The following is a 56,788-nucleotide window of genomic DNA, read 5'->3' as shown; positions in this document are numbered from 1 at the left end:
GAAGGTGAAAGACGAGTGGAGGGTTCACTGCGCTAGGATTACTTCGCTCATATCGATATGGACGGTAGCGGCTTGTTGAATGAGGTGCACACGGATGACAAGACAATCGTGGCTTGCCTTTCTCAGTAACTGCCCTCGAAGTCCTGTTAGAGGACCTCGTACCACTTCCACCCAAGTCCCTTCGGTCAAGTAATCATGACGCTCTAAGGAACGTGCACTTTGTGCCAACTTCATGATTGCTTCTAGTTCCTCGTCAGGAATGGGCTCCGGCATGACAGAACCTACGATTCGGACAATGCCAGGCGTTTGAAGAACGGCATGACTATTCGTGAGCGCAAACCTGGCAAAACAGTAGCCCGAAAAGAGCGGGCTTTCCGTCCAGACTTTTCGGTCCGACCATTGGTTCAATGTTCTCGTCAACGGGAGAAACGGTTCAACACCAATACCAGCCAGGCGGTCCCGCACCATTTTTTCATGACGGGAACGTGTGCTGATGGCGTACCAACGAAGATCGGCACAGAGGCCGCTTGGCGTCGACACTGTGGCGGTAGAGTCAGAACTAGAGGCATTCAACATAGCTTCGCCCTCTGGGTCCCATGAATGGGTACGTTCTACAGATTTCGTCACCCTCTCACATCGGACAATGGTGCCTTTATTACGCATAGCAACCACGAAGGAGGCTAATACTTTTGTGCCGGCTGAAATGCCGGTAATTGCCCCCTGAACTTGGAGAGAAAAAATACGGCCATTAATTCTCTTTCGATTCTGCGGTGATGTGTAACCCGGGTCACATGAAGGACTGGGAAATACACCAGCAAGGAACCTCGTACACCAAGATAAATGCACAATACTGTACATCCCTGACTAGAAGTTTTTACAGGCCGACAATCTGCGCAAATCGGCTGCCTGAAAGGCCTCACAGAGACTTCACTCTTGACTTTAAGGTTGCCCAGAGCCTGGCTGGCATGCAATCATGCATCCCCATGCATGAAGGACCAATCACTTTTTTGACCGAGCATATTATACGTATTATTTTTACGGGTCATGTAGATGTAGTTTGTGATTGTCCGACAAGCCGATGCTGACCCAGGAGGCAGATGATGAGTGGAGTCAAACCAGGAAGAGCCACGACGACGGTTGCACTCATGAGCAACAACTTTCTCCTGCATCTCGGCCTGCAAAAAATTGTGGAAACTGAACAATGGATTCGGCTCATTGATCACGTCACCAATGGCATGAACATCGATGACATCCCGATACGTGAGCAGCCTCACATCATGATTGTCGACACGGAGATTGAAAGTGATGTCCCTGGATGCATTCGAAAGGTCAAGGCGGCTGCCTCACATTTAAAAATTATCTTATTGAGCGGACTCGACAATACGGAATGCACCCGACAAGCTATTGCGGTCGGGGTTGATGGCATTGTCCTAAAAGTCCAACCATCGGCCGTATTAATTGCGACGATCGCGCACCTCGCTTGTCCTTCCAAAGCTATCACGCTGCCGATCGGAGGTGAGGCAGCGCATGTGAATATGAGCAAGACGCCGGATGTCCCTACCCCAATCACTTGGAATCCAGATCAGTCGAAATGGCCGGAAGGCTTAACCGAACGAGAGCGCGAGATCATCAGGTTGATCAGCGAAGGGCTTTCCAATAAGGACATTGCCGACCGCCTATGCATTTCAAGCATTACGGTCCGACATCACCTCACCAACATCTTCGACAAACTCGGCGTCTCCAATCGACAAAAACTGCTCATCTGTGCTCATCGGTACGGGCTTGTAAGGCCGCCCGCATTGGCGTAACACAAGTGCGCAACCAGCGAGGAACCTGCTTCCGCCTCAAGTCACCCTAAATCTGCCCCTGGCTCCCGCTGGCATGCCGCGTTCCGACCCCTCTGACCTTCCCCCGATTTTACAGACACCTCGATTAGGGAGGAGAATGATGAAATCGGAGGGCAGCGTGGCAGCCCTCACACGACGCCAGTATCCCGAGAAGTTTAAGCAGCAGGCCGTGCGGTCGGTGCGGGATTCAGCTCGTCCCGTGGCCCAGGTGACACTGGACCTAGAGATTTCAGAGAACCTGCTGTATCACTGGCACAGCCAGCACCGGCAGGCCGAGGCTCAGGGCACCACCCGAGCATCCAACGTACCGAGGCAGAGGAACTCACGCATCTGAAACGGGAGCTGGTGCGTGTGAATTAGGAGCGGGAATTCTTAAAACGTGCGGCGGCGTTCTTCACGCTGGAGTCGCAACGAGATACCGCGCGATTCAGGAGCAGGACCGTCGCTATCCGATCCGGCTCATGTGCCAGGCACTCGCCGTGTCCCCTGCAGAGTATTAGGCCTGGCGGGATCGACCGGAGAGCAGCCAGGCCAGGCAGACCTCCGGCCAAGACCGTGAAGAAGTGGCGTGCGACGGCCCCGTCGAATCACCGGTTGCCCGTGGCAGAGAATACTCTCCATCGTCAGTTCACCTTGGCGCAGCCCATTCGGTCTGGGCCGGGGACATCACTATGCCTGGACAGCCGAGGGCTGGCTGTATCTCGCGGTGCTCCTCGATCTCTACTCGCGTGTGGTGATTAGCTGGGCGATGGGCCAGCGGTTGACCGTCGATCTGGCCGAACGGGCCCTCACCATGGCGCTAGGAAATCGGCCTTGTACGGCGAGGCTTGTGCACCACTCGGACCGCGGCAGTCAATATGCCGCCACGAGCTATCAGCGCGTACTCAAGACGCACAGCCTCATCTCCAGCATGAGCCGCAAAGGCAACTGCTGGGACAACGCCTGTGTCGAAAGCTTCTTCGGGACACTCAAACGCGAGCTCGTGTACTATCGGCACTATGAGACCCGTGACGAGGCGACTCGGGGCCTCTTTGAATACATCGAGGTGTTTTATAATCGGACGCGTCGGCATTTTGCTCTCGGCTATGACTCCCCAGCTGAGTACGAAGCGAGGGCAGCAGTTGCTTAACCAGGTGTCCACGGAATTAGGGGAAGGTCACTCACTCTCTGGCTGGCGCCTGCAAGGATGCCGCCGCTTACTCCTCACGTCGCGGCTCCCCCTCCATGTAACATCACGCGAATGGAGCGCATTCCATCCGAAACACACTGCCGTCCATTTAAATCAGTTTGGTACGGTGTGGTTTGACACCATCACCGAGGAGCAGTCTTAGGCAGCGACATGGGGAAAGGTTGGGCGTTGATTCCTTCTGGTATGCAGAAGGAATCAGAAAAGAATAGTCGGAAGAGGCTCTGGGTCGAACAAGCAAGGTTTAGGAGGAACAAGGGATTAGCCGACGGTGACCATGAGGAGAGAGGCTTCGCCTTAAGGTCCGCTGGTATGCGCACGAAATGCGGCTTGGAGCTCGCACTCACTAAGGGGTTTATCCCGTCGCCAAGAACAATGAGAGAAGCTCCGGGTCGAGAAGGATTTGATTGGAGCGGGCGATGGGATTTGAACCCACGACAACTTGCTTGGGAAGCAAGGACTCTACCACTGAGCTACGCCCGCCCCTTGCAGAAGAGGAAACGAATCCTACGCCGGAGCCGCTGCTAAGTCAAGGCAACCGGCGAGGGCCACTTACACCGTATACTCAGCCACCGCAAACTTACGGCGGCCGACACGCATATAAAGCGGCTTACCGGCCGTTAATGGGATGGCGGCATTGGCATCGGTGAATTTCTGCTCGTTGATCTCCACCCCACCCTGCACGATCAAGCGCCTAGCCTCGCTTTTACTCGGCACCAAGCCGGTTTTCGCAATCAAATCGACCAATCCGATTGAAGGGACGGCGGCATCTTTCACATCGGAGGGCGTGAGGATCACACGGGCGTCCGGCTGCTCCGGAAATTCCCGCGATTGAAACTTTTGCTGAAACATGGCCTTGGCTTCGCGACCGGCCTCAGCCCCGTGGTAACGGGCCACGATCAGCTCCGCCAACGACTGTTTGGCATCCATGGGGTGAGCCGTCTTCACGCGTTCCAAATCTTCCGTTGTCAGCAGTTCGTAGTATCGGTGCATCAGCGCATCGCTGATCGACATGACCTTGCCGAACATATCGTCAGGCTTGTCCTCCAGCGCAATATAATTGCCGAGGCTCTTGCTCATCTTACGAACGCCGTCGGTTCCCTCCAGGAGCGGCATGGTGATGACGACCTGCGCTTCCTGCCCATAGTCACGCTGCAGGTCCCGTCCCATCAGAAGGTTGAATTTTTGATCGGTACCGCCCAATTCGACGTCGGCCTTGAGCGCGACGGAATCATACCCCTGGATCAATGGATACATGAACTCGTGGATGCTGATCGGCTTCCCGTCCGTGTACCGCTTATGAAAATCTTCCCGCTCCAGCATGCGAGCCACGGTGTAGTGCGCGCTCAATTCGATCAACCCATCGGCCGTCATCGCACTCATCCAACGACTGTTGAACTCCACCTGTGTTTTTTGAGGGTCCAGAATCTTGAAGATCTGGCGCTCGTACGTCTTCGCGTTCTCCAGCACCTTTTCCTTCGAGAGCGCGACGCGCGTCTCCGACCGTCCCGTCGGATCGCCGATCATGCCGGTGAAGTCACCGATCAGAAAGATGACTTGATGCCCGAGGTCTTGAAAGTGTTTCAACTTGTGGATCAGGACGGTGTGACCGAGGTGCAGGTCAGGAGCCGTGGGATCGAAGCCAGCCTTGACCCGGAGCGGTCGCTGCTCCTTGATCGCGCGAGCCAGCTTTGATTCCAGCTCGTTCGGATTAATAACCTCAACAATCCCTCGAAGTATAAGGTCCAACTGTTGCGCTACGGAAGTCACAGAGTTCCTTTGTGTCGAGCCAGTGATCGGGTATTGGTGACGAGCACGTGGGGACGAAGCCGGTCGAACTTCTTTCGACCGATGCCTTTCACCTGCTGAAGGTCTTCGATTTTTCCAAATGGTCCACGTGCCGTCCGGTGATCGATCACCCGCTGCGCCAACTTGGGACCGATACCGGGCAGGCCCTGCAAGTCCGATGCGGTGGCGTGGTTGAGATCGACTTGCCGCGCCGCCTCGCGATGAACCGGACGCAGGCCGCGCGCCGGCTGCTCCTGTCGCACAGGGGTTTCGGATTCCTCGACTGTTGGAGCGACCGTGACATCGGGGACCTTGGCAACAAGGCTCGACCCATCGGCCGAAGAGACAGCCTGCGGGGGCGTGATCGAAACCTGCCGTACTGCCGCCGGACCTGGAACCGCAGCCGCAGGCTGGGCAGGATGCGACGGTATCTGCCTGACCGGCGTGACTGAACCGATCCAGATCAAGGATCCCAAGGTCACCGCCAACATCGCAACCTTGATGAGAAGTGAGCGCAGCATTAGGACGATGGTTTCCGTGCAAGATGGATTGCGTGGCCATGGACGTCCTCCATGGCCTCCATGAGGCCCTCGGCCAGGGTCGGGTGCGCGTGAATCATCTCCGCCACTCGCGAGACTGTGGCGCCAAGATGCATGGCCAGCGCGGCTTCATGAACGAGATCGGCTGCGTGCGCCCCGAGAATGTGTACACCCAGAATACGGTCGCTCTCCGCATCGGCCACCACCTTCAGCAATCCTTGAATGTCCCCGGTGGCCTGCGCTTTTCCCAACCCGCCATACCGGAAGCGCCCGACCTTCACCGACTGTTGCGGATCCTTCCCGGCTGCCACGCACCGGTCACGGGCCTGTTGCTCCGTGAGCCCCACCCGCCCGATTTCAGGTAACGTAAAGATCCCCGTCGGGATGACATCGTAGTCGATCGTCCGGGGACGGCCCATAAAATTCTCGACGGCCACCTTGCCCTGCGCCGACGCGACATGCGCCAGCATCGCCTTGCCGACCACATCGCCGATCGCATAGACCCCGGGCACATTCGTCTCCATTCGGTCATTGACCACGATTTCGCCGCGCGTCCCGACCTGTACTCCGGCCTTCTCCAATCCAATACCACGTGAATTGAACCCCCGCCCTACCGACACCAGCACCTGCTCCACATTGAGCGACAGGCCGTCGCGCAAATGGGCGGTGACGATCTCCGGCTGCCTAACGATCTGGTCCACCGTGACGCCGGTCCGGATATCCACACCGCGCTTCTTCAGTTCGCGCTCCATCATCTGACTGATCTCTTCATCCTCCAGCGGCAGGATTCGCGGCACGAGTTCGACCAGCGTCACCTGCGTACCCAGCCCGCTGTACAGCGAGGCGAATTCACAGCCCTCCACACCCCCGCCGACGATCAACAGGCTCGCCGGAATGCGGCTGAGGTCCAACGCCTGCTTACTGGTGATGATTTGGGTGCCGTCGATGGGAAACAGCGGGAGATTCGGCCAGGACGAACCGGTCGCAATGATCAGGCCGTCGGCCACGACCCGGGTTTCGGCGCCATCCGGTTTCGTCACGCGGATCGTACGCGCATCAAGCAACTCACCCGTGCCTTCCACGTGTTCGATATTCCACGTCTTGAATAACGTGGCGATGCCTTTCACCAGCGTGGCCACGACTTTATTTTTTCTGGCCACCATGACGGCGGGATCGTAGGTGACAGGCCCGCCGAGCTGGATACCAAAGTCCTTGGCCTTCTTCGCCTTGTCGCCAAGCTCCACGACCGACAGCAACGCCTTGCTCGGGATACAGCCCCAATTCAGGCAGACTCCGCCCAGAGCCTGATTTTCGATGACGGTGACACGCGCGCCGAGTTGAGCCGCGCGAATCGCCGCCACATACCCGCCGGGACCGGCGCCAAGAATTGCGAGGTGGTTCACGACGCGCCTAATGTTTCTGTTTGCTCAGAAACGTTTCGTACTGGGCGGCCGTCATCAACTGATCCACTTCAGCCGGCGCTGTGAGGTCGATGACCGCCATCCATCCCTTGCCGTACGGATCGGAATTGACCACCTCAGGATGATCTTTGAGATCGGCATTGATCTTCGCAACGGTTCCGCTGACCGGGGTATAGATCGTGGACGTGGTTTTGGTCGATTCCACTTCGCCGATCTGTTGGCCGGCGGTGACTTTGGCGCCTACCTTCGGAAGTTCGATAAACACAATGTCGCCCAGCGCATCCTGGGCAAAATGACTGATGCCGACTGTCGCCTGCACTCCTTCAGCACGGACCCATTCATGTTCCTGGTGGTAACGAAGATTGGACGGTATCATGACTCTCCTCGTGACGGCCGCTGCACGAGCGGCCTACGTGAATAAAAGCGCACAGGAAACGGGTTGCGCGATCGTAAAAGCTGCGAAAAACTTTGTCAAGGAATCACCACGGGCGCGTCCGGCACAAACACAAGGTGACGAATGTCGGGCGTGCGGAGTTCATCCGCCTGCTGCGCGAGCCCCGTGAACATGCCACCCCCGTGCTCCGCCGGGGTGCGGAGCAACACCCATCCCTGCGGAAGGGTTTGTGGCTCGCCCTTCTCCGACTGAATCACATCGCGACTCCATCCCTTGAACGCACCGCCAAACGACCGGACGTCCGAAGCCTCGCGGGACGCCCCGCCTAACAGCAAATCAAACCCACGACGACGCGCCTCCGCGGCATCTTCCCCGTAGTTCACCAGGGCGGACGTCGGATTCGACAAGGCCTCCGGATGAATTTCGATCACCATCCGGAAACGCGGGACGGCTTTCTGCAAGTATTTCTTGAAGCGGGCCAGCGTATCGAGTTCCTGGCGAGCCTTCCACCCGACCCAGCGCCAGAGGGTCTTGTCGGAATTCGGAGCCGGCTCGTTCGGACGAAGTGCCATGCGATCACGAAGAGCCTGGGCCACCTCGGAGGACGGCTGATGGACCTGCGTTTCGAACTGGCGCAACACGCCGTCGCTCACCTCATAGGCAAAACTATTCTCGGCGCGGCTGCGGAACACCAGGCCATCGACACCGGTCTTCAGCAGATCCGTCAGCAGCTGCGCCATTTGTTGCTGAACGGCCGGAGCCAGGAGATCGAACTGCGTCCAGGGATGCACCTTGCGCCGCGTCGGATCATAGAGCAGCATCTTGGATTCCGGTCGATGGTCGGACAGCGGCGCATGGTACAGATCAAGCACGGCATAGACGGAAATCCCCAGCTCGTGGGCCTGCGGCACCATGACCCCATACCAGTCCGTGAGCACGGGCCCACGCGACGTGGCAAACAACGCCCCACCGGGCAGAGTCGGCAGCGGGCTGCTCGTGGGTGGGCTCGTGGGGATCAGCGGCCTGGTAAAGGATGACTCCAGACTGGCATCCATCAGGATGGCACTGATGCCCTGCGCGCTCAGCTGCCTGATCCAGGCTTCAACCTGGGACATCGGCGGCAGATTGCTGAAGGAGACATACAACGCGGTATGGCCGGATCTCGCGCCGGCCGGCGAAGCCGGTTGGTTGCGTAGCGCATCGATTCGATGCTGAGCGCGTTCGGCGTAGGAGTTTTGCACGGAAAGGGGCGCGCCCTCCGGACCGGCCAACGTCCGGTACTCTTTGATCGCCGCCGTCACTTCACCCATTTGTTCATACGCCTGCCCCAGATCCCAATGGGCCTCCAGCGCGCGACGGGATTTCGGATAGTTCGTGAGATATCGTTCGTAGAGATGAATGGCGGCGGAATACCGTCCATCGGAGAACGCGGTGGAGGCTTGGTACCAGAGGCTGGTCTCCGCCGCGCCTGCCGGGGTTTCTGTCGGAGGCACGACAGCAGGCATCGAGGTCGGCGGCGACCCGGCACAGCCAGCCACGAAAACCATGAGCAGGATAAACGAAAGAAGTGGCGACCCGGCTCGACGGCCCGGCAAGGACCGTCGAGCATGGATCACATAAGACTTGGCTGCGCTCAACGTGCGCCTACCCGACCAACTCCATTTCGGCGAAGAAGTACCCGATCTCGAACTTGGCCGTCTCCGGCGCGTCCGAGCCGTGCACCGCGTTGAATTCAATATTGGCCCCATGAGCCGCACGGATCGTCCCCTGCTCGGCCTTGGCCGGATCGGTTGCGCCCATCAGCTCGCGATTCTTCTTGATGGCATTGTCGCCTTGCAGCACCAGCACTACACAGGGGCCGGACGACATAAACGTACAGAGGCTGTCGAAGAACGGACGCGCCTTGTGCACGGCATAAAATCCCTGCGCCGTGGCTTTCGACATATGCATCAGCCGCATCGCCACAGGCCGCAATCCCGCTTTTTCATACCGATTGATAATGTCGCCGATCGCGTTTTTCTTCACGGCATCCGGTTTCACAATGGCAAGCGTTCGTTCACTCATGGATCGTCAGGCTCCTTCAGCTAAAAAATCGACATTCATTGAGGCGTAAGCCACAGTCTCGCGGCATTATAAAGAAGCGGCGGAAGGGCTGGCAAGGTAAAGGACTACTAGACATGCCGGATAACCATTCGCAGATCCGACCACCCACTCACGTTCAGCGACACAAGATACAGGCGTAGCCCGCCTCTTACGATCGGAAATGCGCAGCCAGTTCCCCCGGCTTGAACACGCCCCGCTCGGTGATGATACCGGTAATCAACCCGGCCGGGGTGACGTCGAAGGCAGGGTTGAGCACCGCCACGCCGGCCGGAGCGATCGGGTGGCTGCCGTGAATGGCAGTGACTTCGAGCGAATTGCGCGCTTCGATGGGAATGTCGGCGCCCGATTGGGTTTTGAGGTCGATGGTGGAGTACGGCGCCGCCACATAGAAGGGAATGTTGTGCGCCCGCGCGAGGACGGCCACGGAATACGTGCCGATCTTATTGGCCACGTCGCCGTTGGCGGCGATCCGATCCGCTCCGACCACGCAGAGCTGAATCTTCCCCTGGCGCATGAGCGCACCGGCCATGTTGTCCGTGATGAGCGTGACAGGAATGTGATCCTGCATCAACTCCCATGCCGTCAGCCGCGCACCTTGTAATACCGGCCTGGTTTCGTCGGCAATGACCTGGATCTGCTTCCCCTGCTCCCACGCCGCCCGAATGACACCCAGGGCCGTTCCATACCCGGCGGTCGCAAGGGCGCCGGCGTTGCAGTGCGTCAGAATCGTCTGACCACTCTGGATCAACGCGGCCCCATGCTGCCCCATGGCCTTGCAGAGGGCGATATCTTCATCCAGGATCGTCTGCGATTCTGTGATGAGCTGGGCCTTGATCCCCGCAACCGGTTGATTGTCGAGCGCCGCCAGCTTCTGCTTCATCCGGCCGATGGCCCAAAACAGATTGACGGCCGTCGGGCGCGATGCCGCCAGATGGTCGCAGATCTCCCCCACCTGCGTGGCAAAGTCGCGGTACTCGGTGGCCGTCACTGCCTGCGCCCCCAGCGCCACACCCATGGCGGCCGTGACACCGATCGCTGGCGCGCCACGGACTTTCAAGTCCCGGATCGCCTGCGCCACCGCGCGATAATCGCGACAGTCGAGGAATTCGACGTGCATCGGGAGGCGGCTTTGATCCAGCAGACGGACCGCTCCGTCTTTCCACTCGACGGTGGGCACCATAGGCATGTCCTCCGGTTGCGTAAGGGGGAAGGAATTTGCCGTCATCTCAGGACGACCGAAAAATCGTGCCATCATGACGATCAGCAGGGCGCGGGTCAAGGGTATGATGGCAGAGTGCCCAACCATACGCGCTGCCGGATCACGCGGGTCGGTCGAGAGAGCGATCAATACGAAGGCGGCGTTACCGGAGCTCTTCCTGCAGGATCTGCGCTGCCAGCTTCACATCATCGTCACTCAACGATGGATAAATCGGCAGCGAAATGGCGACATCATCGGCCTCGTCACTGGCAGGAAAATCAGCCAACTCGAGATACCGATGCAAGGGCCGGAAGACGGGCTTGCGGCACTGCAGACCTCGATGCGCCATACGCGAGAGATAGGCCGTGAACTCATCGGACGACTGCAGCCCTTTCTGCAACCGCACGACAAATCGATAGTAGACATGGGTTCGTCCTGCCGGAACCGAGGGCGGAGTGAAGAGTTCGGCAGGCAGGCTGTCGCGATAGACCGCGGCCAACGCTGCTCGCTTCTCGAGAAATTCTCCCAGCTGGTTGAGCTGCGTGACGCCGATCGCGGCTTGCAGATCCGTCATCTTGCAGTTGAACGCCGCCGCATTGAGTGACGGCGCTTGATCGTACTCGCGAAGTGCCCGCACCCGCTCCAGCAACGCCTCATCGTTCGACAGCACCATGCCGCCCTCGCCGGTGCAGAGCAGTTTCGTGGCGTAGAACGAGCAGACCGTGAGCAGACCGACGCTGCCGACTGCGCGGCCCTGTTCCATAGCACCGAGGGTCTGCGCACAATCTTCGATCAGTGGAATCCCGAGGGATTCCAACACCGTCAGATCAGCCGGTAACCCGAACAGGTGCGGCACGATCACCGCCCGAGTGCGTGACGTGCGGGCCTTGCGGACTTTGTGCGGATCCAGATTGTAGGTCACCGGATCGATATCGACGATCCTGGCTTGTGCACCGACTCGCTGGACCGCCAGCCAGGGCGCCGGACAGACATAACTGGGCAGGATGACATTGTCGCCATGCCCGACTCCTATGGCACGCAATGCCAACTCCAGGGCCACCGTGCCTGAGCTGACCGCTACCCCGCCCTGCACCCCGAGATACGCGGCCATGCCACGCTCGAATTGCCCGACGACGGGTCCCCCGGCGATCAGACCGGATCGGAGCACCTCGGTCGCCGCACGAATGTCGTCTTGTCCCAGGGAAGGTTTTGAATGCGGAATCATCGTCATCGCGTCAGGAGCCGCTTGTCGTGCCGGGCCAGCAGGGAGCAGTCAGAGCCTGAAATCGTGCCGGCGGGAAATTTTACGTGGAGGCTCCGGCACAACACAACAGATTCCTGTCGTGCCGCGCCGAACTGGGGTTGTAGCGAGACCGTTGCGCTGTCACCGGATGTGATTCGCAGCCGCCCGGTGGCAGCGCTCAACAGGCCACGGCCTTCGGAATCAGAAGATTCTGATAGAGCGGCTCCAGGGGCCAGAGACAGCGGCTCCAGTCATACCAGATCTCCGCCATATGGCGCGCCGCATGGCCGAACCGCTCGCGATCGGGCTGACTCATCAGCAAGGTGTGGATCGACTCAATCATGTCGACCGGCTGATCGGCCACCAACAAATCCCTCCCCGGTTGTACCTTCATCCCTTCGATCCCGACTGACGTGGTGATGATCGGGAGCCCTGCCGCCATGGCCTCCAGTATTTTTGTCCGGGACCCGGTGCCGGTACAAAGAGGCGCGACATACATCGTCGCGGCTCGCAGATGAAGTTGCATGTCGGGAACCGCGCCGGTCACTTCGACGCCCGATCCTGCTAAGCGGCGCACGCGTGGGTCCGGGTTCCTCCCGACCAAGCGCAATTCCGCCTTGGGAAAATCCCGTCGAATCGCAGGAAACACTTCCGTGGCCAGGAAGAGCGCGGCTTCGACATTCGGTTCCGCCCCCATATCACCTGTGAACAGCAACAGAGGCGACGTAGCGGCATGATCCGGCTTGGGCAGGATCGTCCGGCAATCGACGCCGTTGGGAACCACCAGCACCCGTTGGCCCGGATGGGCACGTTCGCAACGGATTCGGTCCTCTTCGGATACGACCGTCACACAATGTACCATAGGCCAGCGGAACCGGTCGAAGATCCCCACCTTGATGAGCCGGACCAGTTGTCTCGACCGACCGGTAGCTCCGCCTACGCCCCTGAGTATCCGCAACGGACTCGTCGAGCTGTAGGACCAGACATCCAGCACCACCGGCACCGACACATGGGGCGGGAGATAGGGAATCATCGCGGGCTTTTCTAAGTGCACTGCCCCGTATTGGCCGCTCGCCAGGCGTTCACGGACGACGGCAGCTAACGCCCGATCTTTGACATAGGGACTCACCTGGCCGATTCGATCGAGGAAACCGGGCCCTTGCTGCGGAACAAACATCGTCTCAGCGCAGACATCCTTCAACAGTCGTTGCGCATCCTCCGCGCCGTCGAGCGCCGGAGCAATCAGATCCACCTGAAAGCGACTCCCCAGGAACCGCAACAGGTGCAACATGCGCAAGGCTCCCCCACCCTGCCGGTCGGAGGGCGGCGCAGGAGCCAGAAACAAAAGACGCTTCGTCATGATCTTGCTGCTTTTTCTCCCAGAATCATCCGGATCAATCCCCCAGTCTGATGTACCGCCGGCCGGGGATCGCACGGACCATGCTTTTGGCTGTATCGCCTGACTGCTTCAGCCCATCGAGTCGAGTCTTTGCTGCTTCCGGTATCCGACTCAAGAATACGGATGCCATTCGACCTGCTGTGGCCTGTGATAGACAACATGACCGGACAGTGCAGCACGTCTGCATGTGCTATGCCCTGCCGATGCTCTGGGGGCTCTTACACAATATTGACGACTTACGCGGTATACGTTTCCTGCCTGTCGGCAAAATTGACAGCCTGCTGCCATCCGAGACGGCTAAATCTGCACAGGAGGGAGATCGTTGAGCGATGGGAAGATGACCGGTGACGGCACGGAGAGCATGAACGGCCGACAGCAAACACGCCTGGGCTACGTCCAATTCCAACGGCGCCATAAGCGGCGCAGATTGTCCTGCTCCACGGACCATATGTCCGCCGAGGTCAGGGCGGGTTGCAGTATCCATTCTCTGGTGCTGTGCATGGAGAGTTGCTGTCGAGTGAGATCGAGTTCGGCCCAGATGGCGCCATCCCGGTCCGTCCTCCAGATCTGCGTCTCGACCGCCTGATAGGCCGCCAAGACCTCTCCGGCCGGATGACCATAGGGATTGCGTCGACCGGCAGACACCACGGCGACGGCCGGCCTGATCGTTTCAAGCCACCTCCGCTCCAGCGAACTCTTTGCCCCATGATGCGGAACCTTCAAGAGGGCAATGTGAGCGGAATTCCCGGAATGGGTGAGACGGGTCAAGGCTTCCCGTTCGATATCCCCCGTAAACAGGACACGCTGCTCGCGACAGACCAATTCAGTGACGACCGACAGGTTGTTCAGCGACTCGCTCTTTGCGGAGATTGACGACTCCGGCCTGGGCTGAGGATTGAGCACCACCATGCGGCAGACAGGTCCTTCGGAAATCAATCGGCCTTCCGTCGCCACCGCGGCTTCGAGCTTCCGCCGCACCATCGCTCGCTCGATCCTGCGCCAGAATTCTTCCTGCCGCTCCGCCCCGTTGGTCCAGAATTTCTCTACCTGAAAATGAGCCAGGATCCAGGCCAGCCCTCCGACGTGATCTAATTGCGGGTGTGTCCCGATGACATGATCGATGCGTCGAATCCCTCGATTCCACAGAAAAGGCGCCACCACACTCCGCCCCATGTCAAACCGCTCATAGGTCGCGCCTCCATCGATCAGCGTGACCGTCCCATCGGGCAATTCGATGACCGCACTATCACCCTGCCCCACGTCGAGGAAGGTCACGCGCACCATCTCCTCCCCACCGAAGGGACGTGGAGACCAAAGCCACCAGAGCAGGATACAAGCAAGGCCCGAGGCCATGGACCTTCTGAGCAGCGGCGCAGCATGGGCCGGCCACCCCGCCAACAGCGCCCACCCCAGCACATAGAACAGCAGCATCATGGGAATCGTCGGTGCGGCCACGAACCATTCCGCGCCCGGCAAACCGGCCAGCACATGTGTCGAAGCAATCAGCCCTTGCCCCAACGAATCGATGAACGCAGCGCCAGGGAGCGTGCTGCTGTGCGTCACAATCACCCAGACGGCCGTCAACAAACTGGTCGGCAAGAAGATGAAACCGACGAAGGGCACCATGAGAAGATTCGCGAACAAACCCATCCATGACACTTGATTGAAGTAACAGGCCACCAGGGGCACGGTGGCAAGCGTCACCAACGCCGTCAGTCGCAGCGACTCGCGAAACCAGTACCGCATCCGTCCGGCAGGGGATTCCTTCGGAAGCGGCAATTCATCGACAGGCGTCTCGCGCGACAGCGCCAGGGCCAGCGCCCAGACCGAGACGTAAGACAGTTGAAAGGAAATATCGAACAGCGCCGCAGGATGGACCAACAGCGTCAGACCGGCGGCGGCAGCGAGTGCGTGAAGGAGATAGTGCGGTGAGCCGAGCCATACGGTCCAGAGCGCAACGGCGATCATGATGGCACTACGAATCGTGGCGGTCTCCGCACCGGCCAGCACCGTATAAGCCAGCACTGGAACCAGTGTCAGCAACGCGGCCAGTCTCGTCGCCGTGAGCCACCGAGAAAGGCTCAGCAGAAGTATGGACGGCAGCAACAGGCACGCCTTCCTGACCAATGCGAACGAGAGCAAGGCGATGAGACCGAGATGCGAGCCGGAGATCGAGAGAATGTGCACCGTCCCGGTCGTCATGAACCATTCACGGACTTCCGGTGCAAGAAACCCCTGTTCACCGATGGTCAAACTGAGAAACAGGCCCCGACTGGGCTGGGGAAGCATCTCGGCGGCGGCTCTGACCCGGCCGCGCCATTCTTCGATGAGGGAGGCGAACAGGTGAAGCGGCGCCTCCCGGTCTGGATCAAGCACCTCGATGACGCCGGCTCCTGAGACCGATCCGACGGCATCGACACCCAACGCATCCAGATAGGCCGCATAGTCGAATCCTCTCGGATTCAGAGTTCCCGAGGGCGCATGGACATGGATGCGAGTACGAATCTGCAACCCGCGGAGGAGATCGCGGTCCGGATCTCGCCACGTAAGACGCAAGTGAAACGGTATCGGCAACTGGGGGTCATCGCTGCCCGTCACCTGCACCATAGCCGTGAGACGGCCCGGCGCATGGCGAACGGCCTCCACAATCGTTCCGGTCAACCGGACAGGAAGCGCACGGGGACTATCCTGCAGCAGCACGTGCGGAGTAAACGATGCACACAGGGTCCAATACAGACATCCGCCGAACAGACAGGCCAGGAGCACGTTGCTCTGTCGTGACGTGAGGCGATGCTGACGCTCCAGCCACACGCAGCCGGCAGTACAAGCCAGCAGGACGATCGCGATGCTGAGTGGAAAATACGTGAGGTAGGAACCGAGAACGAGGCCGAGCACAAAGATGATCGTAAGAGTCGGTAACATCCGGCGCCTACGGCATCGGCCCGATGCTATCCGATGCGGGCACGCACGATCTCCGCAAGATGATCGGCGACCTCACGGATGGTGGAATCACGTTCGCCTTCAACCATGATGCGGAGCAGTGATTCGGTGCCGGAATACCGCACAAGCACACGGCCGCTCCCGTTCAGGGTCACTTCGGCGGACTTAATAGCCTGCTGGATATCCGGGATTTGGTTGAGATCCGGCTTATGCTTCACTTTCACGTTCAACAGAATCTGCGGGACGGCAGTCATCGCCTTCGCCAATTCAGACAGCGGCTTCCCGGTACGCTTCATCAGCGAGAGAATCTGCAACGCCGAGATCAAGCCATCGCCCGTGGTGTTGTGGTCCAGGAAAATAAAGTGGCCGGATTGTTCTCCTCCGAAGTTGTATCCGTCGGCCAGCATCCGCTCCATGAGATACCGGTCTCCCACGGGCGTGCGCATCAGCTGGATTCCGGCCTTCTTCATGGCAATTTCCAGTCCGAAATTACTCATGACGGTTCCCACCACGGTCGCGCAGGCAAGTTGTCCCTGCGCGTGCAAATCGAGTCCCAGCGCGGCCATGACATGGTCGCCATCGATGATTTTTCCCTGTTCACAGACAAAAATGGCCCGGTCGGCGTCCCCGTCCAGCGCAATACCGATATGGGCGCCATGCCGACGCACGGCCTCCTGCAAGCGCTCCGGATGCACGGCTCCGCAGCCGTCATTGATGTTCATTCCATCCGGAGTATTTGCGATCACTTCAATTTCTGCGCCGAGTTCGCGGAAAACGGCTGGAGCGACCTTATACGCGGCACCGTTGGCACAGTCCACCACCAGCTTGATCCCCTGAAAATCGAGATCTCTGGGAAGCGAGCGTTTGACGAATTCAATATACCGGCCTTCGGCATCATCGATACGATAGGCCTTTCCGATCGCGTCCGCCGTCGGGCGAAGATGTTTGATCTCGTCGGAAATGATCAGCTGTTCGATGCGCGCCTCTAGCTCATCAGGCAGCTTGAATCCCTCGTTGGAAAAAAACTTGATCCCGTTGTCCTGATAAGGATTATGCGACGCAGAGATCACGACGCCGGCGTCCGCCCGCAGACTTCGCGTGAGGAAGGCAATCGCCGGGGTGGGCAAAGGCCCGACTAGAAGTACGTCGACTCCCATGGAACAGATCCCGGATGTCAGCGCCGATTCCAACATGTATCCCGACAACCGCGTGTCCTTTCCGATGACCACCTGGTGTCGGCCTGCGCGCCGCATGAAAATATGGGCGGCCGCGCGCCCCAATTGCATGGCGATTTCACTGGTCATCGGTTCGAGGTTGGCCACCCCGCGAACACCGTCTGTGCCGAACAATTTACGCATTGGATACCCCTACATGAGAACGCGCGTGACAGGAAATGGCTGACACGACGGATACGGTATCTCGCATCGATCGCACGTCGTGGACACGAATGATCCGGGCCCCTTTAAGGACGGCCACTGCCACCGCGCCGGCGGTGCCGTACCCCCGTTCCTGCACCGGCTGTTGAGTCAGGTTCCCGATAAACTGTTTACGGGAGACCCCTGCCAGAACCGGATAACCGAGCTTCGTGAAGGCGTCAAACTCAGCGAGCAATTGAAGATTATGCTCTTGGAGCTTACCAAAACCGAAGCCGGGGTCAAGGACGATCTGACTTCCCTTGATGCCGTGAGCGATGGCGACCTGCACCCGTTCGCGCAGGAATGCAAGCACCTCTTCCACGACATGGCCGTACCGTGGCGCCTGCTGCATAGATTGCGGAGTCCCCTGCATGTGCATCAACACCACGGCCGCGCCGGTTTCAGCCACCAGCGAGCCCATCAAGGGGTCACCGCGCAAGGCGCTAATGTCATTCACGATGGTGGCACCGGCACGAATCGCTCGACGGGCCACCGCGGCTTTAGTCGTATCAACGGAAATAGGAAGCGGCACTGCGTCATGGACCGCTTCCAGGACAGGAAGGAGGCGACGTAATTCTTCTGTTTCGTCGATCGGTTGAGCCCCTGGCCTTGAAGACTCAGCGCCGATGTCGATGATATCGGCACCTTCGGCCTGCATCTGTCTGGCGTGCTGCAGGGCATGCTCGACCGTGAGATAGGCACCGCCGTCTGAAAATGAATCGGGGGTGACGTTGAGCACCCCCATGAGGAGTGGACCTGATTCAAAACTGAACGTCCGAGAGCCAGCAGTTAAGAGGAGAGGGCTTGAGGATGAGGTCGTGGTCACAATCAGGCAGGTCCTTCTCTCTTCCGGATCAGGAACAGGACATCAGTCTGCGACATAACGCACCTGCGGGAGGGAAATCAAACCGACGGCGGTCATGTATAGGAGCGGCTTCCCGACCCGTGGCACGAATTGTATAGGAAGCGCCGTCGTCGCAGGGGCAACACGAATGAAGCCCCTGCGACAACAGCGATACAGAGCTTAGGCGGGAACCGTCTGCGACGAGGATCCTTGAATGAGGATCTGATCGATCTCCAACGCGTCCAGCACTTCTTTTTCCAACAACGCCTCAGCAAGCGCCTTCAGGCTCGTCATATTATCGGTCAAAATGCGCTTCGCACGTTCATAATTTTCCGTAACCAGACGTCTGACTTCGTGATCGATTTCGAGCGCAACCTGTTCGCTAAAATCACGCTTCGACCCCATCTCACGGCCGAGGAATACTTCCTCTTCTTTCCTGCCGAACGTCAGAGGTCCTAACTTTTCACTCATGCCCCATTCACACACCATTTTTCTGGCGAGGTCTGTGGCCCGCTCCAAATCATTCCCTGCCCCGGTCGTCACATCGTGTAGCACCAATTCTTCAGCCACACGACCGCCCATGAGAATGGCGAGATTGTTGTACAGAAAATCCTTCGAGTAATTATGGCGATCGTCGGTGGGAAGCTGCATCGTCACACCGAGCGCCCGCCCACGGGGGATGATCGTGACCTTGTGAACGGGATCCGTCCCCGGCAGCAACTTGGCCATCAGTGCGTGACCGGCTTCATGATAGGCCGTAGTGCGCTTCTCTTCGTCGCTGAGCACCATGCTCTTGCGCTCGGCCCCCATCAGCACCTTGTCTTTCGCCATTTCGAAGTCGATCAGCTCGACTTCTTTCTTGTTCCAGCGCGCCGCCCACAGCGCCGCTTCGTTGACCAGATTTTCCAGGTCGGCGCCGGAGAATCCGGGCGTGCCCCGCGCAATCTTCTCCAATTCCACGTCGGCAGCCAGCGGCACCTTCTTGGTGTGGACTTTCAGAATCTCCGAGCGGCCTCGCAAGTCCGGCCGGTTGACCACGACCTGGCGGTCGAAACGGCCCGGGCGCAGCAACGCCGGATCAAGCACGTCAGGACGGTTCGTGGCGGCAATCAGAATGACGCCTTCCGTCGTGTCGAACCCATCCATCTCGACCAGCAGCTGGTTGAGCGTCTGCTCGCGTTCATCGTGGCCGCCACCGAGACCGGCGCCACGCAAACGACCGACCGCATCGATTTCGTCGATGAAGATGATGCAGGGAGCATGTTTCTTCCCCTGCTCGAAGAGATCTCGGACTCTGGAAGCACCGACCCCGACAAACATTTCCACAAAGTCCGATCCGCTGATACTGAAGAACGGAACGCCTGCCTCGCCGGCAATGGCCTTCGCCAATAACGTCTTTCCAGTTCCCGGAGGACCGACAATCAGGACACCTTTCGGAATGCGCCCGCCCAATTTTTGAAATTTTCTGGGATCCTTTAAGAACTCAATGATCTCAAGGACTTCTTCCTTCGCTTCTTCAATACCGGCGACATCGGAGAACGTCACCTTTTTGCGCTCTTCGGTCAGCATGCGCGCGCGACTCTTTCCGAACGAGAGTGCTTTATTTCCCCCGATCTGCATCTGGCGCATGAGGAAGAACCAGAGACCGAGGAAAAGGATAAAGGGTCCCCACGTCACCAGGAAGGTGATGTACCAGGGGCTCTCGTCAGGGGGCCGGGCTTCGATCTGGACATCCTTCTCACGCAAGTGCTTGACCAATTCAGGATACTCGGCCGTGTAGGTCCGGATCCGGCTTTGGTCCTTTAAAATTGCGCTGATGTGGTTGGCCTTGATCGTCACCTTCATGACCTCGCCCTTGTCGAGCTTGGCCATGAAATCGCTGAATATGACTTCATCTTCCGGCGCGTGAGTCGGCACGCTGAACAGGTTGAACAGCAAAATCATGAAGAGGCCGACTACGACCCAGAACAGCAAATTCTTTACACGTGAATTCATCCACCTCTCCTTTGAGGATATTAGGCAGACCGAAAAATTAGCTAACCCTGCAGAATGTTACCATACGTTCCGCAGGGGGAACAACCTTTCATGCAGACTCCTGCTCCTGTTCATCCCCCTGATCGAGCGCCGCAAGGTACGGCAGGTTGCGATACTCCTGCCGATAGTCGAGGCCGTACCCGACCACAAATTTATTCGGGATCTTGAATCCCACGTACTCGAGATCCACCTCGACGGTTCGACGATCGGGCTTGCTCAGCAGCGTGCAGACCTTCAACGATCGGGGCTTTCGACGGGATAATGTCTTCATGAGATATTGCACCGTCAGGCCGGAATCGACGATATCCTCCACCAGCAACACGTCTTTGCCCGCAATGGGCTCGGTCAGGTCCGACACCAGCTTGACCTTGCCGGAACTTTTCTTGCCGGCGCCATAACTGGTCACCACGATAAACTCCACCCGCATCGGAATCCGGATGGCCCGCGCCAGATCGGCATAGAAGGCATATGCGCCCTTGAGCACCCCGACCAGCACGAGATCTTTTCCGGCATAATCAGACGCAATTTGCCGGCCGAGTTCACGGATGCGAGTCCGCATCTGCTCTTGCGTCACAATGGGGCGACCAAAAATGCGTTCCATTCCTAGGAGACTCCTTTCCGGCGTAGAGGCTGCGTGACACGGGCCAGGACAAATCGGATGGTCGAACCGGTGGCGGCAAACCGGGCATCGACCCGCTGCCCGACGATCCAGGCGATGCCCTCACCCGACAACACCAGTGGGATCCGTTCTCGCATAGACCGACCCAGTTTTGCATCTGTGAAGTAATCTTGCAATTTCTTTCGTCGCCCCGCCATGCCGGTCGGAAAAAACCAATCCCCGTGGCGCCAGGGGCGAATCGTCAGCGGCCACGACAATCGGTCGGCATCCAGCAGAGCCACGGAAGACGATGGCTTCTCCAGGAGGACCAATCCCCGCTCGCGCGTCACCGCGCGCAGACGAATCACCGCTCCCGTCAATGGCCAGGAAACGGCCGAAGGGAGAGCGGCTATCGTCACAACATCGGGGACTGAAGCCGTATGAATCGGTTGAAGAACTGTCCCACCCGTCGGAGCCACTGGGGAGACCGCCGTCAACCTCACCTGATCCTGTTCGCAGGCCACCGTCGCAGCACCCGCGTTCCAGATGCCTCCCGAATGTGAGGCCAGTGATGCCAACATCGACAGCAGGACATCGCTTCGCGGCGCGCCGGTTGACGGCGCCACCGCCTGGATCGCCTGACGGAGAATCCGGCGCTGTAGGGCCGGCGGCTGTTTGAGCAACACTGTACGATCGAGCACGATCGTAGCCGAATCGCGGCTCCGAATGGTCCGCTCGAGACGGTGTGCGGCCAACGCATCCAGCAGCCGATCATCGTCCCGTAGGAGATCAGCCTGGCGCGCCAGGATCCGGGCTGCAGCCGGGGCTAACGACTGCATCACCGGGAGCAATTCGTGCCGGACACGATTGCGAAGATAGATCGATTTGGCGTTGCTGGAGTCGGTCCGATAGGACAATCCCACGGCCTGGAGATAGGCCAGGATCTCCTGACGCGAACGACTGAGGAGCGGCCGAACGAATAGGCTCTCCCGGATATGCGGCATGCCGGCCAATCCTCGCAAACCGGCCCCGCGCAACATCCGCAAGAGCACGGTTTCGGCCTGGTCATCCGCCGTATGCCCGAGCGCCACACGATCTGCGCCGAGTTCGGCCACCACGTCACGAAACAGCCGATAGCGAGACTCCCGGGCTCGCGCCTGCAATGAGCTCGACTCCCCTGTTCCACTGCGGTCTACCGTGAGCCGTCTGATATGACACGGAAGTTCGAGGCGACGGCAGAGTGCCGCGACAAACGAGGCATCCCCGTCGGATTCGGCGCCCCGCAACCCGTAGTTGCAATGGACGACGGTCAGCGAAAAATTCCAGGCCGGTGCAAGCTGGTGCAGAATGGAGAGCAGCGCCACCGAGTCCGGCCCCCCGGACACGGCCACCAGGACCTTCTGCCCCGGTTGCAGGAGCCTCCGCGCACGAATAGCCCGGGCGACCTGCTTATGAAGCGGGTGATGGAGCTCTGACTGGGAACCTGTCATGGCTCATGACCGGGGCTGGAGGGCCGAGAGCGACGCGGTGATCCCTGCATCGCGCAACTGTGCACGGGCCGCATCCACATCCAACGCAATTTGCCGGGTCAGGGCTTCCGCTGAGGCAAAGACGCGATCCTCACGAATGAAACCGAGCAGGTCTACTCGAATCACTTCTCCATACAATTCGAGCCGCTCATCGAGGATCGAGACTTCCAGGAGTCGCTCGCCGGCGCCGAAGGTCGGCCTGGTCCCGATGTAGACCACCGCATTCAAGCCACTCCCTTTCCAGGAGACCTGCGCCGCATACACGCCATCCGGCGGAATGACACGCCCCTCGGGGAGGCGGAGATTCGCCGTCGGCCAACCGAGTTCCGTTCCGCGATGGGCGCCTGAAATCACGGTCCCTTCGATGCTGTAGGGACGCCCCAGCAGGCGAACGGCCTTCTGCAGCTCCCCCGCCTGGATCAGCTGGCGAATACGCGTGGAGCTCACGACCTCGCCGTCGATGGTCACAGGCGCCATCGGATGAACGCGAAACCCGAGCTGGGCGCCGAGCTCGAGCAGATCCGCAATGCGTCCGGCACGGCCCTTCCCGAAGGCAAAATGCTCCCCGACATACAACTCCCGCGTACCGATCCCGTCGCACAAGACCTGCTTCGCAAACTGAGCCGGGCTCAGCGCAGCAAAGGCCGTCGTGAATTCAAGAAAGACGACCTCATCGATACCGGCGGCCTCGAACCGGGCCAACTTCTCTTCCGGTGTCGTCAGAAACATGAGATTGACCTGCGGGGCCAGGATCTTGACGGGATGGGGATCGAATGTCAGGACGAGCGCCGTCCCGGCCTCGCGACGGGCTGTCGCCACCACCCGGTCGAGGAGAGCCCGGTGACCATGATGGTGACCGTCAAAATTTCCGATGGTCACAACCGAATAGGGTCTGGACGTGGACGGGGTGAGACCGCGGGAAATCTTCATGCGGGCCGTGACTGGAGAAGCCTGGCGGCCTCTTTGGCAAAATAGGTCAAGATGATCTCGGCGCCCGCTCGCTTGATCGAGAGCAGCGACTCCAGCATCGCGCGGCGCTCATCCAACCAACCGGCTTGTGCCGCCGCTTTGATCATGCTGTATTCCCCGCTGACCTGGTAGGCGGCAATCGGCAGAAGCGTCCGTTCGCGCGCGGCGCTGATGATGTCCAAATACGGCATGGCGGGCTTCACCATGATGATGTCGGCCCCCTCCTCGATATCCAGGTTAATCTCCCGCAAGGCTTCCCGCTTGTTCGCCGGATCCATCTGATAGGACTGGCGATCGCCGAATTGCGGACTGGAATTGGCGGCATCACGAAACGGCGCGTAAAAACAGGACGCGAACTTGGCCGCGTAGGCCATGATGGGAATATCGACAAATCCGGCGCGATCCAATTCGTCGCGAATCGCAGCCACCCGGCCGTCCATCATATCGGACGGCGCGACCATGTCGGCCCCCGCCTGCGCATGAGTCTTCGCCATGGTCCGCAGACAATCCAGCGTCTCGTCGTTGAGAATTTTACCGTCCCGCACGATGCCGCAATGGCCGTGACTCGTGTATTCATCGATGCAGACATCGGTGATCAGCACCAGATCCGGCACCTGCGCCTTCACTGCACGAATGGCGCGTTGCACGATTCCATCGGGGTCGAACCCGGAACTACCGCGCTCGTCCTTTCGATCGGGAATCCCGAAGAGGATCATGGCCGGAATGCCCAGGGCCTTGACCTCGTGCGCTTCCTTGACCAGGAGATCGATGGACAATCGCGATTGTCCCGGCATCGAGACGATCGGTTCGCGACGTCCCTGCCCTTCGGTGACGAACACGGGATAGATGAAATCGTTCGGCGTCAGGCTCGTTTCTCGAACCATCCGCCGAAGCGGCTCCGTCTCCCGCAGACGACGCAGGCGCTGAATCGGAAAGGGCATGGTCCGCTCACTTCCTCGGCAAGTTGGTCAGGAACACTACCAGATCGCGCACCGAAATCATGCCGACCAATTGCCCGTCCTTCGTCACACCCAGGTGGCGAAGATGGGTCTGCGCCATCAAGTCGTTCGCGTCCAGCAGCGTCTTATGTTCTTCGATCGTCACGAGCGGCGCGGACATGATCTGCTCGACGGTCGTCTTGGTCATGTCGGCCCCGGTGGCGACCACCCGCCGTACCATGTCCGTGTCTGTCAGAATGCCGATGACATCTTTTCCGTTCGTGACGAACAGGCTGCCGATGTTGCGATCGCGCATGACCCGCCCTGCAGAGCGCACATCCATGTCACGTTCAACGGTGATGAACTTGTCCTTCGGAACCATGAATGACTTAACTGGAACCATGCCGCATCCTCCCTCTTGGTAAGAAACATCTTCATGATCACTGCCATCCGGTCAATGACTCACCGCGGAAGCAGTTCGGCCATCAATCGGATTCACAACAAAATCCACGATGGCGTCGGCAAGCGCTGGAACGGTGTTCTGTCCGGCCATCACCTGAACGGTGAGACCCGCCTCGCGGGCGGTCGCCGCGGTAATAGGTCCGATGCAGGCCACGGTCGTCGTCCCGACCGACTGCAACAACTCGTCCTTCGTCGGAAACAGCTCGACGAAGTTCCTCACCGTCGAGGAACTCGTGAAAGAAATCACGTCGATCCCGCCGGTACGGAGTTGTTCCATGAGGCGATCCGTCGCGACGGCAGGCCTGATCGTGCGATACACCGGCACCACATCCACGTCCGCCCCCTGGGTACGTAGCTGATCAGGAAGCAGCTCCCGGGCCACTAACGCACGCGGAATCAACACGCGGGCCCCGCGCATCTGCCGGGCGGCCAACACCTCCAGAATTCCCTCGGCTTGAAACTGCTCCGGAATCACGTCGGCACGTAAACCATAGGAGGCCAGAGCCTCAGCGGTGCGCGGGCCGATACAACAAATGGTGAGGCCGGACAATGCGCGAACATCACGTTGCGTCTCCAGCAGCCTGGTCATGAATGGAGCGACCCCGTTCACACTGGTGAAGATCAACCACTTGTAACTCGCCAGGCGCGACAGGGCCCGATCCAGCGGAGCCCAGTCCTCGGGGGGCACGATCTCGATGGTCGGACATTCCACCGGTTCCCCGCCTTGAGCCGCGATCAATTCGGAGAACTCCGCCGCTTGAGGCTTCGGCCTCGTCACCAGAATCCGCTTTCCGAACAGAGGCCGTCGTTCGAACCAATTGAGTTGCTCCCGGAGACGCACCACCTCGCCGACCACGATGACCGTGGGCGGTTCCATATGAGCGGCCGCCGCCTTCTCCACAATATCGTCCAAGCTCCCCACCACGGTCCGTTGCGAGGCTCGCGTCCCCCACCGGATGAGGGCAACGGGTGTGGTGCCCTCTTTACCTTCGGCTCGAAGGCATTGGACGATTTTCGGCAGGTTGGTCATGCCCATGAGAAACACCAGCGTGCCGTGTACGGTCGCCAGACGCCGCCATTCGACCCCACTTCGATCTTTCGTGGGGTCTTCGTGTCCGGTGACGAAAGTCACCGTGGAGGCCATCGTGCGATGGGTCACCGGAATACCCGCGTATGCCGGGGCCGCGACGGCGGCCGTCACACCAGGGACGACTTCAAATTCCAGCCCGGCAGCGGCAACGGCTTCCGCCTCTTCCCCGCCCCGACCAAAGACGAACGGGTCGCCACCTTTCAAGCGGACCACCCGCTTCCCCGCTTGAGCGTGATCGATCAGCAACCGATTGATCTCCGCCTGATCGCGATACTGGCCGCGCCCGCGCCGGCCGACGTACAGACGTTCAGCCGTTGGAGACACATGCTGCAAGAGCGCTTCATTCGCGAGATAGTCGTACAGCACCACATCGGCCTGCTCCAGACATTCCTTGCCGCGTATCGTGAGCAACTTAGGATCTCCGGGACCGGCCCCGACCAAATATACTGTTCCTGCTCGCGTCGTCATACCACTTCAGGCCTGCCCGTAAATCTCCTTGAGGATCACATCACCCCCATCGGCCAACAAACGCTCCGCAAGCTTCGTCCCCAGAGCCTGGGCTTCACTCGCCGGACCCTGGATTTGATGACGGATCACCCGACGGCCGTCGACGCTGGCTACCAGGCCATCAACCGTGAGCCTGTCACCCTCAAGCGCGGCATGCGCCGCAATAGGCACTTGGCATCCGCCTTCGAGGCGATGCAACAGCGCACGTTCTGCCGTGACGGTGATGCGGGTGGGCCGATGCTCAAACCGGCTCAACAGTTCGCGCACAAAGGTGTCGTCGCTGCGGGCTTCGATGCCGAGGGCACCTTGAGCAATAGCCGGCAAACTAAGATGCACGGGAAGATATTCGGTAATTTCCGCATCCCAGGCGAGCCGCCGCAATCCTGCCGCGGCCAAGACAATCGCGTCGAATTGCCCCTCACGGAGTTTCCTCAGGCGTGTATCCAGATTGCCGCGCAACATCTCGATGGTGAAATCAGGGCGGTAATGCAGCAACTGGGCTTGCCGGCGCAGACTGCTGGTGCCGATTCTGGCGCCGGGCTTCAATTGGTCCAGCCGACAACCGTCGCGCGTAATCAACGCATCCCGCGGATCTTCTCGCGGCGGCACGCACAGAATGTCCAACCCCTCCGGCAAAGCCGTCGGCACGTCTTTCATGCTGTGCACGGCCAGGTCGATCTCTTTGCTCAACAGCGCGTCTTCGATTTCCTTGACAAACAGTCCTTTCCCGCCGATTTTTGCCAGCGGAACGTCGAGGATCTTGTCGCCCGATGTTTGGATGCGCTGCAACGAGATGGTCAGGCCGGGAGCGAGTTCTTGAAGACGGGCCTGTACCCACTGGCTTTGATGCACGGCCAGCTTGCTTCCGCGCGTACCAAGGATAAGTGTTGAACGACTCATGGGTGCCCGTCACTCGCTCGAGCGGCCACGGATGCCCGATCACATGTGGAAACGAATCTGACCATGAAATTTCTCAGCGGCGGTGTTAGCTCACCCGCCGGCCTTGCTCCTTGCTCGTGTGCTGGACCAGCGACGCCTCGGGCAGGCGACCAACTCCGTTCCCGGCGATGTTCTCGCCCCCAAGCTCCGAGACGTCGGCTTGTCCGGGCGGATACACAGCGGGTGTCTCTTCCAGATTGAAAAACCGGCGGGCCGCATCGACATACGCCGCGCCGCTCGAGGACTTGGCCTCAGCTTTCAACGTCACCATCGTGCCATGAACCATCTTATTGACGATGGCAGACGCCAAGGCTTCCACCGCGGCTCGATCCTCGGACGACAGATGCGCCAACCGCGCCAGAATCTTATCGACTTCCCGCCGTTTGAGTTCTTCGGTCCGGCTGCGAAGTGCCACGATCGTCGGCGTCACCTCCAGTGACTGCAGCCACTGCCCGAGCACCGCGACTTCTTCAACGACCATTTGCTCGGCCTTCGCCGCTTCCCGCAGACGGTCTTCGCGGTTTTGCTCCACTCGCATGTGCAGATCGTCGATATCGAACAGGAACGCATCATCGATGGGCCGGACAGCCGGGTCGATATTGCGCGGCACGGAAATATCAATCAAGAACATGGGACGACTCATCCGCTGTCTCATTGCGCGCTGCACATCGTCGGCCGTCACCAGGTAATGCGAGGCCCCGGTGGACACCAGCACGATGTCGGCCCCAGCCAGTTCCGTCTTGTAGTCCTCAAACGGCACGGCTGTACCGTTGAACCGTTGAGCCAATTCCAACCCATGCTGGAAATTACGGGTGGTAATGCGCACCTGGCGCACGCCGTTGGCGATCAGATGCCGTGCCGCCAGCTTGGCCATTTCCCCGGCCCCGATCAGCAACACGGTCTTCTCGGTCAGATTTGAAAAGATCTTCTTGGCTAACTCCACCGCCGCATAACTCACCGACACGGCTGTCTCGGCAATCTTGGTTTCGGTGCGCACGCGTTTGGCCACCGAAATAGCCTTCTTGACGATCTTATTCAGCAACAGGCCGGAGGCTTTATGCGTCAACGCGACTTCGAACGCGTCCTTGATTTGTCCGAGGATCTGAGATTCACCGACAATCATCGAATCAAGACTAGAGGCCACACGGAACAGATGCCCGATGGCGCGATCACCGGTATGCCAATAGAGATGGGGGGTCAGATGTTCGGAGGACAGAGAGAGATGGGTATCGGCCAGGAATTCCTGCACCCGGCCATACCCGCTTTCCAACTCTTCGACGACCGCGTAGACTTCTACCCGATTACACGTTGAGAGCAGCAACCCTTCCCGCACACCGGGATAAGAGCAGAGGCGACTGAGGGCTTCCCGGAGCCGGCTTTCAGGCACGGCGAGTTTCTCACGAATCTCGACCGGAGCAGTCTTATGGCTGAGCCCGACAACGATGACATGCATGTCAGGACACCGACCCGTGACTTTTCAACACGACACCGATCAGGGTCAGAATCACACCGGCAAACCCGATGATCGTCAGATACGCGGCTCGTTTGGCCCGCCACCCGATAGTCAGACGCCCGACCAGGACGGCAAAGTAGAAGCCCCAGGTCACCATGGCCCACGTCTGTTCCGGATTCCAGTTCACATAGGTGCCGCGGACAATCTCCGCCGAGAACGCGCCGCTGATGATCCCGAGGGTCAGCAGTGGAAACCCCATGACGATCGACTGCTGGTTCAGATGATCAAGATAGTCCAGCGCAGGCAGTTTTGCATAGAGGACGTTGAACCGCTTGGACTTGAGAAGACCGTCCTGAATGAGATACATCACCCCGGCGACGAACGCGACGGCAAAGCCGACCGTGCCCAACATACTGAGGGTGACGTGCACCCACAGCGTTTTAAAGACCGGCTGCAGACTGGAGGCCTCGTCTGAACGGAACGCCGCGGCGGTGACCAACGACACGAGCGCCAGTGGTACGATGAAGGAACCGAGGACATGTAACTGGCGGCGAAACTCGACGGCGAGAAACACGAGAATCAGCATCCAGGAGAAAAACGACAGGGCTTCGTGAAATGTCGGGAGCTGAGCCTGAGACGTGTCGGTCATCCGGGCGACCAAGGCCACCGTGTGGGTGGCAAACCCGGCGGCCGTGATCCCGAGGGACACCTTCGATAGGGTTTCCGCCCGCCGGAGCAGATAGGCCAGGTAGCAGACCGTGCTCACGAAATACAGGCCCATCGTGAGCATGAAAAACACCGAAGACATCGTGCTCTATCCTCGCAAGATTTCAGCGCAAAGCCACTTTTTTTGGTAACTGGAAATTATATCGATGGGACGAGAACGGAGTCAAGGAAAGTGCGCGCATTCTGCCACTCCGGCAGGAACGTTATTCATCGTCGGCGTGCCGATCGGACACCCTGACGATCTGACGATCCGAGGTCTTGCCACTCTTCGGCTCGTTGACCTCATTGCCGCTAAAAATCCTCAGGCCACGAATGCCCTCCTGGCCCACCACGGATTCCATACCACGATCACAACCTACGATCGAAACAATGCCGCTGAAAAAGTCCCACTATTGCTCGATCGCCTCAGGCAGGGATTGCACGTGGCGCTCGTGTCGGATTGCGGAATGCCGGTTGTCTACGATCCAGGCCGGTTGCTCATCGCAGCTGCATCGAGGGCGCAGATCCCCGTACAGGTCATCCCCGGAACCTCCGCTGTGGTGGCGGCCGCCGCCCTCGCCGGAATGGACGGCAATGCCTTCGTCTTTGATGGACGTTGGACCGGTGGCGCCAAGGCACTCACCAGTCGGCTTCGAGCAGTACAATCCGAGCCACGCACGATGATTTTCTTCCCTCCAGCACAGAACCTCCCGCAGTTTTTGACTCTACTGCAACAGATTCTCGGTAACCGGAAGGTCGTGATCGCTACCGATATGACCCGGAGTACAGAGAGGATCCTACGAGGACGAGTTCAGCAACTGCTCTCGCACAAGCCGAGCCCCGAGCAGGCGGCACACGTCGCTGTAGTGGTAGAAGGTGCCAGGTCGAAAAGGAAGACCGGCAAAAGGCAATCGCGATAACTACTCGTCGAAGCGCTTACGGATCATGACGCGGTAGGACTGATCGGCACGTTCCTGCGATATCACATCATGCCCGTCATCGCTCACACTACGAGGGACATTTCGAATAGGATCTCCGTCGTCAAGATGGACCAGCAACAGCTGACCTGGGGCCATGCTCTCAAGCTTGAGTTTCGTCTTCACGAAATTGTACGGGCAAATGACACCGCGGAGATCCAGCTCTTCGTCAGGTGCTTGGACATTCAGTGGGACATCGGACATAGAAGACCTCGATAGAAGTGATAGCAAATGGTATCAATCGAACTGTTACGTTGCAACGGGGCTGCGAGGAATCGCGTGAACAAAAGAAAAGCGGGGCGCCTCTCTCGAAGCACCCCGCTCAACACCTGCCACTGTCGTGGCGTAAATCTTAGTTGCTCAAGCCCTTCTGCAAATTCGGCTTGGCACCATCGGTCCCGTAGTCAGACTTGTTCTGTACTTTGGTTTCCGGAGCGACAGTCTGGTAGCCCCATCCTGGCTGCGGTTCGCAGTTCCAGCAAGGAGCGGTTCCAGTGAACTCACCCACAGTCGTGGTGACGACACCACCGGTAATTACACCAGGGAATACACCACCGACCGGTCCGCCTGAAACGCTGCCTGAATTCGTCTCAATACCACGCTCAGTCGCCGGGGCTGGACGCTGTCCCAGGCCACCAAAACCTGCCAACTTTTCATTGCCACGCATCAGATAGACTTCACGAACCAGCTTACGGCCGGTTCCGTAGACACCGATATCTGCGCGCTGGTTCGGAGCTTCAACAACCTGCAATGAAATGTCATCACCGGCGTTGAGAACTCTGATCTGATCCATATTGGTCTGTCCATCGAGATAGACCGTGAGGGAACTCATGGCGCCCTGACCTGCGCGTCCCTCGTCGTGTGAGCTCCCACCCGTTTCCAGGTAGAGCTTGCCGCCGGGAACGTCAATCGCCATCACACGTCCATAGACCGTCTCCGGCTGCCCGAGGCGCTCCATGAATGCAGTGCGGTCAAATGCGGCCGTACGGCCGGAGTTTCCCGAAACGTCTCCGACTGAGTTGCCGACACCGAAACCTGATCCCGACGAGGACTGTGGCAAACGCTCCTGAGCGCCTGCAACACCAACGGAGCTGATGAAAAGCACCGCAGCTCCAAGTGCCAACACGTTACGCATGTGCTGCCTCCTTAGTGAGTTGGAATTGATAAGAGAGTAATGATGAACGGCGATAAACTGAACAGGCCATAGTAGTTCCAAGCAAATTCGGGCGAACTATAGGCTAACACCCACATCATGTCAAGATGTTTTCAGGCACGACATCCACTATATAGTGTTGTCCCGAAAAGCATCGCCTATTTATTCGCGTCGCATCAACACCAGACAGCAATGCCTGCATAAGCGCACTGGCTGTCGAGACCATGGAAGGAATATCGAAACAGTCGAAATGATGGTGCCCAGAGGGAGGGTCGAACTCCCACTCTCTTGCGAGAACCGGATTTTGAGTCCGGCGCGTCTGCCAGTTCCGCCATCCGGGCACGGGTGTCATGCAGCGTCAATTCCTTGGCTTGCCACTCGGCTTTTTGAAGGGACGCATTCTTAGCATGATCCCGCGTAGGCGTCAATCGGCGGGGCGCACTCTTTTTTCTGCGGCATGCGAATGCTAGAATGCTGCGCGACTAACAACTGACGATGGTAGATCAAGCAGATTTGAGGAGGAGACTATGGCAGATGTGCAATGTGTCACCTGCGGACAAGCGGGCGAAGCAATTACCGATATGCTGTTCCTCGGCAAACTCGAAGCCGAAATCAAGGCAAAGGTTTGTAAGCCCTGCTGGAAAAAGTGGGAAGGGATGCGGGTCATGGTGATCAACGAGTATCAAGTCAATCTCGGCGACGAGAGCGGCCGCGAACTTGTTAAAAAGCAAATGAAGGCGTTCCTCAAACTGGGAGAACAGACCGACACGTCCAAACTGGATCAAAACTTTCGGCCAGCCGGCTCTTAGGGTCATGACCTCCAATCAAACCGTGGCGTCAGGTAGAACGGTTCTTAATGGGTGTCTGGTCGTCACTCGCCTGAGGTCCGGCCAAACCTTAAAGCCTCAAGAGTGGCGAACCGTCGGCCCTCTCTTCATCCATTGCCCGATCGAATTCATTGACACTCTGATTTCGGAAGTGCTAGAGTGCCCTATTCTTGAGGTTTTTAGCCGACATCGGGAAGGATAATCCCGCCGTGATTACACAAATGCGGGTAAAGGGTCTGATCTTCGACCCCTACAACAACGCCTATATAGTGGTGTTGCGGGACGAAGAGAATTCAGACATGCTCCCGATCTGGGTCGGAAAATCAGAGGCCAGTGCCATCGGCCTTGCGCTGGAGAGCGTCACCGCACCGCGTCCCATGACCCACGACCTCATGAAGTCGTTCCTGGAAACGTTCGATGCGAAAATTATCAGCGTGGTGATTACAGATTTGAACGAGAACACCTATTTCGCCACGATTCACCTGATGTACGAAGACTCGGAATATACGGTCGATTCGCGCCCGAGTGATGCCATCGCGCTGGCGCTGCGAACCAGTGCACCGATTTTTGCCAGCGAGAAGGTTATTAAGAAACAGTCGTCCGAAGAACTTGAACAGTGGCTTGAAAACTTGAAGCCGGAAGATTTCGGGAAACTGGATACCTAGTTCATGGACTCGTCGAAGCAGCAGCATGAGCCCTCGGAGCTCGTCGCTCTGACCGTCAAGCAGGTGCTGGACGACGGCAATACCGACACCCGCATCGTCGTGCTGAAAAATGATGGCGCGAGCGTCACACTGCCCATCTGGGTTGGATCGGCCGAGGGTAACGCCATTCGTCTTGCCATGGAACGGGTGGTCACTCCTCGCCCTATGAGCCATGACCTCATTCGGAGCTTTGCGGATCATCTTGGTGTGCGGATTGAGCGGGTTGTGATTACGGATGTGAAAGGCAGTACGTACTATGCCAGCGTGGCCTTTGCATCGAAAGGCGTGCATCGCACCCTGGATGCCAGGCCAAGCGACGCCATCGCCCTCGCACTTCGCGCAGATTGCCCGATTTATGCCACACAAGATGTGCTTAACCGGCGGACAGCCGTTCACCTGGATGCCTGGATCAATAAACTCGACACCAAGAATATCGAACCCCAACAGGCGTGAGGACTGATACCTCACATTAGAATCCTATCGTGCAGGAGTAGATGGAGACCATGACAAAAACGTATCTTGAGAAGCCAGCTGATGTGAAACGGAAATGGTTCCTGGTAGATGCCGACGGCAAGACGCTCGGTCGCCTTGCGGCGAAGGTGGCCACCTTGCTTCGAGGCAAGCATAAACCGACTTTTACTCCTCACGTGGATACGGGTGACCATGTCGTCATCGTCAATGCGGAGAAGATCCGCTTGACCGGCAACAAGATGGAAGACAAGACCTATTCGTATCACACAGGATATCCAGGCGGACTCAAGACCCTCACCGCCGAACATATCCACAAGAAAGACCCGACGAAGCTCTTGACGCGCGCCATCGAAGGCATGTTGCCCAAGAACCCCCTCGGGAATCAGATGGCCAAGAAACTGCGCGTCTACGCAGGTTCAACCCATCCACACCACGCGCAGCAACTGGAATCACTTTCGCTGTGACCATTATTGTTCGGATTCGATCTGTGAAGGAGGCCGCCTGATATGGCAGCAATGACGCAGTACGCAACTGGGAAGAGAAAGAGCGCGATCGCTCGCGCATGGGTGACCGCCGCCGCCGGCGACATCGTCGTCAATGAGAAGCCGCTGGAAAAGGCGTTTCCCCGCCCGACACTACGGAACGTGATTCAATTTCCATTCGAACTGGCCGGTGTGGCCGGCAAATATTCCGTCCGAGCCACCGTGTATGGTGGCGGGCCTGCGGGCCAGGCCGGAGCATTGCGGCATGCCATCTCGAAAGCACTAGTTATCATGAGCGCAGCCTTCCGTAGCCCGCTCAAGAAGGAAGGTCTTCTGACCCGTGACTCGCGCGTCAAGGAACGCAAGAAGTACGGACAGAAGGGCGCCAGAAAGCGCTTCCAATACTCCAAGCGATAAAGAGAAACTGGAGCGACAGGGTGTCAAAAGGGAAGGCTCCGCAGCCTTCCCTTTTTTTATGTGTGAGATGAAGTGATCGAGCAACAACTCGCGATAGGCCGGGAGGCGTGACATGACGTCGGTACGAGTAGCAGTGGCAGGGGGTAGCGGATACACCGGGGCGGAGTTGCTACGGCTCCTGTCACAACACCCCAACGTAAAGTTGACTGCGGTGACTTCTGAGAAGTCGGCCGGAACCCCCGTCTCCGCCGTGTACCCCCATTTGCAAGGTATCGTGTCGCTGACCTTCGAAGCCCTGGCGCCCGAGGCCCTGGCAGAACGCGCCGATGTGCTCTTCCTCGCCCTCCCCCATACAAAATCCATGGGCCCGGTAGCGAGTTGCATGAAAGCCGGCAAGCGCGTGATCGACCTGAGCGCAGACTTCAGGATCAAAGATCCTCGCACCTATGAAACCTGGTATCAGACCACACACGCGCATCCCGACCTGATCGGAAATGCCGTCTATGGCCTGCCCGAACTGCATCGATCCGCCATTGCACAGGCCCGGCTCGTGGCCTCCCCCGGTTGTTACCCGACCGCCGCGATTCTGCAATTGGCGCCGTTGATCGCTCATAACCTCATCGTGCCCGACACGATCGTGATTGATGCAAAGTCCGGCGTGTCGGGCGCAGGAAGAAGCCCGGCTCTGCCCTATCACTTTCCCGAAGCACACGAGTCACTGGAGCCCTACAAGATCGGCCAGCATCGACACATCCCGGAAATCGAACAGGAACTGACCGGACTGGCAGGAACGCGTACACAGACAGACAAAGGGGACAACGCCGGTGTCACTATTGCCTTCACGCCACACCTGGTCCCGATGAATCGAGGCATCTTGAGCACCGCCTACGCGCGCATGAAGGGCAAGCTCGATGTCGTCGAGCTGCGGGCGCTCTATCGGGACTTCTACAAGGGAGAACGATTCGTGCGACTGCTCGAAGGCGCAATGCCGAATCCACGACATGTGCGAGGCGCCAATTACTGCGATCTGGCAGTTCACACCGATACGCGAGCCGGATGGGTCGTGACGGTGTCGGCCATCGACAACCTGATCAAGGGAGCAGCGGGGCAAGCGATTCAGGCCATGAATCTCATGCTCGGCTATCCGGAAGAAACGGGCCTGGTGGCACCGGGTATCTATCCATAACTTGAGTCGCGGGCGACTCCGCACGACAGACCATTTCTCATCACACAGGACCACTATGAAGACCATCACTGGAGGCGTCACCGCACCGATCGGCTTTCGGGCCGCCGGGATGTATTGCGGCATCAAGAAAAAGCAGAAGAAACAACTCGACTTGGCCCTGCTGGTCTCCGAGCAGGACGGCCCCATCGCCGGAGTATTCACCGCCAATCAGGTCGTGGCAGCACCGGTTGTGCTCGATCGCCTCCATCTAAAAAAAGGCGTGGGCCGCGCTATCCTCGTCAACAGCGGGAACGCCAATGCCTGCACCGGACCTGACGGCATGCGAGTGGCCAAGGAGATGGCGCAGCTGGCAGCCACGGCCCTCGACTGTCCGCCGCATACGATCTTCATCGGATCGACCGGCGTAATCGGCCAACCCCTCCCGATCGACTGCATCAAGCAGGCTGTTCCGACCCTGCTTGCCCGTGTCACGCGCAGAGGCGGAAACGAAGCGGCCCAAGCCATCATGACCACGGACCTCAAACCCAAACAGGTGGCGGTACGCGCCCGCCTTGGAGGGCGGATGGTGACGGTGGGAGGAATGGCCAAGGGTTCCGGGATGATCCATCCCAACATGGCCACCATGCTGGGCTATCTCACAACCGATGCGGTCATCGGCCGGTCGGCGCTTCAGACAGCGCTGAGTCAAGCGGTGGATCAATCGTTTAACTGTATTACCGTCGACGGCGACACGAGCACGAACGACACGGTGCTCTTGCTGGCCAACGGAATGGCAGGCAATCAAACGCTCAAACCGGGCACGGCGGATTTTCGCCGATTCTGCGCCATGGTCGAAACGGTCTGTCGCACCCTTGCCTTGAAAATTTGCTGGGACGGCGAAGGCGTGACCAAGGTCGTTCGGGTAGAGGTCACACGTGCCCGGTCGACCTCGGCGGCCAAACAAATTGCCCAAACGATCGCCACCTCCAACCTGGTCAAAACCGCACTCTTTGGCGGTGACGCCAACTGGGGCCGAGTGATGGCCGCCCTCGGACGTGCAGGGGTACCCATCGATCCCGGCCGGATCAGCCTGCAATTCGGAGATGTCCCGATGGTTCGAAACGGGCAAGGCCTCGGCCGCGTTGCCGAACAGAAGCTGACCAAGGTCTTCCGGGCGAAGGAGTTTACGATTCGTGTCGACCTCGCACAGGGCCAAGCCGGGGCGCACATGTGGACGACCGATTTGTCCTACGAATACGTGCGGATCAACGCGAGTTACCGGTCGTAAGCGGCCACGCGCGGTTGCAAAATACTAGGGATTATGCTAGCGTTCGGGCGTTTTCGTGCCGTGAATGATCCGTCCCATCGTTCACAGGTTCGCATCCGAAATCAGGGACGTCTTATTTAAATCCACACCAGCGTGATGCGCACGCTGCGCAGCCTGAGAATAAGGGGGACAACCCCCTCGTCGTTGGCGTTCGCCAGGCGCTCTGCAGGCTTCGGAGGGAGGTGAAGGTATGGGAGTAGTTGCGATTAAGGAATTACTGGAAGCGGGCGTCCACTTCGGACACCAGACGAATCGTTGGAACCCCAAGATGAAGCGGTTCCTGTTCGGGGAACGAAACGGCGTCTACATTATCGACCTTCAACAGACCGTCGAACGCATGGAACTAGCCTATGCCTTCGCGCGCGACACCGTGGCGGCCGGTGACTCCGTCTTGTTCGTCGGGACCAAGCGCCAAGCGGCGGAGATTTTGGAAGAAGAGTCCAAGCGGGCCAACCAGTTCTACATCAACCAGCGGTGGTTGGGTGGCATGCTGACCAACTTCCAGACCATTCGTCGTAGCATCGACAAAATGAAAAAGATGGAAACGACCCTCGCTGATCCGACGCACCAGGGCCATACGAAAAAAGAGCTCGGACAGATGCAGAAGGAAGTCGTCAAATTGCAAAAGAACCTGTCGGGCATCCGCAATATGCGCGCCCTGCCCGGCGCGGTGTTCATCCTGGATACCCGCATCGAGCACATTGCGATCCTCGAGGCCAGCCGGTTGGAAATTCCGGTCATTGCCATCGTCGATTCGAACTGCGATCCCGATCACATTCAATACCCCATCCCGGGCAACGATGACGCCATCCGTTCCATCAAGCTGATCATTTCCCGGATCGCGGATGCATGCCTCGAAGGCGCGCATCTCCGGGCGCAGCAGGAAGAAACAGAGTTCGCATCGGCGCCAGCCGGCGGCGGCGCCAAACCGGCGGCCAATTTGGCCGGCGTGTCCGCTTCCTAACGCGGCCGTGTTTTGCATGATGGCATTGTTCTATTCGATTAACTGAGGAACCCATGGCAAGTTTGAGTGAGCTCGTCAAAGAGTTGCGTGAGAAAACAGGGGCCGGCATTTTGGATTGCCAGAAAGCCCTGACCGAGAACGGAAACAGCATCGACAAAGCGATCGACTATCTCCGCCAGAAGGGATTGGCGGCGGCCCAGAAAAAGGCCGGTCGCGAGACCAATCAGGGCTTGATCCATGCCTACATCCATGCCGGCGGAAAGATCGGCGTGCTTATCGAAGTCAATTGTGAGACCGACTTCGTGGCGCGGAATGAGCAGTTCAAGGCGTTTGTGAACGATCTGGCGCTGCAGGTGGCGGCCGCCAGCCCGTCCTACGTCCGACGGGAAGAGATTGCCGAAGATGTCGTCGCGAAAGAGCGCAGCATCTACGAAGGGCAAGCCAAGGAACTCGGCAAGCCACCGGCCGCCTGGCCGAAAATCATCGAGGGCAAGCTCGAGAAGTTCTACCAGGAAAATTGCTTGCTCGAACAGGCCTTCATCAAGGATCCGTCCGTCGTCATTAAGGATCTGTTGGCGCAACAAATCGCCAAGATCGGCGAGAACATGAACATCCGCCGGTTCACACGATTCCAACTAGGCCAAGCATGAGTTCTGCCCACTACCGCCGCATCCTGCTGAAAGTCAGCGGAGAAATGCTGGCCGGTGAGCAGGGCTATGGCGTTCAACCCTCGATTCTCGAGGGACTCGCAGAAGAAATTGCCGACGTCGTCGCGATGGACGTCGAAGTAGCCGTTGTGATCGGCGGCGGCAATATCTTCCGCGGCCTGGCCGCCAGCGCGCGCGGCATGGAGCGGGCCTCCGCCGACTACATGGGCATGCTCGCCACGGTGTTGAATGCCCTCGCCCTCCAAAATGCGCTGGAAGGCAAAGGTGTCAGCACGCGCGTCCAATCGGCCATCGAGATGCGTCAGCTGGCCGAAGGCTACATTCGCCGCCGCGCCATCCGACATCTGGAAAAAAAGCGCGTGGTGATCTTCGCCGGAGGCACGGGAAACCCCTATTTCTCTACCGACACCGCAGCCTCACTGCGGGCGATGGAAATCGGCGCCCAGGTTATCATGAAGGGCACCAAGGTCGACGGCATCTACGACAGCGATCCGGTCAAGAATCCACAAGCCAAGAAATATGCAGAGATTCCGTTTCTGTCGATTCTTACCCAAAACCTCAAGGTGATGGACTCGACGGCCATCAGCTTGTGCATGGACAACCGGTTGCCATTGATCGTTTTCAATTTGAAAGAGAAGGGAAACTTTAAACGTGTCGTCCAGGGCGAACCTATCGGGACCCTGGTCACCGTGGAAAGTCGCTAAGGGAGAGGCTGATGTCGACGGCGCAGGAAGTGAAACAACGCGTAACCGAAAAGATGGACCACGCGATCGAACATTTGAAGCGGGACCTGGCCGGACTGCGTACCGGTCGCGCATCCGTGGCACTGGTGGACGGCATTAAAGTCGATTACTACGGAACCATGACGCCGCTGAAGCAGGTTGCCAACGTCGCCACCCCCGAAGCCCGGCTCATCACGATTCAGCCCTGGGAGCAGAACCTTATCAGGGAAATCGAAAAAGCCATCCAAACCTCGGACCTCGGATTGACCCCGTCGAACGACGGCAAGCTTATCCGGATTCCCCTTCCGCCGCTCACTGAAGAGCGCCGGAAAGAACTCATCAAGGTCTGCAAAAAACACGGCGAAGAAGTGAAGGTGCAGATTCGCGGTTTCCGCCGGGACGGCAACGAAGAACTCAAGAAGTTGCAGAAAGACACGAAGCTGACCGAAGATGAACTGCGCAAGTCGGAGGCCGAAATTCAGAAGCTCACCGACCAGTACGTGCAGAAAATCGACGACGTGATGAAGAAAAAAGAAGGCGAGATCCTGGAAGTCTAGCGCCCCATTCTGCCACCACAAGCTGCGTGTACACGCCGTCTCAGTTCCCCCCAACCTCCGTCTCCGTCGATCTGAATGCCCTCGGGCAGAATCTCGCCCATGTGCGGCGCCTTGCACCGCGCTCCGAGGTACTGGCCGTCGTCAAGGCCAATGCCTACGGCCATGGGTCCATTGAACTCACACGCACGCTGCAACACCTGGCCGTCCACCGCTTTGGTGTCGCCACCGTGGATGAGGGCATCGTGCTTCGCCAAGCGGGCATTCATGATCCCATCCTGGTCATGGGCCCGACCGCCCCGGCACAATTTCCCGACCTGATCGCGCATCGTCTGACGCCCGTGCTGTACCGGTCCGATATGGTCCAGGTCTTTGCCGCAGCCATTTCTCCGGAGACCGCGCCCTATTCCGTGCATGTCAAAATCGAAACCGGGATGGGTCGCTTGGGAGTGCGTCCTCCAGAAATGCCCGACCTCGCAGCCATGCCGGCCTTTCACGCCGCTCTCCGGCTCGAAGGCCTCATGACTCACCTGGCTGATGCGGACAATACCGAGACCACACACACGGAGAAACAACTCACAGAGTTCCAGCAGACACTCGACACGTTGCGCCAACGTGGGATCTCCTGTCCCCTGACACACGCCGCCAACAGCGCCGGGATCATCAAGTATCCCGCAAGCCTCTATTCGCTCGTGCGGCCCGGCATCATGCTGTATGGCTACCATACACTCTCGAATGAAACGCCTGCGCCTGAGTTGCGACCGATCCTCACCTGGAAAGCAACCATCGCACACCTGCACAACATCCAAGCGGGCGACAGCGTCAGCTACAACCGGACCTTCATTGCCGCACGCCGATCCCGTATCGCGGTGCTCCCGGTCGGCTATGCAGACGGGTACAACCGGTTGCTGTCGAATCGTGGCATGGTGCTGATCGGCGGACGCCGTGCGCCGGTCGTCGGACGTGTCTGCATGGACATGACGATGGTCGACGTAACGGACATACCAGGCGTGCACATCGGGCAGGAAGCGATTCTTATCGGACAGCAGGGCCACGAGTCCATCACCGCAGCCGATCTCGCCGCCTGGCAACAGACGATTCCCTATGAAGTCCTCTGCGCCATCGGCCAGCGTGTGCCGCGCCACTATCTCCCGCTGTGCCCAAATGACGAGACGTCCTCACCGAAGCCCTGAGCGCTTGCCTTCCATTTTTAACTCCCCCATAGTCGAGCAAGAGGGACTGAACAAGGCCGGTGATCGACACCCACTGTGCCACCAGCATGAGGACAAGACGATGGGCGGACGACGCCGGTTCGATCGAAAAAGCCTATTCTGCTGCTCAGCAGCCATTCTGAGTCTCTGCGCCGCAGCACCCGCGGCAGCGGCAGGAGCCGACACAGCCCGGCACCAGCAGACGCACCCCTCCAGCATGACGGTGCATGTCCCCATTCCGATAACCGCCTTGGCCGAGCAGTATGGGAACATTCACCAGTCGCTCGCCGCACATCGACACACACAACGCGACTGGGTGGCACTGGGCGGAGGCACCGGATTTCTGAAGTACCGGATCTGGCCGGGAGACCAGAGTTCGACGACGACCGGAGGTCGCCTGTTATCCCACTCCAGCTTTCCCTTCGGCGTGGAATACGCGAAGCAGATCAAAGGCACGGTGACGAAAATCGCCGACTGCGGCCAACAGGATGCCACAACCGGCACAGGCCGGTTATCGGTGACGCTGGCAACCACCTTCAGCCATGGCCGCGCCTATACCCTGCTGCCTGCGAGCAGCGTGACTGCGGTGGAAGCGAACCGACCCTGCCTGCTCTCCGAACAGGGGGTAGATACAGCGCCCCTGATGGCGCAAGTCTATCGAAGTGAGTTGCACGGGATGCTGTCGGCGGTAGACCGAAAGGCTGCCACCCTCGTGACGCTGAAGCCCGCCGTCACTCACATTTGGAACGATCTGCAGGAACCCCTGTTGCTGGACGAAGCGGAAGGGCTCTGGCTCCAACTGAATCCTGAAGCTATCGGTCCCGCCGGAGTCGAGTCGCTGTCAGGCACCCCAGCCGCGGGGTATGGCGTCACGGCCAGACCGGCCGTCGTGCGCGGCACCAAGCCCTTGTCACGACATCTCCCCCTCCCCGAGCTGCAGTCCCAGTTTCATGACGAGGGCTTTCATGTCGCCTTCGCGCTCCAGGTCCCTATCGAGGAAGCGAATCAGCGATTGCGCGAAGCAGTGGTCGGGCAGGAATGGTCGCTGGGCGTCGGCACGATCACGATCGTGGGAGCGACATTGTACCCCCTGGGCAATCAAGTGGGAGTGGAACTCACCCTGCGAGGGCTGCTCCCGCTTACACTCCGTTTAAAGGGAACACCGGTGTACGACGAAGCGGCGGGACGGATCTTCTTTCGAGATGTCGACTACACGATCAAGAAACGTACACCGGCCACGGACCTGGCTGAAGAATGGTTACATGAACCGCTGCGGGATGAGTTGGCGGGAAGATTGGTGCTCCCCATTCGAGAGGAGCTGGACCTGATGCGCCAAGCGGTGGAAAAGGGACTGAACCGGAATATGACCGGAGGGCGCTTGCGCGGCACGGTTCGCCGGTTGTCGCTTGAGGCGCTGACGGTACAGACCGCCAGCCTCTCGGTGCGCTTCAACACCGAGGGCACACTCCACTACGACGCCCATGCGGACATCGTAACACCGTGACGCGCCCCTTAGGACTTCAGCTTTCGCTTGAGCTGTGATTCCACACTCGACACTTTGCTCGACAAGCGCCCCTTCGGTCCCTTCCGGTAGTCGATCTTGATGCTGCAGGACACGCGATTGCAGTCCTTGCGCATGCGCATGTAGCACTTCTTGACCACCGCCATGACCTCGTCCCATTCTCCTTCCAGCACCGTACCCATCGGATTCAGCCGATAGTCCACACCGCTCTTGTCGATAATATCCAACGAGCGTGACACGTATTTGCTCACGCTCTCTCCCTTGCCCAGGGGCGACATACTGAATTCCAGCAACACCATAGTGTGAATCTCCTGCTGATAACTGTCGGCCGATAACGAACGACCGGTCCTATGATCCGCGCTTTTCCCCTGCCCCGACGGCCGCCCGTTGATCCAGCCACACCTTCGGGTACTGCACTTTTCCCAGGAGTCGGAATCCATCCAGCGCCTCACGCAACAGCGCGCGACGTTTCTCCGCGTCCGGTTCGTTGGCCTTGGCCTGTTCGCGAAGCTGCCCGAGCCAATCGACGAACGCGACAAACTCGTTGTCCAAAATACGCTCGAGATCTTCCTTCATGAATCCGGACAAAGCCGGCGCCTGCCCGCTCGAGCTGATCGCCACACGAACATGGCCGGAGCTCACGACGGCCGGCATCACCACGTTCGACACGTCGGGCTGGTCGACCGACCAGATCAGAAATTTCTGTTCGCGAGCCAATCGCATGAGCGAGTGGGAGAGTTCACGGTCATCGCGTATCGTGTTCAAGACCAGAATGACCGCCTCCAGGTCGTTCGCACGGAAATGCCGTCCACGATGAATGATTTTGGCCGAGGCCGCCAGCTTACGAAGCACTTCATGCAGGGTGGGACTGATGACCGTCACCTTCGCGCCTGCCTCTAGGAGCCGCTGCACTTTATCTGCCGCTTCCTCATCACCGCCGATCACCAAAACCGGCCACCCACGCACATCGAGTGAAATTTGAAACCCGGGATTTGCAGCCATTGAGTTCATCCTCCAACAAATCGACAACCACGTGAACGCGTATCATACAACAGCCGATTTGACAGGGTAAACCCGCTCCGCCATTCCCCTTTGTGGCGCGAGCTGGGTATAATGCGCCCGCTGGATAACGGGCGATCCCGTTGCGCGCACCGCGAGTCAACCAAGGAGTCTATTGTGGCAGGATATACAGGACGATCCCTGGCGATGGCCGGAGGGATCATCGGCATTGCAGCCGTCGCAGCCTATTTCGGCGTCGCGCACATCGGAGAGCCGGACCAAGGCGGCGGATCGATTGCCGGACAAGTGCAGATTGCGCCCAACCTGGCCGACCAGGTCAAACCAACCGATGTGCTGTTCGTCATCGTGCGGCGTCCGACCGGGCCACCGAGACCCATCGCGGCCAAACGGATCGATGCACCGAAATTTCCCGTGCAGTTCGAAATCACGAGTTCCGATGTCATGGTCCAGGGCACCGAATTGAAGGGCATGGTGGATGTGATTGCGCGTCTGGATCGAGATGGCCAGGCCGGCCAGGCGCAACCGGGGGACATGGAGGGACGCTACCCGAAGAACCCGACGTTACCGGGCGGGAAGGACGTGAACATTACGATCGACAAGGTGTATTAGCGGCGGCAGCCTGTCTGAACAGGTGATTTGGTCAGGACGCAAGAAGAGAGAAGCCGGGCGCGCGTTGGCTTGTACGTTGAAGATGTACGCACCGCGAACACGACGACGACAACCCGTTTCAACAGCCGGCTAGGTATCGACCGGGTCCGCGTCGAGCTCGAGGTTCCAATACAGATAGTCCCGCCAGCTTTCCGGCGTGTTCCGGATCCCGATGGTAATCGTGACGGTCGGGCTCCAGCGCGGCTTCACGGGTTTCTTGATCAGGCGCATGTTCGCTTCTTCCGGCGTCCGGCCGCTCTTCCGGTTATTGCATCGCCAGCAGGCCGTCACGATGTTTTCCCAGGTCTTCCGCCCGCCTTTCGCGATCGGCACGACATGGTCGAACGTCAGTTCCTCAGTGCGGAACTTGTGCTTGCAGTACTGGCAACAGTAGCCGTCCCGCGTAAAAATGTTGATACGCGAAAACTTCACTGCGCGATGACTGTCCTTGAGCTTCACCAGCTTCAGGAGGCGCATCACCGAGGGGAGCTTGATCGAGATCGAGATACCGTGGATTTGGCGGTCGTAGACTTCGAGGACTTCGACCTTCCCCTGCCAGAGCAGAGTGATGGCCTTTTGCCAATGCAGGACACGAAGCGGTTCATAGGTGGAGTTGAGCAACAAGGTCATTTCCATAGTGGCTCCGGCGATCTCCTATGAGTGCACTATTTAAAGAATAGCAAATGACGGCGCTGTTGTGACCCTTCCCTGAAAAATGCCTGCTCAATCTATGCCATATGCAGCCAATGGAATCAAGCGCTTAGGCAATACCACTCATGATGTTACGCAATAGTGAGACGACCTGTACCCTGCCGTAACTTGTAGAGGACCCGTATGGATTCGAAGCCAGACTATATCACCGTCGCCCAGGTGGACCAGGTTCCTCCGGGCACCTGCCGCACCGTTGAAATCGAGGGAGTTTTTCTCGCCCTCTGCAATGTCGAGGGTACTTTTCACGTCATCGACAATACATGCCCGCACGCAGGCGGACCGCTGGGCGAAGGATGCATGGACGGCGAATTGGTCGAATGCCCCTGGCACGGGTGGCGATTCAATGTTCGGACCGGTGAGCGGCCTGAAAATCCGGAGATCCGCGTGGCCTGCGTGGAAGTGAGGGTACAAGGCACGGACGTGCAGGTGAAAACACCCCTTACATTGTAGGCGGGAACGGAGGGACTTCGCCGCCCGGCGCGCGAGGGCGTCCGCTCTCCGGACCTTCCGGCATCAACCCGTCGGCCGGCAAGGAGGCCGCGTTCACGCGCTTCGTCGCCAGATCCACGTGCCAGATGAAATCCCGCTCGAACCACTGGGTCGTCCCCTGCTCGCGCATGTAGATCCGGACCTCATAGCGCTGACCATCCTGCTTGATCACTTTCCACTCTCCCAATCGCAAGCCTAAATTGCGGGCTTGCTGAATGCGGGCCCGCTCGTTGAACGCCTGAAGAATCGTCGGATAACCGGCGGCCCGATGGGTTTGCACCAGCGCGAGCGCCTCGGCTGCCTGCGGGTCGAGCATCGGGTTGAGACCGGGTGGTTGCATCCACCAGTAAGCCAGGCCTCCGGCCAGGAGAAGCGCGAGCACCGTGTAATGGATCACTTTACTCATAAGTTGTCACAATAAACCGCGGTGGATGGTTGATCAACTTGTCATCATAGGTGGCGTGTGAATTCACTGTCAATCGTCGGACAACAGCGGGAGGACAATGAAACCGGCGACGCGCAGGCGCCCCTGCGCTTGACAAGGTCGCGCAACGCTATGGTACAAGTACCGGTCAACCTTCGCGACATAATCGGAGTCTCACTGTTCAATGAAGTTCTTCTTTTACGCGGACAATTTGAACCTATCTCAACTCAAGCGTCGCGCCCCGGAACACAAGTTTCTTTTCACGGCGTACCTTCCCGACCATAGCATTCAGTTCTGCCGCTGGTCGACGCAATGGCGATGCGGCCTGGCGAGCGTGATTCCGTCGCCGGGGGAAAAAGTCTGGGGAGCCGTCTTCGAAATCACCGACGAAGATCTCAAGATCCTCGATGAATTCGAAGACGATGTGCCGCAGGGCGCCTACCGGCACCTGCCGGTGACCGTGATCACGGAAGACGGTGAAAAGTTATTGGTCACCACCCATGCGGCCAATCCCATCGGCAAGTTCAAGCCGAAAGAGCATTACATCGATTGGGTACTCAAGGGCATCAAGCAATGGAAGTTGCCTGAGGAATGCATCGAACAGTGGAACGCGTATAAACCAGCCTGACGAACTCACGCAGTCGTCGCTCACCCCATACATTACATTGAGGTCACGATGCCAAAACCGAAATATCATATTCTTGTCTGCACGAATGCCCGCCCGCCGGGCCACCCGAAACCGTCCTGCGGCGGCCAAGGCTCTGCGCAACTGCTGATGACCTTCAACATGGGTCTCATGCAGCGCGGCATCATGCCTGGCGAAGTCCTCGTCACGGGCTCCTCCTGCCTCGGCCCCTGCGAGCAGGGACCGACCGTCGTGGTGTACCCGGACAACACCTGGTATTCGAAAGTCACGGAAGCCGATGTCGCTACGATTCTCGATGAGCACATCAAGGGCGGCAAGCCGGCGGCGAAGCTGAATCCGGATTCGGTCTGGAAGTAGCGCGCGAACGCCAGCGAGGAGATGAATCAAAAAGGCCGCCCAGCGAAGCGAGTTCGATGCTGGCGGCCTTTTTAACCTTCAGCGGATATCGATGTGAGTAGCCCCACAGCCCACGAACATAAACACCACGCACCTCGCTCCATCGGATGCATGGTCATTACCTGCAGCGACACCCGCACACCTGAGACCGACACCAGCGGCCGTTTGATCCAGCAGTTGCTCAAGGACAAGGGCCACCACATCGCCGCCTACCACCTCGTTAAAGACGAACCGGCAGAGATTACGGCGCGGATCGCCGAAGGCATCACCAATGAATCCGTGCAAGCCATTGTCATCAACGGCGGAACAGGGATCTCACGGCGCGACTCGACGTTTGAGGCCGTGGATGCAATGCTGGAAAAACGGCTGGATGGATTCGGCGAAGTGTTTCGCTATCTGACCTATCAGGACATCGGCTCACCGGCCATCATGAGCCGGGCCACCGCCGGCATCATCAAGGGCCGTATCCTCTTTTCGACTCCAGGATCAGAAAACGCCGTCCGCCTGGCAATGGAAAAGCTGATCCTCCCCGAACTCGGCCACCTCGTCAAAGAACTCACGAAATAAGAACGACACGTGAGAGGTGAAAGGTGAAACGATCACCTCTTCACATCCCACGTTTGACGTTTTACTTTTGACGCTCTATCCCCAGCCAGTCACGAGTGCTCCAAACGGTCATCCAACGAGGCTGCAGGGAGCACGGCGACTGAGGCGTACCCTTGCGGCACGTCGCAGGGAGCCGTGCGACTGAGAACGCTGCTGGAGGCCATTTTCAACATCCGCCTAGTCTTGCCCGATCTTCGGTTCAGAGTACACCTGCTTATCCGCCAGTTTCGATTGCGCGTACCGCTTGTAGTGCATCAACAAATCGCGCACCGACACCACACCGACGATCGAACCGCCCTTGGTCACCGCAAGATGGCGCACGCCGAGATCGCCCATCATATCCTGCGCGTCATCGACCGCCCGATTGCTCTCGATGGTGCAGAGCGGAGTGGTCATGATCTTTTCCACCGTGAGTTTCGATACATCCTGGCTGGTCGCCAGTCCCTTGCGGACAAGATCCGTGTCGGTCACGATCCCCACCATGTTCTTCCCCTTCTTGATCAGGAGAGAACCGACCCGCAAGTCACGCATCTTCTTCGCCGCACCGCGAATCGACGTCGTCGGACCAATGCTCTGGGGTTTCTTGTTCATGATCTGCGCAATACTCGCCATGTCACATACCTTTCTGCCCGTTGGGACAAGAGAGCCACTAATAAAACCGGTTATGAAACGCTCAGCACGATCTTACCAAAAAATTTTCGATTCAGAAGATATTCTTGCGCCGCCTTCGCCTCGGACAGCGGGAACGTCCGGTCGATCACGGGCTGCAACCGGCCCTGGCCGACCAGGTGAGCGGCTTTGAGCAATTCGCTCTGCGACCCCATGTACGAACCACGGATGGTCAGCTGTCTAGAATAAACATACCGGAGATCCAGCTTCACCTCCGCGCCCGTCGTGGCGCCACAGGTAATCAACCGGCCGCCTTTGGCCAATGCATCGATACACTGCGTCCACACTTCCGGGCCGATGTGTTCGATCACTACATCCACACCGCGGCGGTGGGTCAACTCACGCACCCGCTGGTTCACCTGCTCGCGGCTGTGATTGATCACCTCGTCGGCGCCCAGCGCCTTCGCCTTTGCGATCTTGTCATCGCTCCCGACGGTGGTCAACACACGGGCGCCGGCCAGCTTGGCCATTTGAATCGCCATGTGTCCCACCCCGCTGCCCGCACCCATGATCAGCACCTCTTCGCCTGGCTGCACAGCAGCCAATCCAAACAGCATATGCCAGGCGGTGACAGACACGAGCGGAAACGCCGCCGCCTGCTCGAAGCTCAGTGCGCCGGGAATGGGGAACACATTCCGCGCCGGCACCTTCACATACTCGGCATATCCGCCATGGCACATCGCCCCGATCAACCCGTAGGACCGGCACATGTTGTCGCGACCGGCACAACAGTGCTCGCACCTCCCGCAACCGACACCGGGAGCCACATACACGCGCTCGCCCTCGGCAACCCCTTCCACGTGCGAACCGATCTGGTGCACCACGCCGGAGATGTCGGACCCGAGGATATGCGGAAGCGGCATCGGATAGGCGGGACTGCCCTGCCGGATCCAGATGTCGAGATGGTTCAACGCGCAGGCTTTGACCCGCACGAGCACTTCATCGACACCGATGGTCGGCATCGGCATCTCTTGATACTGCAGCTTCCCCGGCCCGCCATGTTCGTGGAACACCACTGCATTCATATCATCCTCACCTGTAATTCATGGCTACATGACATTCCACGCCACACTGTGATTCCGAGAATACAGGTACCCAATCATCTCCCGCAGGACGATCAAAACGCTCTGTCACAAGGCCGCAGGAAGCGCGGCAACTGAGTCGTACCCTTGTAGGACGTCGCAGGGAGACGGGCGACCGAGAACGCAGTGAGATGGCGTTTTCATCGTCCTGCTAAAAGGTGAGCGTCCCCTCCACCACCATCATCGCCTGTCCGCCGACCGTCACGCCCTGAATGACATCGTCGTCTGAGTCCACCTGGATCAGAATGCGGGAGGGGCGATCGATCTCATACCCCTGCTCGGCGGTAATCTCGGTCGATGGCCGGATGTCCACCACACCATGCTGGACCAGATAGGCACCCAACGCCCCGCTCGCGCTCCCGGTCGCGGGATCTTCCACGATGCCGATCAAGGGAGCGAACATCCGCGTATGCACACTCGACGACTGCTCGACGGTCATGGTGCTGAACACCATCATGCCGTTGGCGCCATACTGCTGAGACAATTCCGCGATGGCAGCGACGTCGGGAATGATCTGCCGCACCGCCGTGAGCGTCCGCACCGGCACAATGATGACCGGCAACCCCGTAGAAACAACCTGCACCGGGAAACGGGTCTCTGAAATGACCGCCTTGGTAATGCCTAAGGAGCGGGCAATCGCGAAGAGCGCTTCCGGCTCGTCGATGACATCCAGAAACTGCGGGCTCGGCTGCGCCATGACCACGCGCTCGATCACGCCGTTACACGTATGGATATCGACAGGAAACAGACCAAGATTACATTCCTGCAGCACCCGCGTGACAGGCTCCCGAAGCGCGAGACGGTCCAAGGTGGCCAGCACAAAAAACGTCCCGATCACCGGATGCCCGGCAAAGGGAATTTCCTGCGTCGGGGTAAAGATACGCATCTTCACGACGGCGGCCTTGTCCGTCGGAGGAAACACGAACACGGTTTCGGAAAGATTCATCTCGCGGGCGATCTGCTGCAATTCAACGTCGGTCAGGCCATCGGCATCGGGAAACACGGCGACGGGATTTCCGCCGAACGGCTGATCCGTGAACACATCGGCTTGATAGAACTGCAATCGCCTCGGACCGGGCATAGATTCCTCACGAAAGATGTTGGCGGCATGTTGCCCCGAGCGGGTATTTTTTGCAAGAGGGCGACTGAGCGAAGCAGGGGAACGAGTAGGAATTGGGACGGCTGGTCAAAACGCTATCTGCCTAGGCCGCAGGGAGGATAGCGACTGAGGCGTACCCTTGCGGTACGTCGCAGGGAGAGATGCGACCGAGAACGACGGGAGATGGCGTTTTCACCAGCCGGCTACCCTGCTAGACTGGGCGCGGCATAGCCTCATAGGCACCCCTTAACGGATGCTTGAGGTATTGCTCGACATAGTTCTGGAGCGAGCCGTGGCGGTAGAGCTGTTGGTTGGCGAACCGGGTATCGATCTTGTGCAGCACCTTCACCCGCACACCGGTCTTTTTGCTGAACTGCTCCAGCGTCACGCCGGTGATGTCGGTATAGGGCCCACGCCCCGACTGCATGATGCACTTGGGCACATGCACCACCTTCTCCTTAGTCAGACGTCGCGCGATGTCGTCGAAGGTCAGGAGCACCGTGCAGTCGGAATCGCCGCTGAGCAAGGCATTGGGGACGTAAAGAAACTTCGCGCGATTCTTTCGGTACATGGTCAGGATTTTATGGACACTCCCCGCCATCACCACCGTATCCTTCTTCTCCAATTCCAACGAATCGAACAGGCTCACAATACGCCGGCGGCTCAAGAACGCCGTCGTATAGGATTCCGTATGAATGGTCTGCAGATTCGGCAATCCCAGGTGATAGATCTGTGTCGCTTCATCCGGCAGGAACTTCCGTCCTTGCCGCATGAGCGAAGCCGTCTCCTCCTTGAGCCCACGAACCGGAGTCAACGTTCCCATCCACAGCACGCATTGCTGGTTGATCGCCGAAATCGTTGCGGCGTCCTTGGACATCGTGTCCTTGTCGAACGCATAGAAATTGGCGGAAGACACAGCAGGCCCGTCCAGCACTTTCATGAGATGTTTCACCGAAGGCGCATGCGGCATCAAGCGCTGCCGATACTCACTGAGCGTGATGACCGAAAGCTCGAAGTTGATGCGGCCGGGATACTGCGCGACCAATTGGTGAATCTTCGGCACATGCACGAACCCGACCGTGAAGAACTGAATACTCTTGTCGGTGTACTTCAGAAAGTCCTCCACCCATTCCATCGCTTTGGGATGCAGGAAAAGGTCGGTCCATTCCATGAACTCGTTGCCGCCGAGGCACCAGAACTGCGTGGGATCGGTGGGCTTCCGGCTGATGTAGTTGAGGATGAACTTCCAGTCTTCGTCGCTGGTTTTCGGCGGGTCCAGGGTTTCGCGGTAGGAGTGGTCGAGTTCGTAACAAAACTCGCATTTCACCGGGCAATCCCGGCCGAGGCTCAGCGGAATCTTGCCCGCATCCATTTCCCGGATGAGCACCTGTCGATAGTCGGTGCGATCTTTGAAGATCGGCGTGGGCTGAAAAATAGGAAGCGTGGTGGGCATAATGAACCGGTCCGCCTATCGCCGCTGGGGCAGCCCGTGTGAGATTGACAGGGTCATCGTCGACTTGCCAGACTCCGTGACATGACCGAGAAACGCCTCACCGACGCACTGGAACTTTTTGCGCTCTCCCAGCCCTTTACCCGCGAACAACTCGATCAGAAACGCAACGCCCTGCTCCATCTCTGGACCCCGCGCCGCTTCGCCAACCTCACCAACAACCCCAAGAAATACATGCAGGCCTACACAAAAGCCGAAGAGATGACCCGCCTGGTCGAAGCCTCGTATGCGTTACTTGCAGCCACCCTCGTCCGGGACGAGGCGCGGAACCCTGCACGTGAGACGTAAAACGTGAAACGTTCGCTCAATAACTCACTGAGCTTTCTATCTCACGTTTAACGTCGCTCATTTCACGCCATATATTTTCCACATCCACACCGGATGCTCAAAACGGCGTCCCACTAGGCCACAGGCGAGTCACAACCGGAGGCGTACCCCAGGGGTACGTTGAGGATGTTGACGAACCGAGAACGACGCGGGAGGTCGTTTTCAGCATCCGGCACAATCCGCACCTCGCAGGCTGGTCAAAACGTCATATGCCAAGGCCGCAGGGAGGGTGGCGACTGAGGCGTACCCTTGCGGTACGTCGCAGGGAGACACGCTCCCGAGAACGCCGGGAGATGGCGTTTTCACCAGCCTGCTATCCCACGCCGTGGGAGACCACGCGAGACATCCCCTCTTTTCCCTCATCCCCTTCACCGATCGCCATCGGCCAGGTCACAAGACCGGAGACACCTTCGGCCGTCGTCGCACCGTCCTTCGTGGCCGCATAGATCTGCGGCAGCTTATTCGTGCCGAACTTGGAGATATAGAGGAACACATGCTCGCGGCTGTTCACCCGCACCGCCCAAGGGCGGAAGTCGTTCTTATAAAATTCTTCACAGAGCTGCATCGCATCGAGGCAGGAAATGCCCACCGGCTCGTTCAGCGTGTAATAGTAATCCAGCGGCAGGTCGTACTCTTCCTGCTTGTGGATCGTGATGCCGAACTTATCCGGGTTGCGCACCATCGGCGTGTGGCGGTAGGCCACGAAGTAGAACAGCTCCACGGAGTGAATCACCGGCTGGTTCTCGATGACGAACTGCCGCGTCTCCAGCGCCTCCTCCCGCGTCTCGCCGGGAAAGCCGTAAAACGCCATCACGTGGTTCCAGATACCAGCCTTCGCCGCCTGATGGAGGTTGTTCTGAATCACGCTCTTCTTCGCGTGTTTGTCCATGAGGTTCAGCACGCGCTCGTTCGCCGACTCCATCCCGTAGTAGAGCGTGCAGCAGCCCGCCTTCGCCGCCAGATCCCAGACCGCCTGATCCTGCAAGGTCTCTTCGAAACGGATCAGCGTCGTCCACTTGATACCGACGTTCCGGTCCACCAGCAGCTGCGACACCTTCTTGAACAACGCGGGCGGGTAAGATTCGTCGGAGAACAAGAAGTGTTTGCACTGGTACTTATCCCGCAGCGCCGTCACCTGCTCGACCACATGCTGCGCCGTCATGCCGCGGTATTGATCGAAATACCCCTGGCCGTGATCGCAAAAGGTGCAGCGGCCCCAGTAGCAGCCGCGCGTCGCGAGATAGGGAATGATCCGTTCAGGAACGAAATAGTGATCCAGCGGCAAGCCGTCGAAGTCCGGCAACGGCAGCGCCGCCGTTTTCTCCGTGTACACTTCCTTGCTCTGCTGTACCGCGCCGGACTCGTAATACATGAGGTTGGGCACCGACTCGATTGCGCGCTGTCCGTTCATCGCCTCGATGTACCAGAGCAGCGCATGTTCGCCCTCGTACAAAATGGCCGCGTCGAACACCTCGGTGAAGAAACGCTCATGCTTCGCCCACTCTTCCTGCAACCGCGTCACGACGTTGCCGCCGACCACGACGTGGATGTCGGGAAAACTTTCCTTGATCATCTTGCAGAACGTGAGACCCGCCATCAACTGCATCTGCGTGCCGATGGAGATGCCGATCACCGCCGGCTTTTCTTTGCTCACGCTGGGCAACACGAGTTGATTGCAGATGTCGCGATAGACATTCACCTGTTCGTCGTCAAGACAGGCGAAGACTTCCTTCGAGACACCGGGCCGATAGCTCAGATTACTTTCCATCGGATAAAACACGAGCGAGGCGGGATAATAAGCCGCGGAAATGTACTGCATCGCTTCGCGGAAGGTATTCAGCGCCCGCTCCAGCTTTTCTGCGTCGTAGAACCGTTCGCCCCGCACGACCAACTTGGCATCTTCAGCCCGGTCCGCCAGGTCGAACACGTCTACCGCATAGGCCTCTTCCAAGACCGCTTTCTGAGCGGCTTCCTGTTCCGTGAGCCTCCCCGCCTTTTCCTTGTCCTGAAGCGGCTTCAGCTGCATGCCCAGTCGCCCCTTCACCCAGATTAAAAACTCCATGGTGAAGAAATGGTCGTACATCTCGATGTTGATGTCGCGCTGCACCACGGTGTGCCCCGCCTCCCGCAACACGGAGGTGAGCGCGGGCAAGGCGAGATAGGGCGCCGTCGGCACCCACTCCGGCGGGAACAACAACATGACCTTGGAAGTCTTCCGATCCTCTTTCCTGATCGGACTCAGACCGTCGATTTGAACCAAGCCGGAGCTACTCATAATCCTCTTCCGTGAAACATACAACGTAAAAGGTGAGAGGGCCTGAAGAGAGCTGGCTGCTGTTCAACATTCAATCCTCGCATCTTACCTTTCACGTTTGACCTTTCACGTCCCACGTTTCACGCCTTCGCTACATTTTCCCCGCAAGCGACGGCGGTACCGTCGCGACCCTCGCCGAGCGGAACTGCAGGTCCGGCAGCTTCTGTAACCCGAACCGCGCGATATAGAGAAAGATATATTCCCGGATGAACAGCCGCAGATCCCAGCCGGGGTGGTGATTGCGTTCGAATTCTTCGAACACCCGTTCGGCTTCTTCAATGCTCAACCCCTGCTTCACGGTGAAGTAGTAGTCGAGCGCCAAGTCCCACTCGGGATTCCGATAGGCGGTCACACCGAACTTCTCCGGATGTTTCGCCACCGGATTGTGCCGGCCAAGATCGAACGTGCCGAAGCCGAGCGAATGCACATGGTCCTTGTTCTGCTCCAAAAACTCCACCGACGACCAGGCTTCTTCCCGCGTCTCGCCGGGAAAGCCGAAGAAGCCCATGCAGTGGTTCCAGATGCCGGCCTCGGCGGTGTACTTCAGGTGCTTCGTCATGATCTCGGTCGTCGTCGCCTTGTCCATCAGCTTCAACACGCGCTCGTTCCCCGACTCATAGCCGAAGTGGAGATACTTGCAGCCCGAGTCCTTCGCATCCTGCCAGACTTGATCCTCCAGCAGGCTCTTCTCGAACCGCATGTGCGTGGTCCAGGCAATGCCCATATTGCTGTCGATCAGGCCGCGCGTCAGCTTGCGAAACAGCGCCGGCGGATAGGACTCGTCGGTAAAATGAAAATGCTTCGCGCCGTACTTGTCGCGCAGATGCGTGATCTCGCCGAGAATGTCCTGAATCTTCTTGCTCCGGTATCCCGCCGTGTAGCCTTCGCCATGGTCGCAGAACTCGCAACGGCCCCAGTAGCAACCGCGCGTGGCCAGATAGGGCAAAATTTTGGTCGGCACGAAATACTTGTCGAGCGGCAGGCCGTCAAAATCGGGCGGCGGCAGCGCATGCATGTCTTCGGCGAAACTCGTCGCCGAGACATGCACCCCGGTCGCGTCCTTATAGATGGTGTTCGGCACATCGGCCAGGCTCCGCTTCGCCCCCACCGCCGACACCAGCTGGACAAACGCCGTCTCCCCCTCATAGACCACGGCACTGTCGAAGTATTGAAACAGCGGCGACTGCGGGAGCACATCGCGCAGACGCGTGACCGTGTTGCCGCCGATCGTCACATGGATGTGGGGAAAATGCTGTTTGATGAGGGCGCAGAACGTCATGGAGGAAAACATCTGCTGCTGCAAGACGATCGAGATGCCGACCACGTCCGGCTGCTCCGCCTCAATCGCCGGCTTCACCAGATGCTCGAACACGTCGCGGTAGATGTTCACCTGAGTGTCGTTCACCGCATCCATCACCTCGTGCGACACGAAGACTTTATAGGAGAGGTCGGTCTCCATCGGCGGCATGCAGATCCGGGCCGGGGCATAGACCATCGAGATCACCGACGTGACCTCACGGAAAACATGAATAGCCCACTCTAACTGGTCGATTTCGTAGAAGACTTCTCCGCGAATGATCGCCTTCGCCTTCTCCGCCTTCTTGATCAGATCATCGATGCGCTGGCGCGTCAGATCGCAGAGGGTGAGCTGGAGATCCTGCTCCCATTCTTCGAGTTCGCGTTTCTTCGCCAGCTTGCGGAGCCGGTCGAGCTGCTGCGGCACCCGGCGCAGGACCTTCTTCAGAAAATCCTCGCTGAAGTACCAATCCCACATCTCAAGGTTGATGTCTTTTTGAATGACCGTATGCCCGGCCTGGCGAAGCACGGCGGTGAGGGACGGGAGGCTCAGATAGGGTTCGGAAGGAAACCAATCGGGCGGGAAGATCAACATGACCTTCATCTTCCGGCCGCTGGTCGCTTCGAAACTTTGACGATTGAGGAGGATCAGCTCTTTGGAAGCCCGCTCGCCCTTGGAATACTCCACTTTCATAATATCTGGTCCTTCTTCTTCCCGGCCGAGAAGCGACAGAAATAATCAGAAAGCCAACGGGTTACGGAGGCATTGTAATGGTGAGAAAGAATGAGATGCAAGAGCGGGAGGGATGGTGCGGCCAGGTGCCCTCTTGCTCGCGCAACGCGCGG

At 58.7% G+C, this 56,788-nt stretch carries 58 protein-coding genes and 2 tRNA genes; 23 read left to right on the top strand and 37 right to left on the bottom strand.

The features are described 5' to 3' along the window. Positions 1–24: 24 nt before the first annotated feature. Positions 25–576 (bottom strand): UpxY family transcription antiterminator, encoded by a 552-nt coding sequence (locus H8K11_06085; protein MCS6263310.1) that lies wholly within the window; start codon positions 574–576, stop codon positions 25–27. 521 nt (positions 577–1,097) lie between these two features. Between H8K11_06085 and H8K11_06080 the strand changes: the two genes are divergently transcribed. The 3 genes from H8K11_06080 to H8K11_06070 all read left to right on the top strand — a co-directional run bounded on the left by H8K11_06080 (position 1,098) and on the right by H8K11_06070 (position 2,976). Continuing rightward, entirely contained in the window at positions 1,098–1,808 is a 711-nt protein-coding gene (locus H8K11_06080) for a response regulator transcription factor (protein ID MCS6263309.1), read from the top strand. Positions 1,809–1,944: 136 nt separating this feature from the next. Next, positions 1,945–2,181 carry a transposase gene (locus H8K11_06075; protein MCS6263308.1) on the top strand — a complete coding sequence of 79 codons (237 nt, stop codon included), beginning with the start codon at positions 1,945–1,947 and terminating at the stop codon, positions 2,179–2,181. 234 nt (positions 2,182–2,415) lie between these two features. Further along, the gene (locus tag H8K11_06070; GenBank protein MCS6263307.1) at positions 2,416–2,976 is read left to right on the top strand and encodes an IS3 family transposase; all 561 of its coding nucleotides are present in this window, start codon (positions 2,416–2,418) and stop codon (positions 2,974–2,976) included. A gap of 465 nt (positions 2,977–3,441) precedes the next feature. On the opposite strand, the gene H8K11_06065 is transcribed toward H8K11_06070, so the two are convergent. The 23 genes from H8K11_06065 to ccsA form a co-directional block, all read right to left on the bottom strand. Further along, positions 3,442–3,516, bottom strand: a tRNA-Gly gene (locus H8K11_06065). 69 nt (positions 3,517–3,585) lie between these two features. Next, complete coding sequence (locus H8K11_06060; protein MCS6263306.1) at positions 3,586–4,803, bottom strand: tyrosine--tRNA ligase; 1,218 nt, start codon at positions 4,801–4,803, stop codon at positions 3,586–3,588. Further along, positions 4,800–5,342 (bottom strand): helix-hairpin-helix domain-containing protein, encoded by a 543-nt coding sequence (locus H8K11_06055; protein MCS6263305.1) that lies wholly within the window; start codon positions 5,340–5,342, stop codon positions 4,800–4,802. Before H8K11_06055 ends, H8K11_06060 begins: the two co-directional genes overlap by 4 nt. Then, a complete protein-coding gene (gene lpdA / locus H8K11_06050) occupies positions 5,342–6,763 on the bottom strand; it encodes a dihydrolipoyl dehydrogenase (protein ID MCS6263304.1) in 1,422 nt (473 codons plus the stop codon). The genes H8K11_06055 and lpdA overlap by 1 nt, the downstream gene beginning before the upstream one ends. Before the next feature lie 7 nt (positions 6,764–6,770). Further along, the gene (gene gcvH, locus H8K11_06045; protein MCS6263303.1) at positions 6,771–7,157 is read right to left on the bottom strand and encodes a glycine cleavage system protein GcvH; all 387 of its coding nucleotides are present in this window, start codon (positions 7,155–7,157) and stop codon (positions 6,771–6,773) included. A gap of 95 nt (positions 7,158–7,252) precedes the next feature. Further along, the gene (locus tag H8K11_06040) at positions 7,253–8,680 is read right to left on the bottom strand and encodes a tetratricopeptide repeat protein (GenBank protein MCS6263302.1); all 1,428 of its coding nucleotides are present in this window, start codon (positions 8,678–8,680) and stop codon (positions 7,253–7,255) included. A 139-nt stretch (positions 8,681–8,819) separates the two neighbouring features. Continuing rightward, positions 8,820–9,239: a nucleoside-diphosphate kinase gene (gene ndk, locus H8K11_06035; GenBank protein ID MCS6263301.1), complete on the bottom strand. Its 420-nt coding sequence runs from the start codon at positions 9,237–9,239 to the stop codon at positions 8,820–8,822. A gap of 187 nt (positions 9,240–9,426) precedes the next feature. Continuing rightward, positions 9,427–10,458 (bottom strand): S-methyl-5-thioribose-1-phosphate isomerase, encoded by a 1,032-nt coding sequence (gene mtnA, locus H8K11_06030; GenBank protein MCS6263300.1) that lies wholly within the window; start codon positions 10,456–10,458, stop codon positions 9,427–9,429. Between the two features lie 181 nt (positions 10,459–10,639). Continuing rightward, the gene (locus tag H8K11_06025) at positions 10,640–11,701 is read right to left on the bottom strand and encodes a DegT/DnrJ/EryC1/StrS family aminotransferase (protein MCS6263299.1); all 1,062 of its coding nucleotides are present in this window, start codon (positions 11,699–11,701) and stop codon (positions 10,640–10,642) included. Between the two features lie 196 nt (positions 11,702–11,897). Further along, complete coding sequence (locus H8K11_06020; GenBank protein ID MCS6263298.1) at positions 11,898–13,079, bottom strand: glycosyltransferase; 1,182 nt, start codon at positions 13,077–13,079, stop codon at positions 11,898–11,900. Positions 13,080–13,508: 429 nt separating this feature from the next. Then, the gene (locus H8K11_06015; protein ID MCS6263297.1) at positions 13,509–16,040 is read right to left on the bottom strand and encodes a DNA internalization-related competence protein ComEC/Rec2; all 2,532 of its coding nucleotides are present in this window, start codon (positions 16,038–16,040) and stop codon (positions 13,509–13,511) included. A gap of 26 nt (positions 16,041–16,066) precedes the next feature. Continuing rightward, positions 16,067–17,416, bottom strand: coding sequence for a phosphoglucosamine mutase (locus H8K11_06010; protein ID MCS6263296.1), 1,350 nt, complete (start codon positions 17,414–17,416; stop codon positions 16,067–16,069). Next, positions 17,409–18,299 (bottom strand): dihydropteroate synthase, encoded by an 891-nt coding sequence (gene folP, locus H8K11_06005; protein MCS6263295.1) that lies wholly within the window; start codon positions 18,297–18,299, stop codon positions 17,409–17,411. The genes H8K11_06010 and folP overlap by 8 nt, the downstream gene beginning before the upstream one ends. A gap of 198 nt (positions 18,300–18,497) precedes the next feature. After that, positions 18,498–20,312, bottom strand: coding sequence for an ATP-dependent metallopeptidase FtsH/Yme1/Tma family protein (locus H8K11_06000; GenBank protein ID MCS6263294.1), 1,815 nt, complete (start codon positions 20,310–20,312; stop codon positions 18,498–18,500). 88 nt (positions 20,313–20,400) lie between these two features. Further along, positions 20,401–20,952, bottom strand: a complete 552-nt coding sequence (hpt, locus tag H8K11_05995) for a hypoxanthine phosphoribosyltransferase (protein ID MCS6263293.1) — start codon at positions 20,950–20,952, stop codon at positions 20,401–20,403. 2 nt (positions 20,953–20,954) lie between these two features. Then, complete coding sequence (gene tilS / locus H8K11_05990) at positions 20,955–22,439, bottom strand: tRNA lysidine(34) synthetase TilS (protein ID MCS6263292.1); 1,485 nt, start codon at positions 22,437–22,439, stop codon at positions 20,955–20,957. A 3-nt stretch (positions 22,440–22,442) separates the two neighbouring features. After that, positions 22,443–23,408, bottom strand: a complete 966-nt coding sequence (locus H8K11_05985) for a bifunctional riboflavin kinase/FAD synthetase (GenBank protein ID MCS6263291.1) — start codon at positions 23,406–23,408, stop codon at positions 22,443–22,445. Then, the gene (gene hemB / locus H8K11_05980) at positions 23,405–24,388 is read right to left on the bottom strand and encodes a porphobilinogen synthase (protein MCS6263290.1); all 984 of its coding nucleotides are present in this window, start codon (positions 24,386–24,388) and stop codon (positions 23,405–23,407) included. Before hemB ends, H8K11_05985 begins: the two co-directional genes overlap by 4 nt. Before the next feature lie 7 nt (positions 24,389–24,395). After that, positions 24,396–24,788 (bottom strand): CBS domain-containing protein, encoded by a 393-nt coding sequence (locus tag H8K11_05975; protein ID MCS6263289.1) that lies wholly within the window; start codon positions 24,786–24,788, stop codon positions 24,396–24,398. A gap of 51 nt (positions 24,789–24,839) precedes the next feature. Continuing rightward, positions 24,840–26,405, bottom strand: a complete 1,566-nt coding sequence (gene cobA, locus H8K11_05970; protein MCS6263288.1) for a uroporphyrinogen-III C-methyltransferase — start codon at positions 26,403–26,405, stop codon at positions 24,840–24,842. A gap of 6 nt (positions 26,406–26,411) precedes the next feature. Next, positions 26,412–27,344 carry a hydroxymethylbilane synthase gene (gene hemC / locus H8K11_05965; GenBank protein ID MCS6263287.1) on the bottom strand — a complete coding sequence of 311 codons (933 nt, stop codon included), beginning with the start codon at positions 27,342–27,344 and terminating at the stop codon, positions 26,412–26,414. A gap of 85 nt (positions 27,345–27,429) precedes the next feature. Beyond that, positions 27,430–28,836: a glutamyl-tRNA reductase gene (locus H8K11_05960; GenBank protein MCS6263286.1), complete on the bottom strand. Its 1,407-nt coding sequence runs from the start codon at positions 28,834–28,836 to the stop codon at positions 27,430–27,432. 1 nt (position 28,837) lies between these two features. Then, positions 28,838–29,644, bottom strand: coding sequence for a cytochrome c biogenesis protein CcsA (gene ccsA, locus H8K11_05955; GenBank protein ID MCS6263285.1), 807 nt, complete (start codon positions 29,642–29,644; stop codon positions 28,838–28,840). Between the two features lie 64 nt (positions 29,645–29,708). On the opposite strand from ccsA, the gene H8K11_05950 reads away from it, so the two are divergent. After that, entirely contained in the window at positions 29,709–30,461 is a 753-nt protein-coding gene (locus tag H8K11_05950; protein ID MCS6263284.1) for a hypothetical protein, read from the top strand. Here H8K11_05950 and H8K11_05945 read toward each other — a convergent pair whose 3' ends face one another. The 3 genes from H8K11_05945 to H8K11_05935 all read right to left on the bottom strand — a co-directional run bounded on the left by H8K11_05945 (position 30,462) and on the right by H8K11_05935 (position 32,012). Continuing rightward, positions 30,462–30,722 (bottom strand): sulfurtransferase TusA family protein, encoded by a 261-nt coding sequence (locus tag H8K11_05945; protein MCS6263283.1) that lies wholly within the window; start codon positions 30,720–30,722, stop codon positions 30,462–30,464. A gap of 148 nt (positions 30,723–30,870) precedes the next feature. Beyond that, positions 30,871–31,653 (bottom strand): hypothetical protein, encoded by a 783-nt coding sequence (locus tag H8K11_05940; protein MCS6263282.1) that lies wholly within the window; start codon positions 31,651–31,653, stop codon positions 30,871–30,873. A gap of 272 nt (positions 31,654–31,925) precedes the next feature. After that, positions 31,926–32,012: transfer RNA gene (locus H8K11_05935), tRNA-Leu, on the bottom strand. A gap of 186 nt (positions 32,013–32,198) precedes the next feature. Here H8K11_05935 and H8K11_05930 point away from each other — a divergent pair. From H8K11_05930 to H8K11_05870, 13 genes are all read left to right on the top strand, one after another. Then, the gene (locus H8K11_05930) at positions 32,199–32,480 is read left to right on the top strand and encodes a Fe(2+)-trafficking protein (protein MCS6263281.1); all 282 of its coding nucleotides are present in this window, start codon (positions 32,199–32,201) and stop codon (positions 32,478–32,480) included. Positions 32,481–32,707: 227 nt separating this feature from the next. Continuing rightward, positions 32,708–33,163 carry a bifunctional nuclease family protein gene (locus tag H8K11_05925; protein ID MCS6263280.1) on the top strand — a complete coding sequence of 152 codons (456 nt, stop codon included), beginning with the start codon at positions 32,708–32,710 and terminating at the stop codon, positions 33,161–33,163. 3 nt (positions 33,164–33,166) lie between these two features. Continuing rightward, the gene (locus H8K11_05920; GenBank protein MCS6263279.1) at positions 33,167–33,655 is read left to right on the top strand and encodes a bifunctional nuclease family protein; all 489 of its coding nucleotides are present in this window, start codon (positions 33,167–33,169) and stop codon (positions 33,653–33,655) included. Positions 33,656–33,705: 50 nt separating this feature from the next. Further along, positions 33,706–34,137, top strand: coding sequence for a 50S ribosomal protein L13 (rplM, locus tag H8K11_05915; protein ID MCS6263278.1), 432 nt, complete (start codon positions 33,706–33,708; stop codon positions 34,135–34,137). Between the two features lie 42 nt (positions 34,138–34,179). After that, positions 34,180–34,572 (top strand): 30S ribosomal protein S9, encoded by a 393-nt coding sequence (gene rpsI / locus H8K11_05910; GenBank protein ID MCS6263277.1) that lies wholly within the window; start codon positions 34,180–34,182, stop codon positions 34,570–34,572. 112 nt (positions 34,573–34,684) lie between these two features. After that, the gene (locus H8K11_05905) at positions 34,685–35,758 is read left to right on the top strand and encodes an N-acetyl-gamma-glutamyl-phosphate reductase (protein ID MCS6263276.1); all 1,074 of its coding nucleotides are present in this window, start codon (positions 34,685–34,687) and stop codon (positions 35,756–35,758) included. 55 nt (positions 35,759–35,813) lie between these two features. Beyond that, positions 35,814–37,025, top strand: coding sequence for a bifunctional glutamate N-acetyltransferase/amino-acid acetyltransferase ArgJ (gene argJ, locus H8K11_05900; protein ID MCS6263275.1), 1,212 nt, complete (start codon positions 35,814–35,816; stop codon positions 37,023–37,025). Positions 37,026–37,254: 229 nt separating this feature from the next. Continuing rightward, entirely contained in the window at positions 37,255–38,028 is a 774-nt protein-coding gene (rpsB, locus tag H8K11_05895) for a 30S ribosomal protein S2 (GenBank protein ID MCS6263274.1), read from the top strand. 53 nt (positions 38,029–38,081) lie between these two features. Further along, the gene (gene tsf / locus H8K11_05890; GenBank protein MCS6263273.1) at positions 38,082–38,678 is read left to right on the top strand and encodes a translation elongation factor Ts; all 597 of its coding nucleotides are present in this window, start codon (positions 38,082–38,084) and stop codon (positions 38,676–38,678) included. Further along, positions 38,675–39,400 carry a UMP kinase gene (locus H8K11_05885; GenBank protein ID MCS6263272.1) on the top strand — a complete coding sequence of 242 codons (726 nt, stop codon included), beginning with the start codon at positions 38,675–38,677 and terminating at the stop codon, positions 39,398–39,400. Before tsf ends, H8K11_05885 begins: the two co-directional genes overlap by 4 nt. Positions 39,401–39,411: 11 nt before the next feature. Continuing rightward, entirely contained in the window at positions 39,412–39,975 is a 564-nt protein-coding gene (gene frr / locus H8K11_05880; protein MCS6263271.1) for a ribosome recycling factor, read from the top strand. A 26-nt stretch (positions 39,976–40,001) separates the two neighbouring features. Then, positions 40,002–41,165, top strand: a complete 1,164-nt coding sequence (alr, locus tag H8K11_05875; protein MCS6263270.1) for an alanine racemase — start codon at positions 40,002–40,004, stop codon at positions 41,163–41,165. A gap of 100 nt (positions 41,166–41,265) precedes the next feature. After that, the gene (locus tag H8K11_05870) at positions 41,266–42,687 is read left to right on the top strand and encodes a DUF4403 family protein (protein ID MCS6263269.1); all 1,422 of its coding nucleotides are present in this window, start codon (positions 41,266–41,268) and stop codon (positions 42,685–42,687) included. Between the two features lie 8 nt (positions 42,688–42,695). Here H8K11_05870 and H8K11_05865 read toward each other — a convergent pair whose 3' ends face one another. Both H8K11_05865 and H8K11_05860 read right to left on the bottom strand, forming a co-directional pair. After that, the gene (locus tag H8K11_05865; protein ID MCS6263268.1) at positions 42,696–43,004 is read right to left on the bottom strand and encodes an MTH1187 family thiamine-binding protein; all 309 of its coding nucleotides are present in this window, start codon (positions 43,002–43,004) and stop codon (positions 42,696–42,698) included. A 49-nt stretch (positions 43,005–43,053) separates the two neighbouring features. Continuing rightward, positions 43,054–43,707, bottom strand: coding sequence for a bifunctional precorrin-2 dehydrogenase/sirohydrochlorin ferrochelatase (locus tag H8K11_05860; GenBank protein MCS6263267.1), 654 nt, complete (start codon positions 43,705–43,707; stop codon positions 43,054–43,056). Positions 43,708–43,881: 174 nt separating this feature from the next. Here H8K11_05860 and H8K11_05855 point away from each other — a divergent pair, with 174 nt between their 5' ends. Beyond that, a complete protein-coding gene (locus H8K11_05855) occupies positions 43,882–44,334 on the top strand; it encodes a hypothetical protein (GenBank protein ID MCS6263266.1) in 453 nt (150 codons plus the stop codon). A 129-nt stretch (positions 44,335–44,463) separates the two neighbouring features. Here the strand turns inward: H8K11_05855 and H8K11_05850 are convergent, their stop codons facing one another. Continuing rightward, complete coding sequence (locus tag H8K11_05850; protein ID MCS6263265.1) at positions 44,464–45,009, bottom strand: HNH endonuclease; 546 nt, start codon at positions 45,007–45,009, stop codon at positions 44,464–44,466. 198 nt (positions 45,010–45,207) lie between these two features. On the opposite strand from H8K11_05850, the gene H8K11_05845 reads away from it, so the two are divergent. Continuing rightward, a complete protein-coding gene (locus H8K11_05845; protein MCS6263264.1) occupies positions 45,208–45,534 on the top strand; it encodes a Rieske 2Fe-2S domain-containing protein in 327 nt (108 codons plus the stop codon). On the opposite strand, the gene H8K11_05840 is transcribed toward H8K11_05845, so the two are convergent. Beyond that, complete coding sequence (locus H8K11_05840; protein MCS6263263.1) at positions 45,524–45,979, bottom strand: hypothetical protein; 456 nt, start codon at positions 45,977–45,979, stop codon at positions 45,524–45,526. The two genes, H8K11_05845 and H8K11_05840, sit on opposite strands and share 11 nt — an antisense overlap. A gap of 202 nt (positions 45,980–46,181) precedes the next feature. On the opposite strand from H8K11_05840, the gene H8K11_05835 reads away from it, so the two are divergent. The 3 genes from H8K11_05835 (at position 46,182) to H8K11_05825 (ending at position 47,606) form a co-directional block, all read left to right on the top strand. Further along, positions 46,182–46,625: a gamma-glutamylcyclotransferase gene (locus H8K11_05835; protein ID MCS6263262.1), complete on the top strand. Its 444-nt coding sequence runs from the start codon at positions 46,182–46,184 to the stop codon at positions 46,623–46,625. Positions 46,626–46,673: 48 nt separating this feature from the next. Next, on the top strand, positions 46,674–47,000 hold the full coding sequence (locus H8K11_05830; GenBank protein MCS6263261.1) for a (2Fe-2S) ferredoxin domain-containing protein: 327 nt from the start codon (positions 46,674–46,676) through the stop codon (positions 46,998–47,000). A gap of 150 nt (positions 47,001–47,150) precedes the next feature. After that, entirely contained in the window at positions 47,151–47,606 is a 456-nt protein-coding gene (locus H8K11_05825; GenBank protein MCS6263260.1) for a MogA/MoaB family molybdenum cofactor biosynthesis protein, read from the top strand. Between the two features lie 216 nt (positions 47,607–47,822). On the opposite strand, the gene H8K11_05820 is transcribed toward H8K11_05825, so the two are convergent. From H8K11_05820 to H8K11_05805, 4 genes are all read right to left on the bottom strand, one after another. Next, positions 47,823–48,257 (bottom strand): CBS domain-containing protein, encoded by a 435-nt coding sequence (locus tag H8K11_05820; protein MCS6263259.1) that lies wholly within the window; start codon positions 48,255–48,257, stop codon positions 47,823–47,825. 50 nt (positions 48,258–48,307) lie between these two features. Then, on the bottom strand, positions 48,308–49,339 hold the full coding sequence (locus H8K11_05815; GenBank protein MCS6263258.1) for a zinc-binding dehydrogenase: 1,032 nt from the start codon (positions 49,337–49,339) through the stop codon (positions 48,308–48,310). 208 nt (positions 49,340–49,547) lie between these two features. Next, positions 49,548–50,477: a PhzF family phenazine biosynthesis protein gene (locus H8K11_05810; GenBank protein ID MCS6263257.1), complete on the bottom strand. Its 930-nt coding sequence runs from the start codon at positions 50,475–50,477 to the stop codon at positions 49,548–49,550. Between the two features lie 229 nt (positions 50,478–50,706). Beyond that, positions 50,707–51,948: a hypothetical protein gene (locus H8K11_05805; protein ID MCS6263256.1), complete on the bottom strand. Its 1,242-nt coding sequence runs from the start codon at positions 51,946–51,948 to the stop codon at positions 50,707–50,709. A gap of 81 nt (positions 51,949–52,029) precedes the next feature. On the opposite strand from H8K11_05805, the gene H8K11_05800 reads away from it, so the two are divergent. Then, complete coding sequence (locus tag H8K11_05800; GenBank protein ID MCS6263255.1) at positions 52,030–52,293, top strand: hypothetical protein; 264 nt, start codon at positions 52,030–52,032, stop codon at positions 52,291–52,293. Between the two features lie 352 nt (positions 52,294–52,645). Here the strand turns inward: H8K11_05800 and H8K11_05795 are convergent, their stop codons facing one another. Together H8K11_05795 and H8K11_05790 are read right to left on the bottom strand one after the other, a co-directional pair. Further along, positions 52,646–54,607 carry a radical SAM protein gene (locus H8K11_05795; GenBank protein ID MCS6263254.1) on the bottom strand — a complete coding sequence of 654 codons (1,962 nt, stop codon included), beginning with the start codon at positions 54,605–54,607 and terminating at the stop codon, positions 52,646–52,648. Positions 54,608–54,737: 130 nt separating this feature from the next. Beyond that, complete coding sequence (locus tag H8K11_05790) at positions 54,738–56,636, bottom strand: radical SAM protein (protein MCS6263253.1); 1,899 nt, start codon at positions 56,634–56,636, stop codon at positions 54,738–54,740. Positions 56,637–56,788 lie beyond the last annotated feature (152 nt).

This window comes from Nitrospira sp., assembly GCA_024998565.1.
Lineage (GTDB): Bacteria > Nitrospirota > Nitrospiria > Nitrospirales > Nitrospiraceae > Nitrospira_A.
Note: the sequence above shows the minus strand (reverse complement) of the source record. Positions and strands in the feature narration are given on the sequence as shown.

What these genes read in the sequence shown, in the direction of transcription:
- H8K11_06085 (MCS6263310.1), bottom strand. Translation starts at nt 576, where the DNA reads ATGTTGAATGCCTCTAGTTCTGACTCTACCGCCACAGTGTCGACGCCA.
- H8K11_06080 (MCS6263309.1), top strand. Translation starts at nt 1,098, where the DNA reads ATGATGAGTGGAGTCAAACCAGGAAGAGCCACGACGACGGTTGCACTC.
- H8K11_06075 (MCS6263308.1), top strand. Translation starts at nt 1,945, where the DNA reads ATGATGAAATCGGAGGGCAGCGTGGCAGCCCTCACACGACGCCAGTAT.
- H8K11_06055 (MCS6263305.1), bottom strand. Translation starts at nt 5,342, where the DNA reads ATGCTGCGCTCACTTCTCATCAAGGTTGCGATGTTGGCGGTGACCTTG.
- gcvH (MCS6263303.1), bottom strand. Translation starts at nt 7,157, where the DNA reads ATGATACCGTCCAATCTTCGTTACCACCAGGAACATGAATGGGTCCGT.
- H8K11_06040 (MCS6263302.1), bottom strand. Translation starts at nt 8,680, where the DNA reads ATGCCTGCTGTCGTGCCTCCGACAGAAACCCCGGCAGGCGCGGCGGAG.
- ndk (MCS6263301.1), bottom strand. Translation starts at nt 9,239, where the DNA reads ATGAGTGAACGAACGCTTGCCATTGTGAAACCGGATGCCGTGAAGAAA.
- mtnA (MCS6263300.1), bottom strand. Translation starts at nt 10,458, where the DNA reads ATGGTGCCCACCGTCGAGTGGAAAGACGGAGCGGTCCGTCTGCTGGAT.
- H8K11_06025 (MCS6263299.1), bottom strand. Translation starts at nt 11,701, where the DNA reads ATGATTCCGCATTCAAAACCTTCCCTGGGACAAGACGACATTCGTGCG.
- H8K11_06020 (MCS6263298.1), bottom strand. Translation starts at nt 13,079, where the DNA reads ATGACGAAGCGTCTTTTGTTTCTGGCTCCTGCGCCGCCCTCCGACCGG.
- H8K11_06015 (MCS6263297.1), bottom strand. Translation starts at nt 16,040, where the DNA reads ATGTTACCGACTCTTACGATCATCTTTGTGCTCGGCCTCGTTCTCGGT.
- H8K11_06010 (MCS6263296.1), bottom strand. Translation starts at nt 17,416, where the DNA reads ATGCGTAAATTGTTCGGCACAGACGGTGTTCGCGGGGTGGCCAACCTC.
- H8K11_06000 (MCS6263294.1), bottom strand. Translation starts at nt 20,312, where the DNA reads ATGAATTCACGTGTAAAGAATTTGCTGTTCTGGGTCGTAGTCGGCCTC.
- hpt (MCS6263293.1), bottom strand. Translation starts at nt 20,952, where the DNA reads ATGGAACGCATTTTTGGTCGCCCCATTGTGACGCAAGAGCAGATGCGG.
- tilS (MCS6263292.1), bottom strand. Translation starts at nt 22,439, where the DNA reads ATGACAGGTTCCCAGTCAGAGCTCCATCACCCGCTTCATAAGCAGGTC.
- H8K11_05985 (MCS6263291.1), bottom strand. Translation starts at nt 23,408, where the DNA reads ATGAAGATTTCCCGCGGTCTCACCCCGTCCACGTCCAGACCCTATTCG.
- hemB (MCS6263290.1), bottom strand. Translation starts at nt 24,388, where the DNA reads ATGCCCTTTCCGATTCAGCGCCTGCGTCGTCTGCGGGAGACGGAGCCG.
- H8K11_05975 (MCS6263289.1), bottom strand. Translation starts at nt 24,788, where the DNA reads ATGGTTCCAGTTAAGTCATTCATGGTTCCGAAGGACAAGTTCATCACC.
- cobA (MCS6263288.1), bottom strand. Translation starts at nt 26,405, where the DNA reads ATGACGACGCGAGCAGGAACAGTATATTTGGTCGGGGCCGGTCCCGGA.
- hemC (MCS6263287.1), bottom strand. Translation starts at nt 27,344, where the DNA reads ATGAGTCGTTCAACACTTATCCTTGGTACGCGCGGAAGCAAGCTGGCC.
- H8K11_05960 (MCS6263286.1), bottom strand. Translation starts at nt 28,836, where the DNA reads ATGCATGTCATCGTTGTCGGGCTCAGCCATAAGACTGCTCCGGTCGAG.
- ccsA (MCS6263285.1), bottom strand. Translation starts at nt 29,644, where the DNA reads ATGTCTTCGGTGTTTTTCATGCTCACGATGGGCCTGTATTTCGTGAGC.
- H8K11_05950 (MCS6263284.1), top strand. Translation starts at nt 29,709, where the DNA reads ATGGGACGAGAACGGAGTCAAGGAAAGTGCGCGCATTCTGCCACTCCG.
- H8K11_05945 (MCS6263283.1), bottom strand. Translation starts at nt 30,722, where the DNA reads ATGTCCGATGTCCCACTGAATGTCCAAGCACCTGACGAAGAGCTGGAT.
- H8K11_05940 (MCS6263282.1), bottom strand. Translation starts at nt 31,653, where the DNA reads ATGCGTAACGTGTTGGCACTTGGAGCTGCGGTGCTTTTCATCAGCTCC.
- H8K11_05930 (MCS6263281.1), top strand. Translation starts at nt 32,199, where the DNA reads ATGGCAGATGTGCAATGTGTCACCTGCGGACAAGCGGGCGAAGCAATT.
- H8K11_05920 (MCS6263279.1), top strand. Translation starts at nt 33,167, where the DNA reads ATGGACTCGTCGAAGCAGCAGCATGAGCCCTCGGAGCTCGTCGCTCTG.
- rplM (MCS6263278.1), top strand. Translation starts at nt 33,706, where the DNA reads ATGACAAAAACGTATCTTGAGAAGCCAGCTGATGTGAAACGGAAATGG.
- rpsI (MCS6263277.1), top strand. Translation starts at nt 34,180, where the DNA reads ATGGCAGCAATGACGCAGTACGCAACTGGGAAGAGAAAGAGCGCGATC.
- H8K11_05905 (MCS6263276.1), top strand. Translation starts at nt 34,685, where the DNA reads ATGACGTCGGTACGAGTAGCAGTGGCAGGGGGTAGCGGATACACCGGG.
- argJ (MCS6263275.1), top strand. Translation starts at nt 35,814, where the DNA reads ATGAAGACCATCACTGGAGGCGTCACCGCACCGATCGGCTTTCGGGCC.
- rpsB (MCS6263274.1), top strand. Translation starts at nt 37,255, where the DNA reads ATGGGAGTAGTTGCGATTAAGGAATTACTGGAAGCGGGCGTCCACTTC.
- tsf (MCS6263273.1), top strand. Translation starts at nt 38,082, where the DNA reads ATGGCAAGTTTGAGTGAGCTCGTCAAAGAGTTGCGTGAGAAAACAGGG.
- H8K11_05885 (MCS6263272.1), top strand. Translation starts at nt 38,675, where the DNA reads ATGAGTTCTGCCCACTACCGCCGCATCCTGCTGAAAGTCAGCGGAGAA.
- frr (MCS6263271.1), top strand. Translation starts at nt 39,412, where the DNA reads ATGTCGACGGCGCAGGAAGTGAAACAACGCGTAACCGAAAAGATGGAC.
- H8K11_05870 (MCS6263269.1), top strand. Translation starts at nt 41,266, where the DNA reads ATGGGCGGACGACGCCGGTTCGATCGAAAAAGCCTATTCTGCTGCTCA.
- H8K11_05865 (MCS6263268.1), bottom strand. Translation starts at nt 43,004, where the DNA reads ATGGTGTTGCTGGAATTCAGTATGTCGCCCCTGGGCAAGGGAGAGAGC.
- H8K11_05860 (MCS6263267.1), bottom strand. Translation starts at nt 43,707, where the DNA reads ATGGCTGCAAATCCCGGGTTTCAAATTTCACTCGATGTGCGTGGGTGG.
- H8K11_05850 (MCS6263265.1), bottom strand. Translation starts at nt 45,009, where the DNA reads ATGGAAATGACCTTGTTGCTCAACTCCACCTATGAACCGCTTCGTGTC.
- H8K11_05845 (MCS6263264.1), top strand. Translation starts at nt 45,208, where the DNA reads ATGGATTCGAAGCCAGACTATATCACCGTCGCCCAGGTGGACCAGGTT.
- H8K11_05840 (MCS6263263.1), bottom strand. Translation starts at nt 45,979, where the DNA reads ATGAGTAAAGTGATCCATTACACGGTGCTCGCGCTTCTCCTGGCCGGA.
- H8K11_05835 (MCS6263262.1), top strand. Translation starts at nt 46,182, where the DNA reads ATGAAGTTCTTCTTTTACGCGGACAATTTGAACCTATCTCAACTCAAG.
- H8K11_05830 (MCS6263261.1), top strand. Translation starts at nt 46,674, where the DNA reads ATGCCAAAACCGAAATATCATATTCTTGTCTGCACGAATGCCCGCCCG.
- H8K11_05825 (MCS6263260.1), top strand. Translation starts at nt 47,151, where the DNA reads ATGGTCATTACCTGCAGCGACACCCGCACACCTGAGACCGACACCAGC.
- H8K11_05820 (MCS6263259.1), bottom strand. Translation starts at nt 48,257, where the DNA reads ATGGCGAGTATTGCGCAGATCATGAACAAGAAACCCCAGAGCATTGGT.
- H8K11_05815 (MCS6263258.1), bottom strand. Translation starts at nt 49,339, where the DNA reads ATGAATGCAGTGGTGTTCCACGAACATGGCGGGCCGGGGAAGCTGCAG.
- H8K11_05810 (MCS6263257.1), bottom strand. Translation starts at nt 50,477, where the DNA reads ATGCCCGGTCCGAGGCGATTGCAGTTCTATCAAGCCGATGTGTTCACG.
- H8K11_05805 (MCS6263256.1), bottom strand. Translation starts at nt 51,948, where the DNA reads ATGCCCACCACGCTTCCTATTTTTCAGCCCACGCCGATCTTCAAAGAT.
- H8K11_05800 (MCS6263255.1), top strand. Translation starts at nt 52,030, where the DNA reads ATGACCGAGAAACGCCTCACCGACGCACTGGAACTTTTTGCGCTCTCC.
- H8K11_05795 (MCS6263254.1), bottom strand. Translation starts at nt 54,607, where the DNA reads ATGAGTAGCTCCGGCTTGGTTCAAATCGACGGTCTGAGTCCGATCAGG.
- H8K11_05790 (MCS6263253.1), bottom strand. Translation starts at nt 56,636, where the DNA reads ATGAAAGTGGAGTATTCCAAGGGCGAGCGGGCTTCCAAAGAGCTGATC.